At 65.9% G+C, this 55875-nt stretch carries 56 protein-coding genes, 2 tRNA genes and 1 pseudogene (1 of these 59 only partly in view); 43 read left to right on the plus strand and 16 right to left on the minus strand.

Going from position 1 to position 55875, the window contains the following annotated elements; genetic code table 11:
- The 4 genes from folD to CSC76_RS08990 form a co-directional block, all read left to right on the plus strand.
- Nucleotides 1-852, plus strand: an 852-nt coding sequence (gene folD / locus CSC76_RS08975) for a bifunctional methylenetetrahydrofolate dehydrogenase/methenyltetrahydrofolate cyclohydrolase FolD (protein ID WP_162109693.1), incomplete at its 5' end; no start/stop codon positions are given.
- 107 nt (nucleotides 853-959) lie between these two features.
- Nucleotides 960-2417, plus strand: a complete 1458-nt coding sequence (guaB, locus tag CSC76_RS08980) for an IMP dehydrogenase (RefSeq protein ID WP_162109694.1) — start codon at nucleotides 960-962, stop codon at nucleotides 2415-2417.
- Between the two features lie 139 nt (nucleotides 2418-2556).
- Nucleotides 2557-4122 (plus strand): glutamine-hydrolyzing GMP synthase, encoded by a 1566-nt coding sequence (gene guaA, locus CSC76_RS08985; RefSeq protein ID WP_162109695.1) that lies wholly within the window; start codon nucleotides 2557-2559, stop codon nucleotides 4120-4122.
- A 308-nt stretch (nucleotides 4123-4430) separates the two neighbouring features.
- Nucleotides 4431-5636, plus strand: coding sequence for a tyrosine-type recombinase/integrase (locus tag CSC76_RS08990; protein WP_162109696.1), 1206 nt, complete (start codon nucleotides 4431-4433; stop codon nucleotides 5634-5636).
- A 13-nt stretch (nucleotides 5637-5649) separates the two neighbouring features.
- On the opposite strand, the gene CSC76_RS08995 is transcribed toward CSC76_RS08990, so the two are convergent.
- Nucleotides 5650-6654: a LuxR family transcriptional regulator gene (locus tag CSC76_RS08995; protein ID WP_162109754.1), complete on the minus strand. Its 1005-nt coding sequence runs from the start codon at nucleotides 6652-6654 to the stop codon at nucleotides 5650-5652.
- Nucleotides 6655-6734: 80 nt separating this feature from the next.
- Between CSC76_RS08995 and CSC76_RS09000 the strand changes: the two genes are divergently transcribed.
- The 15 genes and pseudogenes from CSC76_RS09000 to tadA all read left to right on the plus strand — a co-directional run bounded on the left by CSC76_RS09000 (nucleotide 6735) and on the right by tadA (nucleotide 20266).
- Nucleotides 6735-6959 (plus strand): helix-turn-helix transcriptional regulator, encoded by a 225-nt coding sequence (locus tag CSC76_RS09000; RefSeq protein WP_162109697.1) that lies wholly within the window; start codon nucleotides 6735-6737, stop codon nucleotides 6957-6959.
- Between the two features lie 11 nt (nucleotides 6960-6970).
- Complete coding sequence (locus CSC76_RS09005) at nucleotides 6971-7636, plus strand: replication initiator protein A (RefSeq protein WP_202923505.1); 666 nt, start codon at nucleotides 6971-6973, stop codon at nucleotides 7634-7636.
- Nucleotides 7637-7684: 48 nt separating this feature from the next.
- On the plus strand, nucleotides 7685-7999 hold the full coding sequence (locus CSC76_RS09010; RefSeq protein ID WP_104937861.1) for a DUF1153 domain-containing protein: 315 nt from the start codon (nucleotides 7685-7687) through the stop codon (nucleotides 7997-7999).
- The gene (locus CSC76_RS09015; RefSeq protein ID WP_162109698.1) at nucleotides 7999-8817 is read left to right on the plus strand and encodes an IS3 family transposase; all 819 of its coding nucleotides are present in this window, start codon (nucleotides 7999-8001) and stop codon (nucleotides 8815-8817) included. The genes CSC76_RS09010 and CSC76_RS09015 overlap by 1 nt, the downstream gene beginning before the upstream one ends.
- 28 nt (nucleotides 8818-8845) lie before the next feature.
- Nucleotides 8846-9148 (plus strand): replication initiator protein A, encoded by a 303-nt coding sequence (locus tag CSC76_RS09020; RefSeq protein WP_202923506.1) that lies wholly within the window; start codon nucleotides 8846-8848, stop codon nucleotides 9146-9148.
- 565 nt (nucleotides 9149-9713) lie between these two features.
- A complete protein-coding gene (locus CSC76_RS09025; protein WP_162109699.1) occupies nucleotides 9714-10115 on the plus strand; it encodes a plasmid mobilization protein in 402 nt (133 codons plus the stop codon).
- Nucleotides 10116-10226: 111 nt separating this feature from the next.
- Nucleotides 10227-10505, plus strand: a complete 279-nt coding sequence (locus CSC76_RS09030; protein WP_104938956.1) for a hypothetical protein — start codon at nucleotides 10227-10229, stop codon at nucleotides 10503-10505.
- Between the two features lie 141 nt (nucleotides 10506-10646).
- Nucleotides 10647-10846 (plus strand): annotated as a pseudogene (locus CSC76_RS09035) (helix-turn-helix domain-containing protein).
- A gap of 55 nt (nucleotides 10847-10901) precedes the next feature.
- The gene (locus CSC76_RS09040; protein WP_162109700.1) at nucleotides 10902-13688 is read left to right on the plus strand and encodes a class I SAM-dependent DNA methyltransferase; all 2787 of its coding nucleotides are present in this window, start codon (nucleotides 10902-10904) and stop codon (nucleotides 13686-13688) included.
- Complete coding sequence (locus CSC76_RS09045; protein WP_162109701.1) at nucleotides 13685-15016, plus strand: YopA family protein; 1332 nt, start codon at nucleotides 13685-13687, stop codon at nucleotides 15014-15016. Before CSC76_RS09040 ends, CSC76_RS09045 begins: the two co-directional genes overlap by 4 nt.
- Entirely contained in the window at nucleotides 15013-17067 is a 2055-nt protein-coding gene (locus tag CSC76_RS09050; protein WP_162109702.1) for a DEAD/DEAH box helicase, read from the plus strand. Before CSC76_RS09045 ends, CSC76_RS09050 begins: the two co-directional genes overlap by 4 nt.
- Nucleotides 17060-18247 carry a GIY-YIG nuclease family protein gene (locus CSC76_RS09055; protein ID WP_162109703.1) on the plus strand — a complete coding sequence of 396 codons (1188 nt, stop codon included), beginning with the start codon at nucleotides 17060-17062 and terminating at the stop codon, nucleotides 18245-18247. Before CSC76_RS09050 ends, CSC76_RS09055 begins: the two co-directional genes overlap by 8 nt.
- 57 nt (nucleotides 18248-18304) lie before the next feature.
- On the plus strand, nucleotides 18305-19366 hold the full coding sequence (locus tag CSC76_RS09060; RefSeq protein ID WP_033945626.1) for a hypothetical protein: 1062 nt from the start codon (nucleotides 18305-18307) through the stop codon (nucleotides 19364-19366).
- An 89-nt stretch (nucleotides 19367-19455) separates the two neighbouring features.
- On the plus strand, nucleotides 19456-19677 hold the full coding sequence (locus CSC76_RS09065; protein ID WP_017997809.1) for a hypothetical protein: 222 nt from the start codon (nucleotides 19456-19458) through the stop codon (nucleotides 19675-19677).
- A 112-nt stretch (nucleotides 19678-19789) separates the two neighbouring features.
- Entirely contained in the window at nucleotides 19790-20266 is a 477-nt protein-coding gene (gene tadA / locus CSC76_RS09070; protein WP_162109704.1) for a tRNA adenosine(34) deaminase TadA, read from the plus strand.
- Here tadA and CSC76_RS09075 read toward each other — a convergent pair.
- A complete protein-coding gene (locus tag CSC76_RS09075; protein ID WP_162109705.1) occupies nucleotides 20263-20733 on the minus strand; it encodes a DUF2721 domain-containing protein in 471 nt (156 codons plus the stop codon). The genes tadA and CSC76_RS09075 overlap by 4 nt on opposite strands.
- A 99-nt stretch (nucleotides 20734-20832) precedes the next feature.
- On the opposite strand from CSC76_RS09075, the gene orn reads away from it, so the two are divergent.
- Nucleotides 20833-21396: an oligoribonuclease gene (gene orn / locus CSC76_RS09080; protein ID WP_162109706.1), complete on the plus strand. Its 564-nt coding sequence runs from the start codon at nucleotides 20833-20835 to the stop codon at nucleotides 21394-21396.
- Nucleotides 21397-21464: 68 nt separating this feature from the next.
- On the opposite strand, the gene CSC76_RS09085 is transcribed toward orn, so the two are convergent.
- Nucleotides 21465-22415, minus strand: coding sequence for a mechanosensitive ion channel family protein (locus CSC76_RS09085; protein ID WP_162109707.1), 951 nt, complete (start codon nucleotides 22413-22415; stop codon nucleotides 21465-21467).
- Between the two features lie 93 nt (nucleotides 22416-22508).
- On the minus strand, nucleotides 22509-24881 hold the full coding sequence (ppsA, locus tag CSC76_RS09090; protein ID WP_162109708.1) for a phosphoenolpyruvate synthase: 2373 nt from the start codon (nucleotides 24879-24881) through the stop codon (nucleotides 22509-22511).
- 151 nt (nucleotides 24882-25032) lie between these two features.
- Here ppsA and ppsR point away from each other — a divergent pair, with 151 nt between their 5' ends.
- Both ppsR and CSC76_RS09100 read left to right on the plus strand, forming a co-directional pair.
- Nucleotides 25033-25854, plus strand: a complete 822-nt coding sequence (ppsR, locus tag CSC76_RS09095; protein WP_162109709.1) for a posphoenolpyruvate synthetase regulatory kinase/phosphorylase PpsR — start codon at nucleotides 25033-25035, stop codon at nucleotides 25852-25854.
- 116 nt (nucleotides 25855-25970) lie between these two features.
- Nucleotides 25971-26453, plus strand: a complete 483-nt coding sequence (locus tag CSC76_RS09100) for a DUF1249 domain-containing protein (protein WP_162109710.1) — start codon at nucleotides 25971-25973, stop codon at nucleotides 26451-26453.
- Nucleotides 26454-26474: 21 nt separating this feature from the next.
- Here CSC76_RS09100 and CSC76_RS09105 read toward each other — a convergent pair whose 3' ends face one another.
- From CSC76_RS09105 to CSC76_RS09115, 3 genes are all read right to left on the minus strand, one after another.
- The gene (locus CSC76_RS09105) at nucleotides 26475-26702 is read right to left on the minus strand and encodes a hypothetical protein (RefSeq protein ID WP_162109711.1); all 228 of its coding nucleotides are present in this window, start codon (nucleotides 26700-26702) and stop codon (nucleotides 26475-26477) included.
- Nucleotides 26703-26893: 191 nt separating this feature from the next.
- Nucleotides 26894-26969, minus strand: a tRNA-Glu gene (locus CSC76_RS09110).
- A 51-nt stretch (nucleotides 26970-27020) separates the two neighbouring features.
- A tRNA-Ala gene (locus CSC76_RS09115) sits at nucleotides 27021-27096 on the minus strand.
- 139 nt (nucleotides 27097-27235) lie between these two features.
- Between CSC76_RS09115 and CSC76_RS09120 the strand changes: the two genes are divergently transcribed.
- Genes CSC76_RS09120 through CSC76_RS09210 form a run of 19 tightly spaced genes read left to right on the plus strand, consistent with a single transcriptional unit; the run spans nucleotide 27236 to nucleotide 44025 of the window.
- Nucleotides 27236-27970 carry a beta-ketoacyl synthase chain length factor gene (locus tag CSC76_RS09120; protein ID WP_162109712.1) on the plus strand — a complete coding sequence of 245 codons (735 nt, stop codon included), beginning with the start codon at nucleotides 27236-27238 and terminating at the stop codon, nucleotides 27968-27970.
- Nucleotides 27963-28760, plus strand: coding sequence for a lysophospholipid acyltransferase family protein (locus CSC76_RS09125; protein WP_162109713.1), 798 nt, complete (start codon nucleotides 27963-27965; stop codon nucleotides 28758-28760). The genes CSC76_RS09120 and CSC76_RS09125 overlap by 8 nt, the downstream gene beginning before the upstream one ends.
- Entirely contained in the window at nucleotides 28738-29007 is a 270-nt protein-coding gene (locus CSC76_RS09130; protein ID WP_462687195.1) for a phosphopantetheine-binding protein, read from the plus strand. Before CSC76_RS09125 ends, CSC76_RS09130 begins: the two co-directional genes overlap by 23 nt.
- Nucleotides 29008-29030: 23 nt before the next feature.
- Nucleotides 29031-29285, plus strand: coding sequence for an acyl carrier protein (locus tag CSC76_RS09135; RefSeq protein ID WP_142124725.1), 255 nt, complete (start codon nucleotides 29031-29033; stop codon nucleotides 29283-29285).
- 38 nt (nucleotides 29286-29323) lie between these two features.
- The gene (locus tag CSC76_RS09140; protein ID WP_162109715.1) at nucleotides 29324-29854 is read left to right on the plus strand and encodes a COG4648 family protein; all 531 of its coding nucleotides are present in this window, start codon (nucleotides 29324-29326) and stop codon (nucleotides 29852-29854) included.
- A complete protein-coding gene (locus CSC76_RS09145) occupies nucleotides 29847-31529 on the plus strand; it encodes an ApeI family dehydratase (RefSeq protein WP_162109716.1) in 1683 nt (560 codons plus the stop codon). Before CSC76_RS09140 ends, CSC76_RS09145 begins: the two co-directional genes overlap by 8 nt.
- A complete protein-coding gene (locus CSC76_RS09150) occupies nucleotides 31519-32295 on the plus strand; it encodes a glycosyltransferase family 2 protein (protein WP_162109717.1) in 777 nt (258 codons plus the stop codon). The genes CSC76_RS09145 and CSC76_RS09150 overlap by 11 nt, the downstream gene beginning before the upstream one ends.
- The gene (locus tag CSC76_RS09155; RefSeq protein ID WP_162109718.1) at nucleotides 32292-33236 is read left to right on the plus strand and encodes a lysophospholipid acyltransferase family protein; all 945 of its coding nucleotides are present in this window, start codon (nucleotides 32292-32294) and stop codon (nucleotides 33234-33236) included. The genes CSC76_RS09150 and CSC76_RS09155 overlap by 4 nt, the downstream gene beginning before the upstream one ends.
- Nucleotides 33229-34770, plus strand: coding sequence for an HAL/PAL/TAL family ammonia-lyase (locus tag CSC76_RS09160; RefSeq protein WP_162109719.1), 1542 nt, complete (start codon nucleotides 33229-33231; stop codon nucleotides 34768-34770). The genes CSC76_RS09155 and CSC76_RS09160 overlap by 8 nt, the downstream gene beginning before the upstream one ends.
- Complete coding sequence (locus CSC76_RS09165; protein WP_162109720.1) at nucleotides 34760-35191, plus strand: acyl-CoA thioesterase; 432 nt, start codon at nucleotides 34760-34762, stop codon at nucleotides 35189-35191. Before CSC76_RS09160 ends, CSC76_RS09165 begins: the two co-directional genes overlap by 11 nt.
- On the plus strand, nucleotides 35188-35820 hold the full coding sequence (locus CSC76_RS09170; RefSeq protein WP_162109721.1) for an outer membrane lipoprotein carrier protein LolA: 633 nt from the start codon (nucleotides 35188-35190) through the stop codon (nucleotides 35818-35820). The genes CSC76_RS09165 and CSC76_RS09170 overlap by 4 nt, the downstream gene beginning before the upstream one ends.
- On the plus strand, nucleotides 35813-38185 hold the full coding sequence (locus CSC76_RS09175) for an MMPL family transporter (RefSeq protein ID WP_162109722.1): 2373 nt from the start codon (nucleotides 35813-35815) through the stop codon (nucleotides 38183-38185). The genes CSC76_RS09170 and CSC76_RS09175 overlap by 8 nt, the downstream gene beginning before the upstream one ends.
- On the plus strand, nucleotides 38182-39414 hold the full coding sequence (locus CSC76_RS09180) for an NAD(P)/FAD-dependent oxidoreductase (protein WP_162109723.1): 1233 nt from the start codon (nucleotides 38182-38184) through the stop codon (nucleotides 39412-39414). The genes CSC76_RS09175 and CSC76_RS09180 overlap by 4 nt, the downstream gene beginning before the upstream one ends.
- A complete protein-coding gene (locus tag CSC76_RS09185; RefSeq protein WP_162109724.1) occupies nucleotides 39402-39950 on the plus strand; it encodes a DUF3261 domain-containing protein in 549 nt (182 codons plus the stop codon). The genes CSC76_RS09180 and CSC76_RS09185 overlap by 13 nt, the downstream gene beginning before the upstream one ends.
- Nucleotides 39947-41137, plus strand: a complete 1191-nt coding sequence (locus CSC76_RS09190) for a beta-ketoacyl-ACP synthase (protein ID WP_162109725.1) — start codon at nucleotides 39947-39949, stop codon at nucleotides 41135-41137. The genes CSC76_RS09185 and CSC76_RS09190 overlap by 4 nt, the downstream gene beginning before the upstream one ends.
- Nucleotides 41137-41592 (plus strand): hotdog family protein, encoded by a 456-nt coding sequence (locus CSC76_RS09195; protein ID WP_162109726.1) that lies wholly within the window; start codon nucleotides 41137-41139, stop codon nucleotides 41590-41592. Before CSC76_RS09190 ends, CSC76_RS09195 begins: the two co-directional genes overlap by 1 nt.
- A complete protein-coding gene (gene fabG / locus CSC76_RS09200; RefSeq protein WP_162109727.1) occupies nucleotides 41589-42323 on the plus strand; it encodes a 3-oxoacyl-ACP reductase FabG in 735 nt (244 codons plus the stop codon). The genes CSC76_RS09195 and fabG overlap by 4 nt, the downstream gene beginning before the upstream one ends.
- A complete protein-coding gene (locus CSC76_RS09205) occupies nucleotides 42320-43561 on the plus strand; it encodes a beta-ketoacyl-ACP synthase (RefSeq protein ID WP_162109728.1) in 1242 nt (413 codons plus the stop codon). The genes fabG and CSC76_RS09205 overlap by 4 nt, the downstream gene beginning before the upstream one ends.
- 26 nt (nucleotides 43562-43587) lie before the next feature.
- On the plus strand, nucleotides 43588-44025 hold the full coding sequence (locus CSC76_RS09210; protein WP_162109729.1) for an excinuclease ATPase subunit: 438 nt from the start codon (nucleotides 43588-43590) through the stop codon (nucleotides 44023-44025).
- Nucleotides 44026-44073: 48 nt separating this feature from the next.
- On the opposite strand, the gene CSC76_RS09215 is transcribed toward CSC76_RS09210, so the two are convergent.
- The 6 genes from CSC76_RS09215 to CSC76_RS09240 form a co-directional block, all read right to left on the minus strand.
- Nucleotides 44074-46335 (minus strand): heavy metal translocating P-type ATPase, encoded by a 2262-nt coding sequence (locus CSC76_RS09215; RefSeq protein WP_238394924.1) that lies wholly within the window; start codon nucleotides 46333-46335, stop codon nucleotides 44074-44076.
- A gap of 122 nt (nucleotides 46336-46457) precedes the next feature.
- A complete protein-coding gene (locus CSC76_RS09220; RefSeq protein WP_162109731.1) occupies nucleotides 46458-46853 on the minus strand; it encodes a heavy metal-responsive transcriptional regulator in 396 nt (131 codons plus the stop codon).
- Nucleotides 46854-46943: 90 nt separating this feature from the next.
- Entirely contained in the window at nucleotides 46944-47471 is a 528-nt protein-coding gene (locus tag CSC76_RS09225; RefSeq protein ID WP_202923507.1) for a DUF411 domain-containing protein, read from the minus strand.
- 11 nt (nucleotides 47472-47482) lie between these two features.
- On the minus strand, nucleotides 47483-48397 hold the full coding sequence (locus tag CSC76_RS09230) for a copper resistance protein B (RefSeq protein ID WP_162109732.1): 915 nt from the start codon (nucleotides 48395-48397) through the stop codon (nucleotides 47483-47485).
- The gene (locus tag CSC76_RS09235) at nucleotides 48394-50196 is read right to left on the minus strand and encodes a copper resistance system multicopper oxidase (protein ID WP_162109733.1); all 1803 of its coding nucleotides are present in this window, start codon (nucleotides 50194-50196) and stop codon (nucleotides 48394-48396) included. The genes CSC76_RS09230 and CSC76_RS09235 overlap by 4 nt, the downstream gene beginning before the upstream one ends.
- Before the next feature lie 101 nt (nucleotides 50197-50297).
- Complete coding sequence (locus CSC76_RS09240; protein WP_238394923.1) at nucleotides 50298-50705, minus strand: CopL family metal-binding regulatory protein; 408 nt, start codon at nucleotides 50703-50705, stop codon at nucleotides 50298-50300.
- A gap of 157 nt (nucleotides 50706-50862) precedes the next feature.
- Between CSC76_RS09240 and CSC76_RS09245 the strand changes: the two genes are divergently transcribed.
- Nucleotides 50863-51864, plus strand: coding sequence for a glucokinase (locus tag CSC76_RS09245; RefSeq protein ID WP_162109735.1), 1002 nt, complete (start codon nucleotides 50863-50865; stop codon nucleotides 51862-51864).
- An 89-nt stretch (nucleotides 51865-51953) separates the two neighbouring features.
- Nucleotides 51954-53219, plus strand: a complete 1266-nt coding sequence (locus tag CSC76_RS09250; RefSeq protein ID WP_162109736.1) for a ferredoxin reductase family protein — start codon at nucleotides 51954-51956, stop codon at nucleotides 53217-53219.
- A 57-nt stretch (nucleotides 53220-53276) separates the two neighbouring features.
- Here CSC76_RS09250 and CSC76_RS09255 read toward each other — a convergent pair whose 3' ends face one another.
- The 3 genes in view from CSC76_RS09255 to CSC76_RS09265 are tightly spaced (at most 49 nt apart) and all read right to left on the minus strand, a layout consistent with a single transcriptional unit that may run on beyond the window.
- On the minus strand, nucleotides 53277-54359 hold the full coding sequence (locus CSC76_RS09255; RefSeq protein ID WP_162109737.1) for an alpha/beta fold hydrolase: 1083 nt from the start codon (nucleotides 54357-54359) through the stop codon (nucleotides 53277-53279).
- Nucleotides 54360-54408: 49 nt separating this feature from the next.
- Nucleotides 54409-55566 carry an acyltransferase family protein gene (locus tag CSC76_RS09260; protein ID WP_162109738.1) on the minus strand — a complete coding sequence of 386 codons (1158 nt, stop codon included), beginning with the start codon at nucleotides 55564-55566 and terminating at the stop codon, nucleotides 54409-54411.
- Nucleotides 55567-55576: 10 nt separating this feature from the next.
- Nucleotides 55577-55875: the final stretch of an ABC-2 transporter permease gene (locus tag CSC76_RS09265; RefSeq protein ID WP_162109739.1), read on the minus strand. Its footprint extends 388 nt past the window's final position; 299 of the gene's 687 nt are visible here — the last part of the coding sequence; its start codon lies beyond the right edge, outside the window; it ends in the stop codon at nucleotides 55577-55579.

Consider the following 55875-nt stretch of genomic DNA (forward strand, 5'->3'; position numbering starts at 1 on the left):
GCCCGAATCCTGGACGGCCGCCGCATTGCCGAGAACCTGCTGGACGAACTGAAGGTCCGGGTGGACGCGCGGGTGGCGTCCGGCATGGCCCGGCCCGGGCTGGCGGTGGTGCTGGTGGGCGGCGACCCTGCCTCGGCCGTCTACGTCCGCAACAAGCGCAGGGCCGCGGAAAAGGTCGGCATTGAGGCCTTCGACTACGACCTGCCGGCGGGCACGTCCGAGGCGCAGCTGCTGGCTCTCATCGACGAGTTGAATGCCGATCCGAAGATCCACGGCATCCTCATCCAGCTGCCGCTGCCGGGCATTCCCGACGCCAGCCGCCTGATCGAGCGCATCGATCCGCGCAAGGACGTGGACGGCTTCCATCCGGCCAACGTCGGTCACCTGGCCCTGCGCCAGTTCGGCCTGCGGCCTTGCACGCCGCGCGGCATCACCACGCTGCTCGGCTACACCGACCAGCCGGTGCGCGGCCGCAACGCCACCATCGTCGGTGTCAGCAACCATGTCGGCCGTCCGATGGCGCTGGAACTGCTGATCGCCGGCTGCACGGTGACCAGCTGCCACAAGTTCACCCCGCGCGACGTGCTGCAGGCCCGCGTCGGCGATGCCGACATCCTGGTGGTCGCGGCGGGCAAGCCGGGCCTGATCCCCGGCGAATGGGTCAAGCCGGGCGCGGTGGTCATCGATGTCGGCATCAACCGGCTGGACGATGGCCGTCTGGTCGGCGATGTGGGATTCGATGCCGCCGCGCAGCGGGCCAGCTGGATCACCCCTGTGCCGGGCGGAGTAGGCCCGATGACGGTGGCCACGCTGATGCAGAACACCCTGGAAGCGGCCGAAGCCGGCATTTGAGGCGCGTCCCGGGCACGGGGAAAGCAGCGTTCCGCCCGCGGCGGACTCCGGAAGCCGCGCCGATCAGGGTATAATGCCGCGCTTCCCCAACTCTCCCGGGCCCGCCGATGCTGCGCATCCAGGCTGAAGCACTGACGTACGACGACGTCTCCCTCGTCCCCGCCCATTCCACCGTCCTGCCCAAGGATGTCAGCCTGGAGACGCGCCTCACGCGCGACCTTCGACTGAAGCTGCCGATCGTCTCGGCCGCCATGGATACCGTCACCGAGGCCCGCCTGGCCATCGCCATGGCCCAGTTGGGCGGCATCGGCATCCTGCACAAGAACCTGACCGTCGAACAGCAGGCCGCCGAAGTGGCCAAGGTCAAGAAGTTCGAGGCCGGCGTGATCAAGGAGCCCTTCACCGTCGGGCCCGAAACCACCATCGCCGAGGTGCTCAAGCTCACCCGTGCGCGCAACATCTCCGGCGTGCCGGTCGTCGACGGCGGCCAGCTGGTGGGCATCGTCACCAGCCGCGACATGCGCTTCGAGAAGAAGCTCGACGATCCGGTGCGCCACATCATGACCAAGAAGGATCGCCTGGTCACGGTGAAGGAGGGCGCCAGCGACGACGAAGTGCTGCAGCTGCTGCACAAGCACCGCATCGAGAAGGTGCTGGTGGTGAACGACGCCTTCGACCTGCGCGGCCTGATCACCGTCAAGGACATCCAGAAGAAGACCGACAACCCCAACGCCGCGAAGGACAGCGCCAGCCGCCTGGTCGTGGGCGCAGCCGTCGGCGTGGGCGGCGATACCGACCAGCGCGTCGAAGCCCTGGTGGCCGCCGGCGTGGACGTCATCATCGTCGACACCGCGCATGGCCACTCGCAGGGCGTGCTGGACCGCGTGGCCTGGGTCAAGAAGCGTTTCCCGCAGATCCAGGTGATCGGCGGCAACATCGTCACCGGCGATGCCGCGCTGGCGCTGATGGATGCCGGCGCAGACGCGGTGAAGGTCGGCGTGGGCCCGGGTTCGATCTGCACCACCCGCATGGTGGCCGGCGTGGGCGTGCCCCAGATCACCGCGATCGACATGGTGGCCGAAGCCCTGCAGGACCGCATTCCGCTGATCGCCGACGGCGGTATCCGCTATTCGGGCGATATCGGCAAGGCGATCGCCGCGGGCGCCTCGACGGTGATGATCGGCGGCCTGTTCGCCGGCACCGAAGAAGCGCCGGGCGAAGTCGAACTGTTCCAGGGCCGCAGCTACAAGAGCTACCGCGGCATGGGCAGCCTGGGCGCGATGGAGAAGGGGTCCAAGGACCGCTACTTCCAGGACGCCAGCGACGCCGACAAGCTGGTGCCGGAAGGCATCGAAGGCCGCGTGCCGTACCGCGGTTCGGTCGGCGGCATCATCCACCAGCTGGTCGGCGGTCTGCGCGCCACGATGGGCTATGTGGGGTGCGCCACCATCGAGGAGATGCGCGCCAAGCCGAAGTTCGTGGTCATCACCGGCGCCGGCCAGCGCGAGAGCCACGTGCACGACGTGCAGATCACCAAAGAGCCGCCGAATTACCGGATGGGGTGAGGCAGGCCGCTTGCGCGGCGCTGCCGCGCGGCCTGCCGAACGCCCGGCCATGGATGGCCGGGCCGGACGACCCGAAGCCGAGACGTCCCGCCACGGACGGCAGCGGCAACGTTTACCAAGCCATTAACGCCGCGAGCCCATGACGAACATCCACACCGACAAGATCCTCATCCTCGATTTCGGCGCGCAGTACACGCAGCTGATCGCCCGCCGCATCCGCGAGATCGGCGTCTACTGCGAAATCTGGGCGTGGGACCACGACCCGGAGGAGATCGCGAAGTTCGGCGCCAAGGGCATCATCCTGTCGGGCGGTCCGGAGTCCACCACGCAACATGGCGCCCCCAAAGCGCCGCAGCAGGTGTTCGACAGCGGCCTGCCGATCCTGGGCATCTGCTACGGCATGCAGACCCTGGCCGCGCAGCTGGGCGGCGCGACCGAAGCCGCCGACGCACGCGAGTTCGGCCACGCCGAGGTGCAACTGGTTGCGCATGACGCCCTGCTGGGTGGCCTCAGCGACCACCAGGGCGAGCCGCGCATCGATGTGTGGATGAGTCATGGCGACCATGTCGCCAAGGCGCCGCCGGGTTGGACGATCACCGCCACCACCGACCGCATCCCGGTTGCGGCGATGGCGTTGGAGGAGAAGCGCTGGTACGGCGTGCAGTTCCATCCGGAAGTGACGCACACCAAGCAGGGCCAGACGCTGCTGCGCCGCTTCGTCGCCGAGATCTGCGGCTGCCAGACACTGTGGACCGCCGCCAACATCATCGACGACCAGATCGCCCGCGTGCGTGAGCAGGTCGGTTCGGACGAGGTGATCCTGGGCCTGTCCGGCGGCGTGGATTCCTCCGTGGTCGCGGCGCTGCTGCACAAGGCCATCGGCGACCAGCTGACCTGCGTGTTCGTCGATACCGGCCTGCTGCGCTGGCAGGAAGGCGACCAGGTGATGGCGATGTTCGCCGAGCACATGGGCGTCAAGGTTGTGCGCGTCAACGCGGCGGACCGCTATTTCAAGGCGCTGGAAGGGGTCGCCGACCCGGAAGCCAAGCGCAAGATCATCGGCAACCTGTTCGTCGAGATCTTCGAGGAAGAATCGAACAAGCTGAAGAACGCCAAGTGGCTGGCGCAGGGCACGATCTATCCGGACGTGATCGAGTCGGCCGGCAGCAAGACCGGCAAGGCGCACGTCATCAAGAGCCACCACAATGTCGGCGGTCTGCCCGAGCACATGAAGCTGGGCCTGGTCGAACCGCTGCGCGAGCTGTTCAAGGATGAAGTGCGCCGCCTCGGCGTCGAGCTCGGCCTGCCGCGCACGATGGTCTATCGCCATCCGTTCCCGGGCCCGGGCCTGGGCGTGCGCATCCTGGGCGAAGTGAAGCCCGAGTATGCCGAGCTGCTGGCCAAGGCCGACGCGATCTTCATCGACGAACTGCGCAAGGCCGACCTGTACGACAGGACCTCGCAGGCGTTCGCGGTGTTCCTGCCGGTGAAGTCGGTCGGCGTGGTCGGCGATGCGCGCGCATACGAATGGGTCATCGCGCTGCGTGCGGTCGAGACGATCGACTTCATGACGGCGCACTGGGCGCACTTGCCGTACGACTTCCTCGGCACCGTGTCCAACCGCATCATCAACGAACTGCGCGGCATCTCGCGCGTGGTCTACGACATCTCGGGCAAGCCGCCGGCCACTATCGAGTGGGAGTGATTTTGCGTCTGGTACGCACTGGCAACTACGGGCAGTAAATGCCGCCTAAGTGGATGTTTTAGGTGGACATTTTGATTGTTCTTCCTGGTGCTGTCTGGCAGGTTCTGGCACCAGCAAGCAATTTCTCCTGATGGCATGGGCGATGGTAGTATCCCGCCTGATGTCATGATGTTGCCTCGATACCATGTGCGCTCGGCGGTTGTTTGCATGGTATTTAATTCTGATAAATTGTTGATTTTTAACGATTAAAGTGGGATTTTTTGGCAGTTCTTGATCATGGTATCCAGCCCGGACTCTGGAGCCTTGTCATGTTGACCGATACCAAGCTGCGCAACCTCAAGCCGAAGGACAAGCTGTACAAGGCCGTCGATCGTGACGGCCTCTATGTGGCCGTCACGCCGGCTGGTGCCATCTCTTTTCGCTACAACTACGCGATCAATGGCCGGCAGGAGACGATGACCTTCGGCCGCTACGGAGTTGGCGGCATCACCTTGGCAGAAGCGCGCGAGCGGCTTAATGAGGCCAAGAAGATGATCGCGGCGGGCAAGTCGCCGGCAAAGGAGAAGGCACGCGACAAGGCGCGTACCAAGGATGCCGAGACGTTCGGGGCATGGGCCGAGAAGTGGTTGCGCGGCTACCAGATGGCCGATTCCACCCGCGACATGCGCCGCTCCGTCTATGAGCGCGACCTCAAGACCAAGTTCGGCAACTGGAAGCTGACTGAGATCACCCACGAGGACTTGCGGGCATTGACCGATGCCATCGTCGGCCGCGGTGCGCCGGCGACGGCTGTGCATGTTCGGGAGATCGTATTGCAGGTCTATCGCTGGGCTATCGAGCGTGGTCAGAAGGTCGAGAACCCAGCCGAGCTGGTGCGCCCGACTTCCATCGCCAAATTCGAGCCGCGCGACCGTGCGTTGACGCCTGATGAAATCGGCTTGATGTACCAGTACATGGAGCGTATTGGCACGACGCCAACCATTCGGGCGGCGGTCAAATTGCTGCTTCTGACAATGGTGCGCAAGAGCGAGCTGACCGATGCGACCTGGGACGAAATCAATTTCAGCGAGGCGCTTTGGACGATCCCGAAAGAGCGGATGAAGCGACGCAACCCCCATCTGGTGTTTCTTTCCCGGCAGGCGCTGGATATCTTCATCGCGCTGAAAACCTTTGCCGGTGGCTCGAACTATGTGTTTCCGGGGCGCTACGATGCCGACGTGCAGATGAGCAGTGCCACGCTCAATCGCGTGCTGACGCTGACCTATCGGCTGGCGCAAAAAGAGGGGAGGCCTCTTGCAAACTTCGGACCGCATGATTTGCGGCGCACGGCCAGCACGCTACTTCACGAAGCCGGCTACAACACCGATTGGATCGAGAAGTGCCTCGCCCACGAGCAACGGGGTGTCAGGGCGGTTTACAACAAGGCTGAATATCGCGAGCAACGCACGGCCATGTTGCAAGACTGGGCGGACATGATCGACGAGTGGACGCTCAAGTCACGTTTGTCGGCGTGAATTTTGATGCAAACTAATTGTACGATTTGGTTGACGAAAGAAAATGAGATGGGAAACCGGGGAGAATGGGTAGTTGGCGGGCGTCCTCCGGGATCGACGCAAGCGCCTTGAACACAGCTTGGCGCTTGATGCTCAGCTTTCGCGCTATGTCTGACTGACTCATGCCGTACCGGTGCAGAATCACCATTTGCTTCTTCCGATCCGTCACTTTGTTGTCCACCATCCATCGCGCATGGTGGCGCAGTTCGGCCTCGTCCGCAGGCTGAAAGCCATACTTGCGGACATAGTGAAAGACGTAGCTGTCGATAAGCGCGTCGCCTGACTGCGCTTGGCCTGCTTGCATTTTTGTGGATTGCAGGCCAAGTCTGGCTAGTTCCTGATCGAACTGCGCCAGTGACCGTTTGGCCCTTCGATATGCGGGATTCCATTCGCCGGTTGGCAATCTTGGCCGGTGTTCAGGACAGTACAGGTTGCTTAGTCTCAGTATGTCTTCCGGGTCATTTGCCTTTGGTGCCTCGCTTCCATTGCCGAATAGAGTCAGTTCGGCCATTGCCCCGCAAAATCGGCAAAACCCCCGAGTGCGCCCACTCTTCAAATTCGTGTCGCGAATCTTCGACTTTGTTGGTCGCTTGCGGGCACAGGCGCTGACCAACTCAATCAATGTTTCGAGCGTTGCGACAAACTGCTTTTCGCGCGCAGACCACCGGTTGTTCGTGAGCGTGAAAGCGCGCAGTAGCTGCCGTTGCAGCCGAGCCATTGCGTTGAACCCGATCAGTCGTGCGATCTCGCTGAGTGGCTTCACGTCTGGCCCGACACCCGGTACATGGCCCAAATAGCGCAAGGGAAGGGTGGCTGCATAGGCGGTCACAACGGGATCAATCAGTTCCTTCAACAATCGGACGCTGTGCTTGTCCGTTGAAGATGCCCGCCAACGACCTTGGAATCGCCCTATGGCTTCCGAAATGGCTGGACAGCAGCCTTCCCAGATCGGGATTGAAGGATTCCTCATGTCAACCATTTTAGCCAACTAATACGCCGACGCAACTGGCATCACGGGGCACCATCAGGCACGTCTAAAGTGGCTGAAGGAAACACGGCATGCTGGCAACAACGAACAGGACGCTCATCAACCGCAAGAAACTGTTGGCGATGATCCCGCTGGCAGAGCGCACGATTTACAACATGGAGCAGCGCGGAGAGTTTCCCCGTCGCATCGTGCTCACCAGCAGAAACGTCGCATGGGATCTGGCGGAGGTTGAAGCATGGGTTGATGCCCGCAGGTTGTCGGGTGTCCAAGCCATACGCCCCGGAGTCGGGCACTGAGCTGCTAGTTCGTGCTCATCGCGCCGAACACCAGCCGGGCTGAGCGCATCGACTGCGAGGTTGCCTTGCGGCTCGCATCAGGCCGCTGTCAGCAAGGCTATTTCTTCATAGCGGACATCTTTGGTGCCTCGCCGAAAGATGATATTGCCAGCATGGAGTATCCATTGTTCGCGTTGAAGGCTGGCGACAAGCGGGTGCGTACCTACGAACGCAATGGCAACACCGTGACTGTGATGCCCGGGTCTTGTGGCTGCGCCACCATCCACGACAAAGACCTGTGGATTTACTGCATCAGCCAGTTGATGGATGCCAGGAACCGGGGCCGCGTCATCGCGCCGACCGTGCGCTTTACCGCCTATGACTTCCTGATCGCAACGGGACGTGGTGCCAGCGGTCGGGCTTACGAACGCATGGAAGACATGCTGCGCCGCCTGAAAGGCACGGTGGTCGAAACCAACATCGAGACTAATGGGCAGCGTGAACGACGTGGCTTTGGCTTGATCGACAGTTGGCGGGTGGTCGAGAAGTCTCCCGTCGATGATCGAATGGTAGCCGTCGAGGTGGATTTGCCACGCTGGCTCTTCCGTTCGGTGGATGCTGGGAAAGTGTTAACGCTATCGGATGACTATTGGGGTCTGCGCAAGGCGTTGGATCGCCGCATCTACGAGTTGGTGTAATGACCCAGTGATTTCCTGCTCAGGTGTAACCTTTTCAAGGAGACACCGATGAGCGCGGTAATGGAAGAAGAGATCAAACGTTGGACAGCACGGCGGAAGTCGGCGCTGGTGTTGGAGATCATCCAGGGCAAGACCACTGTGTCGGAGGCGAGTCGCCAGTTCGACTTGCCGCCATCAGAGATCGAGAGCTGGGTCGATGACGGGAAGCGCGGGATGGAGAACGCGCTGCGTGCCAAGCCGGAGGACGTGCGCGAGCAGTATGAGCGGCAGCTCAAGGATCTGCAGGAGGCGTATGGCGAGGCGATGCTGGAGCTACGTGCACGAAAAAAATTGGCGTCCCTGCTGGGCAAGGACGAGACCTGATGGTCACGATCCAGCAGGGACTGCGCAATGACGGCGTGGCGGTCTCGATGTCGCAGTTGTGCCGCTGGTTCGACGTGCCGCGTCGGACGGTTTACTACCGGCCAGTGAGAACTGCACCGGCGGCGCGGCCGGGGCTGGCCGGCCCGATCAAGCAACTGATCGAGGCCGAACCTTCGTTTGGCTATCGCACGGTCGCCGGATGGCTGGGCATGAACAAGAACACGGTGCAACGGATCTTCCAGTTGATGGGCTGGCAGGTGCGCAAACGCGCTGTGGGTATGCGTCCCCGCATCCAAGCACTGCCCTCGGTGGCCTCGGCGCCGAACCAGCGTTGGGCGACCGATCTGTGCCGGATCTGGGGCGGCCGTGATGGTTGGCTCACATTGGCGCTGGTGATCGACTGCCACACCCGCCAACTGCTGGGATGGCATCTGTCGCGAACCGGCCGTGCGACGACGGCAGCAGCGGCTTTGGAGCAGGCGTTGATCACGCGCTTCGGTACGCTCGGCCGCGTTCCCGAACCGTTCCTGCTGCGCTCGGATAACGGACTGGTCTTCACCAGCCGCCACTACACGCGCCTAGTGCGCAGCTACGGATTGCGGCAGGAATTCATCACCCCGCACTGTCCACAGCAGAACGGCATGGTCGAACGCGTCATCCGGACACTGAAGGAGCAATGCGCACACCGGCACCGCTTCGAAAGCCAACAGCATGCGATGCGCGTGATCGGCGACTGGATCCAGTTCTACAACCACCGGCGGCCGCATCAGGCGCTGGGCATGAAGACACCCGCCGAGGCATACGCTTTAGCGGCCTAACCTGTGCAGGAAGTGCTGGGTCATTACATTGGCCCGCAAGCATTGCGGTTCGCAATCGCGTTGGCGCGTCTCGATGACGGTTCTGCACCAAAAGAGCGGCAGCATGGCGTCGCTGCGTCGATTCCGCTTTGACGTGAAAACGTTGGCGGAGAGTGGTGGGTTGCCAGACTACCTGATGGCCTTCGATGTGGAACGGGACGTGGTGACAATCTATGCCATCGGCCCCAAGGGCCGGAGGGCGGAGGCCTGCGACATTCAGACCGGACGGCCACATGCCACGCTGACGGCTCACAAGAGGGTTGTCGCGAGGAAGCCCAAGAGGCAGCTCTGACCTGTGGATAGCCACGTGCTTTCAGGAACGCTTTCTGTGGATAGCCACGTGCTTTTAGGAACACCAGACACGTGCTTTCAGGAACGGTCACTTCGTGCTTTCAGGAACGCAACCACCCCTCAAACCCTTGCGGCACAAGGCTTTCAAAAAGTGTAACGCGCGCGCGCTTTAACTGCTTTTTTAACTTTAAAAGCTCTTTAACGCATTGCGGCTGTGGACAACATGGACAGCGCGCAGCATTTGGGCTGGCTGAACTTTCGTGGAAGCGGTGTTTTTTAGGCAACTTTATGCAAAACAAGGCAATTCAGCGGTTAATCGACGGCCGCAAGCGCAATTTTGCGCAAGAGAGCGCAATTCAATGCAATTGGCTGAAAAGAAAGAACCTCTTGCATTCAATTGCACTACTTTGCGTCGTAAGTGACGGCAAGATGTGTGTTGTACCGGTACGGGCTGCGCCCGCACCTGTCCACCACCGCCCCTTACTCGCCTTCGGTTCGACGGAATCTTGCTCTGCGAGGCTGACCGTCGCTGCCGCGACCAAGCCCTAAGCCGAACGAGCCAAGCGATGCCAAAGCTGCCCCAGCGCCCCCCGAAAGAGCCGGCCGCCCTGCCTCCCAAGGTGCGGGGTGGGCGGCCGCGTGGGCGGCGCATAGAGGTGTGGGTGACACCAGAGGAAGAAGCGACCATTGCCGACCTGGCTGCACAGGCCGGCTTGTCCAACTCGGGCTACCTGCGAGCGGTAGGCCTTAACCAGCCGGTGCGGTCAGCGGTTGACCTGAAAGCGGTGGCCGACCTCGGGCACGTCAACGGCGACCTTGGCCGGGTGGCGGGCCTGCTGAAACTCTGGCTGGCCGAGAAACGCGGGCAGGGCGCACGTCCAGTGGAGGTCGAAAGCCTCATGATCGAGTTCCGCGCCCTGCAAACCCGCGTCCTGGACGTCATGGGGCGCGTGGTGCGTGGTGATTGAACGTGGTGGCTCTGACACTTGGGTGCGCTTCACCTTGCGGCTACAGTCCCATCGCGCAGGCTCGCCTGCTTCCACAGCCGCCGTTCAAGCCTTGAAGTTCGGAGAGCGTTGATGAGCACCAAACCAAAAAGCTACATGACCGAAGAAGACCGCACGCGGCGGCGAGCTGGCGGCATGTCGGAGAACGCGATCTTGATGGCGGAATCCCGTGCTGCCGACCACGCCGGTGATGAAGAAGCCGCATGGGCATGGCTGGCACTGGCCGAGCTGCCTGCGCACTCGTTGGCCTTCCTCAAAGGTCAGTTCGGTGCGCAGTTCATACGGGATCGTGGGTTCAGGACGGAGGACGCTGATGCGGCTTATGGGTCCGATTCACGCGATCCGGCCTAAAGCACCCTCGTACAGGTAGCCGAAATCCCGCTCCCGCCTAAGTTCGGGCCAGTGGCTTGCAAGACTGCGTAAGTGGTTGAAGGGTAAACTTGACCCAACTTTGGAAAACTTCGCCGCGCGACACCAAGCGAGCCGCCTGACATGAACCAACCCGATAGCGAAATTCTCACGCTGGATGAAGGGGCGGTCTACCTCAAGGCAGGGAAGAAGACCGTGTACCGGCTGGCCCAGCAGGGGGAGATCCCGGGATTCAAGCTGGGCGGGACTGGCGGTTTCGTCGCAGCGAACTGGATCGCTGGATTGCCGCGCAGATAGCCGAGAAAACGCAGGACAAGACATGAGCACCCAGCAGAACAGCAGCCAGGCGGCATCGTTTAGAGAGAGGGCTGCACGCCCATGAACGCCGTAGAAATCGAACAAGCCATCACCGACCTCGCGGAGCAGCCGTTCGACGGTGCAGAGTTCCCCTATGCCTTTCTTGAGGCGTTCGGCAACAAGGCGACGACCATCAAGCGCCTGCGCGCGGGGGCGTCGAACAAATCCGACGTGGGCGGTGTTCTCCAGACCAGCAACATCCACATTCTGACCTGCGACGCGGGACAGGTGACGCAGACGCTGGCCGCCCTCAAGGCCAGTCCGGCGACGGCCAAGGCCAAGGCGAAGTTCATCCTCGCCACAGACGGCGCGGACTTCGAGGCCGAAGACCTGATCAGCGGCGAGACCGTTGCCTGCGCCTTCAAGGACTTTCCCGATCACTTCGGCTTCTTCCTGCCACTAGCCGGCATCAGCACCGTCCGTCAGATCAGCGAAAACGCCTTCGACATCCGGGCCACCAGTCGCCTGAACCGCCTTTACGTTGAACTGCTGAAAGACAACCCAGAATGGGGCACAGCGGAGCGTCGTCATGACATGAACAAATTCATGGCGCGGCTGATCTTCTGTTTCTTCGCCGAGGACACCGACATCTTCGTCGGCAAGGGGCGCTTCACCGAAACCGTCGCGCAGATGAGCGCCAAGGACTCGTCGAACACGCACGAAGTCATCGCCACGCTGTTCCGCGCCATGAACACCAAGCGCGAGGACCGGGCCGCTGCCAAGATTCCCCGTTGGGCTGAAGATTTCCCCTACGTCAACGGGCAGTTGTTCTCCGGCGGCGAAGAGGTGCCTCGATTTAGCAAGATCGCACGGTCTTACCTGTTGCACGTTGGCGGGTTGGACTGGACCAAGATCAACCCTGACATTTTCGGTTCGATGATCCAAGCCGTCGCCGAGGACGAGGAGCGCGGCGAACTGGGGATGCACTACACGAGCGTTCCCAACATCCTGAAGGTACTGAACCCGCTGTTCCTCGACGACCTGCGTTCCAAGCTGGAAGAGGCGGGCGACAACCCTCGCGTGTTGCTGAACCTGCGCAAGCGCATGGCCAGGATCAGGGTCTTCGATCCTGCCTGCGGTTCGGGAAACTTCCTTGTCATCGCCTACAAGGAGATGCGCGCTATCGAGGCCGAGATCAACCGGCGACGTGGTGAGCCCGATCGCGCATCAGAAATCCCGCTCACCAACTTTCGCGGGATCGAGCTGCGCGACTTCCCGGCGGAGATCGCCCGCCTTGCGCTGGTCATCGCCGAATATCAGTGTGACGTACTGTACCGGGGGCAAAAGCTGGCACTGGCCGAGTTCCTACCCCTACGCAACGAAAACTGGATTACCTGCGGCAATGCGCTGCGACTCGACTGGTTGAGCGTTTGCCCGCCGACCGGAACCGGCGTGAAGGTGAAGGCCGATGACTTGTTCGGCTCGCCGCTCGACCAGGCTGAGATAGATTTTGAGAACGAAGGTGGCGAGACGTACATCTGCGGCAACCCGCCGTACTTAGGCTTCACTTGGCAAACACCAGAGCAGAAGTCCGATTTGGAAGCGCTATTCCGAAGTCGCACGCGAAGCTGGAAGTCACTCGATTATGTTGCGGGCTGGTTCATCAAGGCTGCGGACTACGGCATGCAAACCAACGCCGTCGCGGCGTTCGTGGCGACGAATTCCATTTGCCAAGGCGAGCAGGTGCCCATTCTTTGGCCGTTAATTTTCCAAACGGGGCATGAGATTGCCTTTGCCCATACGAGCTTCAAGTGGGCGAATCTCGCCACTCACAACGCGGGAGTGACCGTCGTCATCGTCGGTATCTCCAACCGAGCCGAAAAAATCCGTCGTCTTTTCACTGTTGGCGACGGTGGCGCTGTCATCGCCAAGGATGCAGAGCATATCAACGCTTATCTTGTGCCCGGTCCAAATGTCATTGTTGAGGCGATCTCTCGCCCCCCTCAAGACAGGGCTGCAATGGTGTGGGGCAACAAACCGTCCGACGGCGGAAATCTACTCTTGTCGATGCAAGAGGCAAATGAGGCAGTAGCCCGTGAGCCTTTCTTGTCTAATTTGATCTTCGACTTCGTCGGCTCGCAGGAGTTCGTCAAGGGTTTTGTGAGAAGGTGCCTTTGGATTGAAGATTCAGACGTTGAGAGGGTGGAATCATCGTCCTTTGTTCAAAGACGCTTGCAAGCTGTACGTGCAATGCGCGCAGCGAGCGATGCCGAATCAACACGGGCGTACGCCGAGCGACCACATCGCTTTCGCCAGATTCAGGGGCGAGGCAATGACTACTCAATTGTTGTTCCGAAGGTCACATCGGAGTCGCGCCCTTACCTTCCAGTTGGACTTCTATCTTCACACTCGATCATCTCGGACAACGCCTTTGCCTTGTATGACGCCGCCCTCTGGAACATCGCCCTCATTGCGTCACGGTTGCACATGATTTGGGTCAAGACTGTTTGTGGGCAGCTAGAGACGCGATTGCGGTACTCGAACACTATGGGTTGGAACGCCTTTCCAATCCCGGCACTGACCGACAAGAACAAGGCAGACCTGACACGCTGTGCCGAGGACATCCTGCTGGCGCGCGAACGTCATTTCCCGGCCACTATCGCCGACCTCTACGATCCTGAGAAGATGCCTGCCGATCTGCGTGCCGCGCATGATCGCAATGACGAAGTGCTGGAGCGCATCTACATCGGTCGGCGCTTCAAGAACGACACCGAGCGGCTGGAAAAGCTGTTTGACCTCTATACCAAGATGACGGCTGAGGCCGTGAAGGTGGCCCCGGCGAAGAAGGTCGTGAGGAGGAAGGCATGAGCCGCCCCGATCCCGTTCAGCCGGCATATGATTTTTCTTCCGCCTTAGATCCCGTTGTCCTGCTTCGAGGTGGGGCGGAAGTGTGCATACGCGATGACCACTTTTCCGGTGAGGCTGAGCTGTTGCTGCGCTTTGCACCTGCTCCGCGTGTGGTCTTCCATGCAAAGACCCCGATGACCGGGGGGCAGGAATTTCCTTTCTTCTTCGACGATTCGATTGAGTCATCGTTTTCGTTCAATGGTCAAAAGATTGTTGGGTTCAAGGGGCGCTGGAAGGCAAATGCTGACGCTTTGGAATTGGATTGGCACCCTGAATCCGAGCCAGTGGTGCTGTGCGACATGCAGTCGAAAACTTCAGTTGCTGCGATCTTTCACCTGTTCAATTTTCCAGATTTCCGAGGAGGCCAGCATCAGGGAGTTGCCCCTCTTGGATGTGCTTTATTGGTGCTGGAATCTGAAGAATGGAAAATTTCCCTTCAGGAGCTCCCCGAGGATGCTACACGCGCCGCTTGGAATCGGATCAAGAACGAAGGCGGCTGTTTCCTGACTCATGTAGTGAAGATGGAGCGCAAGGATGGTGAGCCGTTTTGCGGTGAAGATGCCAGCGAGCAATGTTTTCTGCTTGCCAACTTTCTTTCGTTCGTCAAGGGCGGGCGATGCTGGCCCGTATGTGGTGTGGGTTTCGATGCAGTAGGCGAGATGACTTGGGCGACGTTTGCTTCCCCACGCATCAGTAATCCACCTTATACGTGGTTCAACCCATTCAAGGCGAGTCAGGCTGAACACCTGTTCCCGTTGTTCGCAAAGCGCTGGCAGCAGTCGGAGGAATGGAAGGACTGTCTGCGCTCGGCCATCTACTGGTATGCGCAGGCCAACACGAGTGGCGGCTCGCCGGGGATCGATGCGGCCATCATTCTGGCGCAGTCTGCCTTGGAACGATTGGCACATCACTACCTAGTCGTTGACAAGAAGATGATCTCGCCAGAAGGGCTTGATCGGTTAAAGGCGTCTGATCGCTTGCGACTATTGTTTTCCAGTTTGAATATTCCTCTCGATATTGGTGTGTCGACGCCTGAAATTCAGAAGGTTGCACCAGGCTTCAAGTGGGTGGATGCGCCACATGCGATGACAGACATTCGTAACGAGTTGGTTCATCCGGCCAGCAAGAAGCAGGTTTCCAATTGCTTCTTTGACGCATGGAGGTTGAGCCTCTGGTACTTGGAGTTGTCTTTGCTGGCTTTGTGCAGTTACGACGATACCTATACCAGTCGGTTGACGGCGAAGTACGCGACCCAATCAGAGAAAGTACCGTGGGAAAAGAAAGCATGAGCGACAAGATCAAGCCGGTACCGTCTGTTTCAGTCACGTATGTCCGTAACGGCGCGTCGACCAAGGCCAATGCGCTTGGGATGCGGCCCATGCAGGAGCGGGCCTACGAGAAGCGGGGCGAGCAATACCTGCTCATCAAATCGCCACCCGCATCGGGCAAGAGCCGTGCGTTGATGTTCGTGGCACTCGACAAGCTCAAGAACCAGGGCATCAAGCAGGCCATCATCGTCGTGCCCGAGAAGTCCATTGGCGCCAGCTTCAACGACGAGTCGCTGTCGAAGTACGGCTTCTGGTCCGACTGGCAGGTCGAACCCAAGTGGAACCTGTGCAACGCGCCAGGCAACGATAACGGCGGCAAGGTCAAGGCGCTGGGCGCATTCCTTGAATGCGACGACAAGGTGCTGGTCTGCACCCATGCAACCTTCCGCTTCGCGGTCGATGCCTATGGCGTGGAGGCGTTCGACGACCGCCTGATCGCGGTCGATGAGTTCCACCATGTTTCAGCCAACCCGGACAACAAACTCGGCTTGCACCTGGGGCAGTTCTTCGCGCGGGGCAAGACGCACATCGTTGCCATGACCGGCTCCTACTTCCGTGGCGACGCCGAGGCCGTGCTCGCACCGCAGGACGAGTCGAAGTTCGATACCGTCACCTACACCTACTACGAGCAGCTCAACGGCTACGAGTACCTCAAGCAACTCGACATCGGCTACTTCTTCTACAGCGGGCCTTACGTTGATGACATCCTCAATGTCCTCGATCCCGCCGAGAAAACCATCATCCACATCCCCAACGTCAATTCGCGCGAGAGCACGAAAGACAAGATGCGGGAAGTGGAGCACATCATCGAGGCGCTGGGGGAGTGGCAAGGCATCGACGCCGCCACCGGCTTCCAGCTCGTCAAGCGTCCCGATGGCCGGGTGCTGCGGATTGCTGATCTCGTCGATGACGATGCCGCCAAGCGCGACCGCGTGTCCGCGTCACTCAAAGACCCGGCACAGAAGAACAACCGCGACCATGTGGACATCATCATCGCGTTGGGCATGGCGAAGGAGGGCTTCGACTGGATTTGGTGCGAACACGCCCTGACCGTGGGTTACCGCGCCAGCCTGACGGAGATCGTGCAGATCATCGGCCGTGCAACCCGCGACGCGCCCGGCAAGACCCGCGCGAGGTTCACCAACCTGATCGCGGAGCCCGACGCGGCCGAGGAAGCTGTCACCGAGGCCGTCAACGATACGTTGAAGGCCATCGCAGCCAGCCTGCTGATGGAGCAGGTTCTTGCTCCGCGCTTCGAGTTCAAGCCCAAGAACCCCGACAGCGGCCCAACGCCGGGATTTAACTACGGCGAGGGTGGCTACGTCGCGGACCGTTGCAATGTCGGTGTCAATGAGCAGACAGGGGCTTACCAGATCGAGATCAAGGGCCTCGCCGAGCCCAAGAGCAGGGAAGCGGCGCGAATCTGTCAGGAAGACCTGAACGAAGTCATCGCGGCCTTCGTGCAGGACAAGCCCACCATCGAGCGCGGCCTGTTCGATGAGGAGTTGGTGCCCGAGGAGCTGACGCAGGTTCGCATGGGCAAGATCATCAAGGACAAGTATCCCGAGCTTGACGCCGAAGATCAGGAAGCCGTGCGCCAGCACGCCATCGCGGCCCTGAACCTCACGCAGCAGGCCAAGCGGCTTGTCACCGAAGGCGAGAGCGATGGGTCGCCCAACACCGCGCTGATCGACGGCGTGCGCCGCTTCGCGATGGACGTGCGCGAGTTGGACATCGACCTGATCGACCGCATCAACCCCTTCGGCGAAGCCTACGCCATCCTTGCCAAGACCATGAGCGAGGACAGCTTGAAGCAGGTCGCGGCGGCCATCTCGGCCAAGCGCACGAGCCTGACGCCGGACGAGGCGAAGGAGATGGCCGTTCGGGCTGTCCAGTTCAAGAAGGAACGCGGCCGCATTCCGGCGCTCGATTCCCAGGATGCCTGGGAGCGACGCATGGCCGAAGGCGCGGCCGCCTTTATGCGCTTCAAGGCGGAGGGACGCTATGAGTAAGTCCGATCTTGACGAACTCGCTGCGGAGCTTGCCGAGTTCGCACCGCCTGAGAAGAAGGCCGGGCGGCCGGCCAGCGAGGAGCGTGTCATCGCTGGCTTCGAGGAAATCCAACGCTTCACAGAGCAGCACGGGCGTGCGCCGCAGCACGGTGAGGATCGCGACATATTCGAGCGCCTATACGCCGTGCGCCTGGACCGATTGCGTGCGCTCCCGGACTGCCGCGCCCTGCTGGAGCCGCTGGATCATCAGGGCTTGCTTGCCGCCGCGCCAGCCGCTGCCGCTCTGGCGGAGGAAAACATCGACATCGACGACCTGGCCGCCGAGCTGGCGGGCGTGGCCGACGCGGACGACATCACGGTCCTGCGCCATGTCCGCACCAGCGCCGACAAGCGCGCCGCCGAGGAGATCGCGGATCGCAAGCTGTGCGAGGACTTCGAGGCGTTCAAGCCACTGTTCGAGCGCGTAGGGACGGAAGTCAAGACCGGCTTGCGCCAGTCCCAGCCCATAGAGGCGGGCCGCCGCGCGATTGAGGCCGGGGCCTTTTTCGTTCTCGATGGAATCACGCTCTACGTCGCAGAGGTCGGCGAACCGCTGAAAACCACCGCCGGGGAAGTGGACCGCCGCCTGCGCCTCATCTTCTCCAACGGCACCGAAAGCAATCTGCTGCTGCGCTCGCTCCAGCGCGCTTTCTACAACGACCCCGCCGCGCGACGGCTGGCCTCGCCCGAGAGTGGGCAACTCTCCTTCGGTGGGGAGCTTGAGGCCGATGATGTCGAAAGCGGCACCATCTACGTCCTGCGCTCCCTCTCCGATCATCCCTATGTCGCGCAGCACCGCGACATCATCCACAAGATGGGCGTGACCGGCGGCAGGGTGGAGACGCGCATTGCCAACGCCGAGCACGACTCCACCTACCTGCTGGCGAAGGTCGAAGTGGTAGCGACCTACAAGCTCGCGGGCATCAACCGCACCCGGATGGAAAACCTGTTCCACAGGCTGTTCGCGCCCGCGCGGTTGAACATCACCATCAATGACCGCTTCGGTCACCCCGTGCAGCCTGAGGAATGGTTTCTCGTTCCGCTGTTCGTGATCGACGAGGCCGTCGCGCGCATCAAGGATGGCAGCATCACCGGCTACGTTTACGACCCCAAGGCTGCGAAGCTGGTGAAGGTGACGTAGATCGAACTCACCTCCGCCGCCCCGTTCGTCTGAAATTAGCCAAAGATTGGAGCAATTATGAAGCTGAAGAGGGAAGCCAAGACGCTGAAGGCCAAGGCTATAGCTTCGTTAAAGCGTGGGTTGGAGGCATTCAATAACCACGACGACGATGGGAGGCCGGAAACAGTCCTTCTTATGCTTCAGCACGCGAGCGAAATGTTGGCTAAGGCGTTGTTGGTTCAGAAGGGGCAGGACGTCTTTGACAAAGAAAAGGGAACCTCGATTGGTATCGAGAAGGCGTTGAACATTGCTCAGTCCAAAGGGTGGATGAGCGCATCACAAGCTGGGGCTATCCGAGTCGTCGACGCGCTGCGTGACCAAGCCCAGCACTGGATGATCGTGGTTCCCGAAGACGCTCTCTACATCAACGCGAGGGCGTTGATAACGGTGTTGGATGAAATCCTGACAGCGCACTTCCAGGACACGATCGCAGATAACCTTCCGGTACGGGTTCTGCCTCTGTCTACCCAACCGCTGCCTGATTTCTTAATGCTGGTGAATCGGGAATACGCACAGATTAGAGACCTGCTTGCTCCGGGCCGAAGGGCGAGAGACGAGGCTAGAGGCCGAATCACGGCACTCCTGGCGATGGAAGCCCATGTCAGTGAAGAGGTTGCAGTTTCCAAACGAGATCTGGATCGAATTGAAGAGGCGATCAAAGACGACACTCCCGTGGAGCAGGTATTTCCACGATTGATGACCCTAGCAACGAACATTGAAGGAGACGGTCCGACGATTCGAGTCCGAATCACCCGAGCCGCAGACGCTCCAGCGGTTCGCTTCGTGTCGGGTGATGACCCAGAGGGTGCGGCGGCTATCCGCGACGTAGATCTCCAGAAAAAATACCACTGGAGTCCGAGTGCGTTGGCGGAAAAGCTGGGGTTGACAATCAATAAGGCCAAGGCTGTCCGCGACTTCCTGCGTATAGACGAAGATCAAGCCAACGTCATGGTGTTTGAGTTCGGGTCTCAAAAACACCCGAGGTATTCCGACAACGCACTGCGCGTGCTTCGGGAAGCTATCACCCCGGAATTGGTCGAGGAAGCATGGCAGGCACGCCCGCGGGGTCGCGGGAGATAGCCTTGTTGCGCAATGTTCGTTTTCGGCAAGGCCGTCGCGCGCTTGATTTGCCCTGGCCGCAGGCCAAATGAACGCCAAGAGGAAAGAGAATGACGAAGCTGCACCAGGACAACCAAACCGAGCCATGTTTCATAACCGACGGCCCGCCGTCCAATGACCTGCCGCCCCCTCCACACCGGACCATGAACCTGCCGCAAATCCTGGCGGGCCTCACCAATGAAGAGTTGGCGGGGTGGCCCGGCGACTTGGCCGACGCCGAGCGGGAGAAGCGGCGCAAGGCCGGAGGTTGGACCGCATCCGATGGTGGCTAACTCAATCTGCCTTGGCGTCACATGGTATTTATCATGGCATTAGGAAAATGGACATAAGTAACATGTTGATGTGAAAAGATATTTTTCTCTTGATGACAATCGAGTGGGAGTGATGGCCGGTCTGGACGACGAGCAGTGGATGCGCCACGCCTTCGCGCTGGCGGACCGGGCCGAGCGCGAATTCGATGAGATCCCGGTAGGCGCCGTCCTGGTCGGTGCCGACCGACAGGTGCTGGGCGAGGGCTGGAACCGCAACATCGCCGACCATGACCCCACGGCCCACGCCGAGATCGTCGCCATGCGCGAGGCGGGGCGGGTGCTGGGCAACCATCGCCTGGTGGGCTGCACCCTCTACGTGACGCTGGAGCCCTGCGCCATGTGCGCGATGGCGCTGGTGCACGCGCGGGTCGCGCGCGTGGTGTATGGCGCCTCCGATCCGAAGACGGGCGCGTGCGGCAGCGTGTTCGACCTGATCGCCGACCCCCGGCACAACCATCGCGTCGAGGTCGTCGGGGGCGTGTTGGGCGACGAAGCCGGGCGCCGCCTGACCAACTACTTTCGCGCCAAGCGCGGCCGCCCGTTGGTCTAGCCGGTCGACGGGGGCGCCTTGCGCTTCACCTTGCGGTGGTCCATCTCTTCGTTGATGGCGGTCACCGCCAGCGTGGATTCGCGCGCCAGCAGCAGGCTGGCCGCCAGCATCGCGACAACGCCGACCGCGGCCAACCAGGTGGGGACTGAACCGAGCCGGTGGCCGGTGAATGTATCCACTGCGACCGCCAGGCTGGTGCCGACGAAGCAGCTGATGGCACCGTACAACAGCTGGCCCGCGCGCAGGATGATCAGGCTGCGCTGACGCTGCAGGGCGATGCGCTTTTCCAGCAGCGAGCGTTCCGACTCTTCTTCCACGTCCGCCAGTTCGCGCAAGAGGGTGCGTGCGCGGTCGATGATGCGTGCCAGGCGGTTGTTGGCGGAAAGCAGCAGCGAGGCGGTCGCCGTCCGGAAGAACGCCGGGGCCAGCATCGCGGTGAGCACGGGGTGGTCGGGGGAAGGAGTCATGGGCCGGTCGCGGGGAAGGTCTGCGTATGATGACATGATGCGGTTCGTCCGCATTCCCGGCGTGGATTCCCGGGCTCTTCTTCCGTCACGGACCGCTGCATGACCTCGCACAACGCGCATAACGACCGCCTGATCTGGATCGACCTGGAAATGACCGGGCTCGATACCGACCGCGATTCCATCCTCGAAATCGCCACGGTGGTCACCGATTCCAGGTTGAACGTGCTGGCCGAAGGGCCGGAATTCGCCATCGCCCACCCGGTGGCCGTGCTGGAGGCCATGGACGACTGGAACCGCAACCAGCATGGCAAGTCGGGCCTGTGGACGCGGGTGGTGGAGAGCGGGGTGACGCTGGGCCAGGCCGAGGCGCAGACGGTCGCATTCCTCGCCGAATGGGTGCCGGCCGGCGCCTCGCCGATGTGCGGCAATTCGATCTGCCAGGACCGCCGTTTCCTGCACCGGCTGATGCCGCGGCTTGAGAAGTACTTCCACTACCGCAACCTGGATGTCAGTCCCCTCAAGGAACTGGCCCGCCGCTGGGCGCCGCAGGTGCTGGAGGGCGTGCGCAAGCAGGCCAGCCACACTGCCCTGAGCGACGTGCGCGACTCGATCGAGGAACTTCGCCACTACCGTAGGCACCTGGCGGCACTGGCCGGCGAATGACGTAGCGTGCGCCGTGCGCACGACCCTGCGGAACCACCCATCGTCGCGCGTCCCGCGCCCGGCGCACGTTACGTGGCAGGCTTGGCTACGTCGCCGTCGTCGGCGACGCCCCTGGTGATGATGTCGGTCAGCGGCGTGCCGTCGCCGTTGTGGTGGTACACGTGCAGGTCGCGCTGCGGGTACGGGATGTTCAGGCCGTTGCCGATGATCTCGGTGCGCACGGCTTCGGTGAGATCGCTCCTGGTCTCGCCGAAATCCTTGGTCTTCGTCCAGGCGAGCAGGATGAGGTCGACGCTGCTTTCGCTCAGCTTGCTGACGATCACGCTGGGCGCCGGTTCGTCCAGCACCAACGGGTGATCGTTCGCCAGTTTCAGCAGGACGGCCTTGGCCTGCTTGAGGTCGTCGTCGTAGCCCACGCCCACGGGGATGTCGATCCGGCGGTGCGGCTTGGCGGGGAAATTGATGATCGGTGCGGTGGTGATCAGGCTGTTGGGCAGCACGATCAGGCGGGTGGCGAGCGTGCGCATCCGGGTCTGGAAAATGCGGACCTCCTCGATGATGCCCTCCAGTCCGGCCGCCTGCACGTAGTCGCCGTCGCGGAACGGACGCAGCACGATCAGCATCACGCCCGAGGCGATGTTGGACAGCGAGTCCTTCAGGGCCAGGCCCACCGCCAGGCCGGCGGCGCCCAGTACGGCCAGCAGCGAGGTGGGATTCACGCCCAGCGACGTGAGCGCGGTGATGATCACCAGCACCATCATCGCGGCGTAGCTGGCGCGACGCAGGAAACCGCCCAGCGTGGCGTCCGCGTGGGTACGTCCCAGCACGCGTTCCAGGCCGGCGCTCAGGCGCTTGGCCAGCCACATGCCGACCAGGAAGATGACGACGGCGGCCAGCAGCTTCAGGCCCCAGGTCTCCAGCAACTGCAGCCAGTCGATGCCGCGCAGTTCCTGCATGAAGGCGGCGGGCTCGGTGGGGATGTCGGGCAGGACGGGCGGAGTCTTGGCAGGGGTGGACATCGGGCTTCCGGAAATGAAGCACGCCCCGTCAGGGGCGTGCAGTGGCATGCGGTGATGGTAACCGCCTTCGCGTGAAGGCGGTTGCGTGCGACGTCAGCCGGCCTTGGTCTTCGCCAGGCGCAGCCAGGTGTCGACCACCGTATCGGGATTCAGCGACACCGATTCGATGCCCTCGGCCATCAGCCATTCCGCCAGGTCCGGGTGGTCGCTGGGGCCCTGACCGCAGATGCCGATGTACTTGCCCTTGGCGCGCGCGGCCTTGATGGCCATCGACAGCATCTTCTTGACGGCCGGATTCCGTTCGTCGAACAGGTTGGCGACGATGGACGAGTCGCGGTCCAGTCCCAGGGTCAGCTGGGTCAGGTCGTTCGATCCGATCGAGAAGCCGTCGAAGATGTCGAGAAATTCCTCGGCGAGCAGCGCGTTCGACGGCACTTCGCACATCATGATGATCTTGAGTCCGTTCTCGCCCTGGCGCAGGCCGTGCTTGGCCAGCACGTCGATGACCTTGCGGCCTTCCTCCAGCGTGCGTACGAACGGGATCATTACCCACAGGTTGTCCAGCCCCATCTCGTCGCGCACGCGGCGCACGGCTTGGCATTCCAGCGCGAAGGCGGGTTCGAACGACGGGTCGACGTAGCGGCTGGCGCCGCGGAAGCCGATCATCGGGTTCTCTTCGTGCGGCTCATAGCGGCTGCCGCCGATCAGGTTGGCGTATTCGTTGGACTTGAAGTCCGACAGGCGCACGATGACGGGATTCGGTGCGACCGAAGCGGTGATGGTGGCGATGCCTTCGGCCAGGCGGTCCACATAGAAACTCACCGGATCGGCGTAGCCAGCGGTCTTGGCATCGATCTTCCTGCGCACGTCCGGCTCCTGGCGGTCATACTCCAGCAGGGCGAGCGGATGCACGCCGATGTGGCTGGCGATGATCATTTCCAGGCGCGCCAGGCCGATGCCGGCATTGGGCAGCTGGCCGAAGTCGAACGCCCGCTCCGGGTTGGCCACGTTCATCATGATCTTCAGCGGCGCCGCCGGCATGGCGGCCAGATCGGTGGTGGTGCGCTCGAAGGGCAGGGCGCCAGCGTAGATGAAGCCGGTATCGCCTTCGGCGCAGCTCACGGTCACTTCGGTGCCGTCAGTGATGTGGTCCAGCGCGTTGCCGGTGCCGACCACCGCCGGCACGCCCAGTTCGCGCGCGATGATGGCGGCGTGGCACGTACGGCCGCCGCGGTTGGTGACGATGGCGCTGGCACGCTTCATCACCGGTTCCCAGTCGGGATCGGTCATGTCGGCCACCAGCACGTCGCCGGGCTGCACGCGGTTCATGTCGTCCAGCGAGCGCACCACGCGGGCCACGCCACTGCCGATCTTCTGGCCGATGGCACGGCCTTCGGCGACCACCTGGCCCCGCTTCTCCAGCGCATAGCGCTCGATCTGCGTGGCCTTGGCACGCGACTTCACCGTCTCCGGACGCGCCTGCACGATGAACAGCCTGCCCGTCACGCCATCCTTCGCCCATTCGATGTCCATGGGACGGCCGTAGTGCTGTTCGATGACCAGCGCCTGTTTCGCCAGTTCGTGCACGTCGGCATCGGTGATGGAGAACGTGTTGCGGAGTTCCGCGGGCGTGTCCTCGGTGCGCACGCGCTCGCCCGGCACGTCCGAATACACCATGCGCAGCGCCTTGCTGCCCAGCGAACGGCGCAGGATCGCCGGCTTGCCCTGCTTGAGGGTGGGCTTGTAGACGTAGAACTCGTCCGGGTTCACCGCGCCCTGCACGACCATCTCGCCCAGGCCGAAGCTGGAGGTGACGAACACCACGTCGCGGAAGCCGGATTCGGTGTCCAGCGTGAACAGCACGCCGGACGCGCCCACGCCCGAGCGCACCATCAGCTGCACGCCGGCGGACAGGAACACGTCCTCGTGCTTGAACCCGTGGTGCACGCGGTAGGCGATGGCACGGTCGTTGTAGAGGCTGGCGAAGACTTCCTTGACCTTGTGCACGACATCGTCGGCACCGGTGACGTTGAGGAACGTCTCCTGCTGGCCGGCGAAGCTGGCATCGGGCAGGTCTTCGGCTGTCGCGGAGGAACGCACGGCCACGGCCACGTCGCCGCCGCCGTTCTCGGCGCAGAGCTTCGCGTAGGCGCTACGGATGTCGGCATCCAGATCCGGCTGCAGGGGCGCGTCTATCACCCAGCCGCGGATTTCCTTGCCGGCCGCGGTCAGGGCGGGCACGTCTTCCACGTCCAGCGTGGCGAGCTTGTCGAAGATGCGCTTGGAGAGGTCGTTGTGCGCGATGAACGCCTTGAACGCCTCGGCCGTGGTCGCGTAGCCGCCGGGCACCGAGACGCCCAGGTTGGCCAGGTGGCCGATCATCTCGCCCAGCGACGAATTCTTGCCGCCCACGCGGGCCAGGTCGGCCAGGCGCAGCTCGTGCAGCCACAGGATGTTCTCGTTCAAGCGCATTGCTCCGAAATGGACCGCACCGCGCCGAGGACCGCCGGCGTGGGGCCGTGTCTAGGGGGAAGAAGCGATATGATGCAGTGCATACCAATTGCAGACAAGCTTGATTTGACAGGGGTTTCCATGGTGAAGCAGGGGGAAAGTGGCCATGTCTGAACTGCGCCCGGTGTTCTATGTGTCCGATGGCACCGGTATCACGGCCGAGACCATCGGCCACAGCCTGCTGACCCAGTTCGCGGGAATGCGGTTCCAGACCGACCGGCTGTCCTTCGTGGACGACGAAGAGAAGGCCCGGGACGCTGCGGACCGCATCCGTCGCACCGGCGAGCGGCTGGGCGCGCGCCCGATCGTGGTGAGCTCCTGCGTGGATCCGACCCTGAGCGCCCTGATCGCCGAGAGCGGTGCGCTGGTGCTGGACGTGTTCGCGCCCTTCATCGAGCCGCTGGAGCGCGAACTGGGCGAGCAGCGCCAGTCGCGCGTGGGCCAGGCGCATGGTCTGGTCGACTTCGAGACCTACCACCGCCGCATCAACGCGATGAACTTCGCGTTGACCCACGACGATGGCATGGCGGTGAGTTACGACGAGGCCGACGTGATCCTGGTGGCGGTGTCGCGCGCCGGCAAGACGCCTACCTGCGTCTACCTCGCTTTGCACTACGGCATCCGCGCAGCCAACTATCCGCTGACCGATGGCGACCTGGAAACCGACCGCCTGCCCGTGCGCCTGCGTCCCTACCGTCGAAAGCTGTTCGCGCTGACCATCGATCCGGAGCGCCTGCACCAGATCCGGCAGGAACGCCGGCCGAACTCCAGCTACGCGAAGATGGAAACCTGCAGGCGCGAAGTGGCCGCGGCCGAGGCGATGTTCCAGGTGGAACGCCTGCCCACGCTCAGCACCACCAACAAGTCCATCGAGGAGATCTCGAGCAAGGTCCTCTCCACGCTGGGCCTGCAGCGCGAGATGTACTGAGCGGGGAGGGTGCGGCGCGGGCCCGGAAATCCACGGGCGGCAGATCCTTAACTTAGGCCGCACGATGCTGCGCGTCAATGCTGCCGCGCAGGGAATTCCCCGTGTAGGATCGGGCCATGTCCCAGGCCCTCGCACGCACCGCACGCATTCCCCGGCTGAGCCGTTTCGGCTGGCTGATGGCGCTGTATGCGGAGAACCATGCGCGGCTCTCGCGCCTGTTCGCGCCCGAGCACCTGCAGGCGGGCAGTTACCTGTCCAGCGTCGGCGACGGCCTGGACCTGCGCCTGGACGTGATCGAGACGCACCGCTACACGGTGGAACTGCGGCTGACCTACGACCTGTGCGACCCGCTCACCGGCGAGCCCGACCCCTCGGCCTTCGTGCGGCTCTACCGCGACGCGCACCAGGCCGAAGCCACGCACTGCTATGTGGGCCGTCGCTGGCAGGACGTCATCGGCCTGTATCCGCCGCCGGCCGAGGTCATCAGCCACCGCATGCGGATGAATACCTTTCTCGGCAAATGGCTGGAGTACCTGGCCGAGCAGGGGCATGGCGTGGCGACCCTGCATCCGGCCGGATTCGTGCGCGACGTCGCCTGATTCCGCGCGCAGTCCGGCCGCTCAGGCCACGCGCACGAAGCGGATGGCATTGAGCCGGCGCAGGCCGTTGCGGGCGTCGCGGCTCATGTTCATCACGTCGATCGCACCCTGTGTTTCCAGTTCCAGCAGCCGCTGTGCGACCGCATCGAAGGCCGCCTCATCCAGCCCCAGCGAGCCCGCCGTCCATCGCGTATCGCGATGGAGCGGCAGTTGCGAGACGAGTTCGTCGGCGAGGGCATCGTGCGTCATGACGGCAGCTCCACGAAGGGGAACCAGCTTCGACCACACCATCTGTTGGCATGCGCGACCGCGCGGGTCGGCATGGGCTGCCCAAGGTTCTACGCGGGAGGTGGTGAGATTCTTGTAAATGTCTGCGAAAGCAGGGTTACGAACGTGCGAGGCAAAAAAAGAGGCCCGGTTTCCCGGGCCTTCAAGATAAGTGGCGTCCCCACGGGGATTCGAACCCCGGTCGCTACCGTGAAAGGGTAATGTCCTAGGCCTCTAGACGATGGGGACACACGAAAGTGTTGCCAGATCTTCTTTCCGGACGGCCTATTGTCCGGAAGTTGGTGGAGCCAGGCGGGATCGAACCGCCGACCTCCTGCATGCCATGCAGGCGCTCTCCCAGCTGAGCTATGGCCCCACGTGCTGGCAGGAGCGAAATAATAGCCAGCCTCTTTCCGATGCGCAAGCATCCGTTACGAAAATTTTTACGACTGGCGAACATCCGGGCATGCGGGTGAAATAGCGCACACGGAATTCGACGGAGCGGTGCGCGCGGGATGATCGGCTTTTCAGTCAAGCAATGGGCCGCATGGGCGCCGGGTCTGGTGGATCGGGATGCATGGCGCGCATGGGCCTCGGCGCCGTGGGTACCCTCGGGGACCGAAACGCCCGCGCTGCAGGAGGTTCCCGCCATGCAACGGCGCCGCATCGAGCGGTTGGGGCGCATGGCCATCCAGACCGCCTGCTGGTGCCAGGAGGCCGAGGACACCGGGATACCGCTGGTGTTCGCCTCGCGGCATGGCGACGTGGCGCGCTCCATGGAACTGCTGGAAGCGCTTGCCGTGGATGAACCCCCATCGCCCACCACGTTCGGGCTGTCTGTACACAACGCCATCGCCGCACTCTATTCGATCCTGCGCCGGGACCGCGGCAACTACGTGGCGGTGGCCGGTGGCAGGGCGACGGTGGAGACAGCCTGCATCGAGGCCGCCGCACTGCTGGCCGATGGCGCGCCGGAAGTGCTGCTGGTGGTCTACGACGCACCCTTGCCTGCCGTGTACGCGGACTTTGCCGACGAGCCGGACGCAGGCTTCGCATGGTGCTGGCGCGTGGGTCCGGTGGGCGCGGCGGGCGATGCGGTCGCGCTGGGGTGGAATGACGAAGGCGGAGCGGACGACGCTCCTGCGGCATTGCCTCACGCACTGGATGTCCTGCGCTTCCTGCTGTCGGGCGATCCTTCCCTGCAGTGGCGGGGCGACGGCACCGCCTGGCACTGGCGGCGGAATGGGTGAGCGCATCCACCATGCGTGGCGGGTCGCGGGCACCGGGCTGAGTTTCCTTGCCTTCGGGCTGGGCGGCCTGTTCCTGGGCCTCTGCGTGCTGCCGCCCATGCTGTGGCTGGTGCGCGACCCGGAGCGCCGTCGGCGCTGGGCACGGCGGATCGTGCAGCGCAGCTTCGCCGCGCACGTGGAACTGATGCGGCGGCTGGGAGTGATGACCTACGAGATCCGCGGCCGCGAGCGGTTGGCGCGCGACGGCCTGCTGGTGCTGGCGAACCACCCCACCCTGATCGACGTGGTCCTGCTGGTCTCGCTGCTGCCCAACGCGGACTGCGTGGTCAAGTCGGCGGTCGCGCGCAATCCGTTCATGCGGGGGCCGGTCCGGGCCGCAGGTTACGTATCCAACGACGATGGTGCAGGGCTGGTGGAGGACTGCATCGCCGCCGTGCGCGCAGGAGGCGCGCTGGTGATCTTTCCCGAGGGTACGCGGACCACGCCGGGCCAGCCGCTGCGGTTGCAGCGCGGCGCCGCCAACATCGCCGTGCGCGGCGCGCTGGACATCACGCCGGTGCGGATCACGTGTTCGCCGCCGACGCTGGGGAAAGGGGATAAGTGGTATCGTGTGCCGCCGACGCGGTTCCATATGGTGATCGATGTTCAGGAAGACCTGCCGATCGCCCCGTTCCTGAACGGAACGGAGGGGGCGGACCCGTCGGCGGGGGGAGAGGCGCTGGCAGCCCGGCGGCTCACGGAACATCTGGCCAACTACTTTGCGGGAGATCCATCGCGTGCAGGCACTTGAGCACGAGATCAAGGAATTGATCATTTCGTCGCTGTCGCTGGAGGACATTTCCCCGGACGACATCGACACCGGCGCGCCGCTCTTCGTGGAGGGGCTCGGTCTGGATTCCATCGATGCCCTGGAACTGGGGCTGGCGCTGCAGAAGCGCTACGGAGTGGCGCTTTCCGCGGATTCGCAGGAAACCCGTCGGCATTTCGCCAGCGTGCGCGCATTGGCCGATTTCGTCGCCTCGCAGGGCAAGGCCTGAGCAGGGACGGCAGGACTGGCAAGATGACCAAGAACGAACTTTTCGACCGGATCGTCACGATCCTGCATGACAGCTTCGAGATCGAGCCCGCGCGGATCACGCCCGAGGCCCGGCTCTACGACGACCTGGACATCGACAGCATCGATGCGGTGGACCTGATCGTGCAGCTCAAGCCCTTGCTGGGGCGCAGCCTGCAGCCGGATGCGTTCAAGTCGGTACGCACGGTGCAGGACATCGTGGACGTGCTGTACGGCCTGATCCGCGACCAAGCCGCCTGAGCGCAGGTCGCTCTCCCGTGTCCAGGATAGGCGCGGCCATGTTCGTGGCGTTGTCGGTGGCGTACCCGCTGGTGGTGTACTGGGCCATGGGGCGGTTCGAGCCCCGCTGGCTGGCAGTACTGCTGCTGGCGCTGGCGCTGCTGCGTGCGCTCGCGACCCGCCAGGCGGTGTGGCTGGTCGCGGCCGCCGGCGCGGCCGTGCTGGCGGCGCTGGCGACGGTGTTCAACCAGGCACTGCCGTTGAAGCTGTATCCGGCGTTGATCAATGCGGTGCTGCTGGTCGTGTTCGCGGCCAGCCTGGCGTTCCCGCCGACGGCGGTGGAGCGCATCGCGCGACTGAGCGAACCCGACCTGCCGCCGTCCGGCGTGGCGTACACGCGCCGGGTCACCCAGGTGTGGTGCGGCTTCTTCGTCCTGAACGGCGCGCTGGCGCTGGCGACGGCGTTGTGGATGTCCGACCGCGCGTGGGCGCTGTACAACGGCCTGATCGCCTACGGGCTGATCGGCCTGCTGTTCGGCGTGGAGTGGCTGGTGCGGCAGCGGGTCAGGGCGGGGCACCGGCATGGCTGAGTGGCGCTGTCTGGCCGAGGTGGCGGTGCAGCCTGAGCCCGGTCGTGCATTCACGGCGGCCGGTCGGGATTCCCGCGACCATGCGCACTTCCATCGCGACGTGCTGCGGTGGCGTACCGCATTCGCTGCTTCGCCGGCGCATGCGTGGGCGCTCCATTTCGAAGATGCAGCATGCTTTGCTGCGGCCCTGTACGGCGCCTGGCACGCGGGCAAGACCGTGGTGCTGCCCGGCGATGCGCTGGCGGGGACGCAGGCGCGCCTTCAGGGGCGGGTGGATGGTTTCGCAGGCGATTGGCCGCAGGCCACGCTGGCGGCGCCCACCGACGATGTATCCGCTACCCCGCTGCAGCCGCTCGATGCGGAGGCGGCGTGGCTGGTCGTGTTCACCTCGGGCAGCACAGGCGAGCCGGTCGCGATCGAGAAGCAGCTGCGACAGCTCGATGCCGAGGTGCACGCGCTGGAAGCTGCGCTCGGTACGGGCCTGGAGGGCGCGACCGTACACGGGACCGTCTCCCACCAGCACATCTACGGCCTGTTGTTCCGGGGGCTGTGGCCGCTGTCCGCCGGCCGCGCGATCGTCCCGCGCGCCTTCTTTCCGGAAGACCTGCTGGCCGCGATGGACGGGCAGGACGCGGTACTGGTGGCCAGTCCGGCCCATCTCAAGCGTCTGCCGGCGCAGTTGGACTGGGCATCGCTGCATGGACGGCTGCGCGCGGTGTTCTCCTCGGGCGGCGTCTTGCCCGCCGAAGCCGCGCATGAGGTATCGCGCCTGCTGGGTGTGTCGCCGACGGAGATCCTGGGCAGCAGCGAGACCGGCGGCATCGCCTGGCGGCGCTGGCGCGAAGAGCAGCCGGCATGGCGGGCGCTGCCCGGCGTGGAGTGGCGCGTGCAGGAGGGCGTGCTCGAAGTGCATTCGCCGCACCTCTCCGATGCCGCGTGGTGGCGCAGCCAGGACCGCGCGGAGCCGGACGGCTGCGGGGGGTTCCGTCTGCTGGGTCGTGCGGACCGCATCGTGAAGGTGGAAGAGCGACGCGTGTCGCTGGATGCGCTGGAACGGCAGGTCCGGGCGCATCCCGCGGTCGGGGACGTGCGGGTGCTGTTGCTGGGCGGAAGCCGCAGTACGTTGGCGGCCGTGGTCGCGATGGCCAGCGGCCTGCCCGTACCCGAGGACGCCGCGGCGCGCCGTGCCCTGTCGCAGGCACTGTCGCGGCATCTGGCTGCCAGCCAGGATGCGGTGACGCGTCCGCGACGGTGGCGGTTCGTGTCCGCGTTGCCGGCGAATGCGCAGGGCAAGGTGACCGAAGCGGCGCTGACCGCCCTGTTCCGTCCCGAGCGCCCGACGGCGACGTGGACGCTGCGCACGCCGACGCAGGCGCGGGTCGAACTGCCGCTGGATGCGTCGCTGGCCGTGTTCGATGGCCATTTCCCGCAGGCCGCGATCCTGCCCGGCGTGGCGCAGCTGGACTGGGCGGTCCAGCTTGCGCGCGAGGCGTTCCCCATTCCATCGCGCTTCCTGCGCATGGAGGCGCTGAAATTCCAGCGCGTGGCACGTCCGGGCGACACGATCCATCTGGAACTTGAGTGGCAGGCCGAGCGTTGCACGCTGCAGTTCCGCTATACATCCGTACACGGTCCGCACGCCAGCGGCCGGCTGGTGTTCGACCATGGCGAGTGAGCAGGCGCCGGCCCGGCCCGGTTTCAATCCGCTGGTGGTGATCCCCGTATTCGATCACGAGCACGCCATCGCCACGATGGTGGAGGGCGTGCTGGCCGCCGACGTGCCATGTCTGCTGGTGGACGACGGTTCGGGCGCCGCCTGCGCGCGCGAACTGGACCGGCTGGCGGCGCTGCATGCACCGCGTGTCGGGCTGCTGCGGTTGCCGGTGAACCAGGGCAAGGGTGGCGCGGTGCTGGCCGGATTCCGGCAGGCGGGCGGCGAGGGCTACTCCCATGTGCTGCAGATCGATGCGGACGGACAGCACGACCCGGCCGACATCCCGCGCTTCCTCGCGCTGGCCCGGGCGCATCCGGACGATGTGGTCTGCGGCGTACCGCGCTACGACGCCAGCGTGCCGAAGGGCAGGCTGTACGGCCGCTACCTCACCCATGTCTGGGTATGGATCAACACCCTGTCGTTCGCGATCCGCGATTCGATGTGCGGTTTCCGCGTGTATCCGCTGCCGCCGGTGCTGCGGCTGATGGACGAGGAGACCATCGGCCTTCGCATGGACTTCGACGTGGAGGTGCTGGTGCGGCTGTTCTGGCGCGGCATCGTGGTCCACAACCTGCCCACGCGCGTGACGTACCCGCTGGACGGGGTTTCCCACTTCGATGTCTGGCGCGACAACGTCCGCATCAGCCGCATGCACGCGCGCCTGTTCTTCGGCATGCTGCGCCGCCTGCCGCGACTGCTGGTGCGCCGTGCGGCGGTGGCGTCGTGAGCGGTCGCGGCCAGCATTGGGCCGAGATCGGCGAATCCACCTCGGTCGGCGGCATCCTGCTGCTGTGCGCGGTGCATCGCTGGCTGGGACGCTGGCCCTTTCGCGTCTGCGTGTATCCGGTGGTGCTGGTCCACTGGCTGCTCAACGGCACTGCGCGGCGCGCCTCGTTGCAGTACCTGCGACGCGCCCACGCGCACTTGGGCGTGCCGGCGGAGGCGCCGGGCATGCGGCACAGCCTGCATCACTTCGCCATGTTCGCCGAGACGCTGCTGGACAAGATCCTGGCGCTGGGTCAGCGCTATCCGGTCGACCGCGTGCGCATGCACCGCGAGGGCGTGCTGGCACGGGTCAGGTCGGGGCAGGGCGGATTGATCGTCACCGGACACCTGGGCTGTCTTGAATTGTGCCAGGTGATGGCCGAACAGGTCCCAGGGCTGCGTCTGACCGCGCTGGTGCATACGGCGCATGCCGAGCGCTTCAACCGCATGATGCGCCGCCTGGACGCGACGACCCGGGTCGAACTGCTGCAGGTCACCGACCTGGGGCCGGCCGACGCGGTGAAGCTGGCCGAGCGCGTGGCCCGTGGCGAGTTCGTCGCCATTGCCGGCGACCGCGTGCCCCTGCGTGGCGGCCGCACGGTGGACGCGCCGTTCCTGGGCCACCCGGCGCCGTTTCCCATCGGGGCCTATGTGCTGGGCGCCGCGCTGAAATGCCCGGTGTTCACCATGGCCTGCACGCACGAGGGTGATGGCTACAGCGTGCGCATGGATGCCTTCGCCGAACGCATCGAACTGCCGCGCGGCTCGCGCGACGCCGCGCTGGCCGGCTACGCTTCGCAGTTCGCGGCGTGGCTGGAACGGCAGGTCCGCCTGTCGCCTTATGACTGGTTCAACTTCTACCCCTTCTGGGATCAGGTAACGCATGACGCCCGCAATGAGTGAATCCGCAGCGCCGGTCTTCGGCGACGCACCGCTGCGCATCGAGGACGTGGTGGCGCTGTCGCGCCGGCAGGTGCCCGCCGTGCTCTCGAGGGATCCCGGTTTCCGCGCACGCATCGCGCGCGGGGCGGACTTCCTCAGCCGGTTGCTGGAGGAGGAGGGCGTCATCTATGGCGTGACCACCGGCTACGGCGATTCGTGCACGGTCAACATCCCGCCCGCGCTGGTGGCGGAACTGCCGCACCACCTTTACACGTACCACGGCTGCGGGCTGGGCCGCTTCCTGGACGAGGCCGAAACGCGCGCGGTACTCGCCGCGCGCCTGGCGTCGCTGGTGCGCGGCATGTCCGGCGTCAGCCTGCCGTTGCTGGAAGGGCTGGAAACCCTGCTGCGCCACGACGTGCTGCCCCTGATTCCGGCCGAGGGTTCGGTCGGCGCCAGCGGCGACCTGACGCCGCTGTCGTACGTGGCGGCCGTGCTGTGCGGCGAACGCGAAGTCATGCACGGGGGCTGGCGGCGCCCCGCGGGCGAGGCGCTGTCCGAGATCGGCATGACGCCGCTGACGCTGCGCCCCAAGGAAGGCCTTGCCATCATGAATGGCACCGCGGTGATGACGGCGCTGGCCTGCCTGGCGTTCCACCGCGCGGAGTACCTGTCGCGGCTCGCCACCCGGCTGACGGCGTTCAACGTGCTGGCCAGCAACGGCAATGCCCACCATTTCGATGCGGTGCTGTTCGCCGCCAAGCCGCATCCCGGCCAGTCGCGCGTGGCGCAGCGCCTGCGCGAGGACCTGCACAGCGACCGTCCGCCGCGCAACGAGCAGCGGCTGCAGGACCGGTACTCGCTGCGCTGCGCACCGCATGTGATCGGCGTGCTGGAAGACGCGCTGCCGTTCCTGCGCCAGCTGATCGAAACCGAACTCAACAGCGCCAACGACAATCCGCTGATCGACCCGGAACGCGAACAGATCCTGCATGGCGGCCATTTCTACGGCGGACATATCGCGTTCGCGATGGATTCGCTGAAGAACACGGTGGCCAACGTGGCCGACCTGCTGGACCGCCAGCTCGCGCTGATTGTCGATGCCCGCTACAACCATGGCCTTCCCGCCAACCTGTCCGGCGCCACCGGGTCGCGCGCGGCGATCAACCATGGCCTGAAGGCCCTGCAGATCAGCGTGTCGGCGTGGACGGCCGAAGCGTTGAAGCTGACCATGCCCGCGTCGGTGTTCTCCCGCTCAACCGAATGCCATAACCAGGACAAGGTCAGCATGGGCACCATCGCCGCGCGCGACTGCCTGCGGGTGATCGAACTGACCGAACAGGTGGTCGCCGGCATGCTGATCGCCGCGCGCCAGGCCCTGGCCCTGCGCCAGCGCGTCGGCCTGCCGTCCACACTGGGCGAGGGTCCGGCGGCGATGTACGCCGACCTGCAAGCGCGCATCGCGCTGGTCGAGGAGGACCGGGCACTGGACGGCGAACTGCGCCGGTTGCTGGCCGACATCCGCGACGAACGCTGGGCCGTCTATGCGGGCTGAACAGCGCGACGACTTCGCCATCGAGGTCGCATTGATCCCCGCCTTCCACGACTGCGACGCCATGCAGGTGGTCTGGCACGGGAATTATTTCAAGTACCTGGAGATCGCCCGGTGCGCGCTGCTGCAGCGCTTCGACTACGACTACCCGCAGATGCATGCGTCCGGCTACATGTGGCCGATCGTCGATACGCGGGTGAAGTACATCCGGCCGCTGCGGTACGCGCAGCCCCTGGTCGTGGCAGCCCGCATCAGCGAGTGGGAGAACCGCTTGAGGATGGACTACGAAATCCGCGATGCCGTCAGCGGCGAGGTGCTGACGCGCGCGCATACGATCCAGGTGGCGGTCGACGCCGCTTCAGGCGAGATGCTGTACCTGTGTCCGCCCGTGCTCTGGGAGCGGCTGGGAGTTCCTGCGCCATGACGTTCGTCCGTGACCTGCTGGTCGTCCTTGCCCTGGCCTTGGCTTGGGCCGGTCCGCTCTCTCCGGCCATGGCGGCGGAGCCGCTGGCCCGGGTGCGCGCGCAGGTGGCGCAGGTGCCGCTGCTGCGCGGTGAATTCAGGCAGGAGAAACAGGTCGCGGGCTTCAGGAATCCGCTGCGCTCCAGCGGGCGTTTCCTGCTGGCACGCGACAAGGGCGTGGTGTGGAGCACGCTGGCGCCATTCCCCTCGGAGACCGTCATCACCCAGGACCGCATCCTGAGCCGCCAACGCGACGGCAGTCGCCGTGTGGAGGTGGACGGGCGCCAGCAGCCGGGCCTGCGCAGCATCAACGCCATGATGTTCGCGTTGATGAGCGGCGATACGAAGGCGCTGACCGCCGCCTTCGACGTGAAGGAAGAGACCGGCGACGGCAAGGGCTGGCGGATGACGCTGTCGCCCCGTTCGCGCCAGTTGGCGCAGGCGTTCACGTCGGTGCGGCTGGCGGGCGACCGCTACGTGCGCGACGTAGAACTGCGCGAAGCCAACGGCGATGTCACCCGCCTGCATTTCGAGGCCATGACCGAGACGCCGGCCACCATGACGCGCGACGAGGCCGCCCGGTTTGACTGAGCCGCACGCATCGCTGGGGGCGGAGGGCAGGCCGCGCGGCTGGCGCTGGCTGGCACTGGCGTGGCTGCTGGTGCTCGTGGCCGTGGCCTGGCATCACGTGCGCTTCTGGCAGGCCCCGCGCATCGACAGCGACATCCTGGCGCTGCTGCCGATGGATGCGGGCGATCCTGCGGTTGCCGACGCCACCCGGCGGATCGCCGGCAACAGTGCGCGCGACGTGGTGGTGATGCTGGGCGCCGTCGATGCGGAAGCGGCACTGCGCGCCCGGGACGCGTTCGGGGCCGCCGTGCGGGCATCGGCCGGGGATGGCGCGGGCCTGCTGGTGGCGGAGCGCTCGCCCGAGGACTGGTTCGCCCAGGCGCGCGTAGCGCTGGCGCCGTATCGCGATCGCCTGTTGACGGAGGCACAACGTCGCCAGTTGGAGCAGACCCCGTCCGATGCGCTGGCCGAATCGGCGCTCGCCGCTCTGTACGGCCCCATGGGGGCGCCGCGGCTGACCGGGTGGCGCGACGATCCCCTCGGCCTGTGGCCGCACTGGTGGCAGGCCCAAGTGGCCGCCTCGGGCATGGCGCTGGATGCCGACGGCCTGCTGCAGGCCGACGGGCGCCATTGGGCGGTGCTGCGTTTCACCCTGCGCGACTCCGCGTTCAAGCTGGATGGGCAACGGCGGCTGCAGGACCTGCTGGACGCCGCCTCAGGCGCGGCCACCACCGCCGCGCCGGGACTGCGCGTCCTGAAGGCCGGCGTGCCGTTGCATGCCGAGTCCGCCGCGGTCCAGGCCAGCCGCGAGGTCAACACCATCGGCTGGGGTTCGCTGGCCGCCGTGCTGCTGCTGGTGTGGCTGGCGTTCCGTTCGTTCCGGCCGCTGCTGCTGGTCGCGCTGTCCCTGCTGGTCGGGTGCGCGGTCGCCCTGACCGTCACCGTGCTGGTGTTCGGCAAGATCCACCTGCTGACGCTGATCTTCGGCGCCAGCCTGGTGGGTGTCGCCGAGGACTATGGCATCCACTGGTTCGCCTCGCGCCAGGGCGTGGCGGCGGCGCGCCGCTGGTCGCTGTTGCGGCAGTTGTTGCCGGGCCTGTGGCTGGCGTTGCTGACCAGCGCGCTGGCGTACCTGGCGTTGGGGCTGGCGCCTTTTCCCGGACTGCGCCAGATGGCGCTGTTCTCGGTGGTCGGACTGTCGGCGGCCTTCCTGACGGCGATCTTCCTGTTCCCCTGGCTCGATGGCGGTGAGGTGCGCACCACGGGCTTCTCGCGCTGGCTGGGCGGCACGCTGGCGCGCTGGCCGCGCTTGGCGACGCGTCGCGGGGGCATCGCGCTCGCCGTCGTGGTGCTGCTGGTCGCCGTGCCGGGACTGATGCGCGTGCAGGGGAACGACGACCTGCGCAGCCTGCAATCGTCGCCAGCCGAGCTGATCGCCCAGCAACGCGAGGTGGGTCGCCTGCTGGGCATGCCCAGTCCGGCGCAGTTCTTCCTGGTGCAGGGCCGCGATGCCGAACAGGTCCTGCAGCGCGAGGAGCGGCTGGTCGCCCGGCTGCGCGACATCGAGGCCGACGGGTCCGTCGGCGGCCATCGCGCCCTGAGCGACTGGCTGCCATCGCAGCGCCGGCAGGACGAAGACGCTGCGTTGACCTCGCGCGTCGAACGGCTCGTGCTGGCGCGCCTGTCGACCGTCACCGGCGAGACGTTGGCGCGTGGCGAATTCGCGGCATCCGCGCTGGACATCGAGGCCTTCCTGGCGTCGCCCGCGTCGCTGCCCGTGCGCTCCCTGTGGCTGGGAAAGGTGGGGCAGGGCATGGCCTCGGTGGTGATGGTCAACGACCTGTCGCGACCCGATGCGCTGGCTGTCTTCGCCGCCCAGGCCAAGGGGCTGGACGGCGTGCGCTGGGTCGACCGCACCGCCGACATTTCACGCCTGCTGGCGTACTACCGCCACATGATGTCCTGGCTGCTGCTGGCCGGCGTGGCGGTCGTGTTCGTCGTGCTGGCGATCCGCTATCGCACGCAGGCCTGGCGCGTCATCACGCCGACCCTGCTGGCCGGCCTGCTGACCGTCGCGCTGCTGGGCTGGCTGGGCCAGCCGCTGCAGCTGTTCAACGTGCTGGCGCTGATGCTGCTGCTGGGCATGGGCATCGACTACGGCATCTTCCTGGTCGAGCACCGCGGCGACGCCAGCGCGTGGCTTGCGGTGTGTGTGGGTGCCGCGAGCACGTGGCTCTCGTTCGGCCTGCTGGGCCTGTCGGCCACGCCCGCGCTGCGCGCCTTCGGCCTGACCCTGCTGTTCGGCATCGGCCTGGTCTGGCTGCTGTCGCCCCTGTTCCGGCCGGCGCCGGACGCTTCTTCCCTGCAAGGACACCCCTCCGAATGAAAACGGAACGCACCGACATCCTGATCATCGGCGCCGGCCCCGCCGGTTCCGTGGCCGCGGCGATGCTGCGCCAGCAGGGCCGGAAGGTCCTGATCGTCGAGCGCGAGCAGTTTCCGCGCTTCTCCATCGGCGAAAGCCTGCTGCCGCAGAGCATGGAATACATCCAGGCGGCTGGCCTGCTGCAGGACGTGGTGGAAGCCGGCTTCCAATACAAGAACGGTGCCGCGTTCGTGCGCGGCGAACGCACCACCGAATTCGATTTCCGCGACAAGTTCTCGCCGGGCTGGGGCACCACCTACCAGGTGCAGCGCGCCGATTTCGACCACGTGCTGGCCAAGGGTGCCGAGCGCATGGGCGCGGACGTGCGTTATCGCCATGAAGTGCTTTCCGCCGAACCGGGCGAGACGCCGCGCGTCACCGTGCGTTCGCCGGAAGGCGAGGAGTACGCCATCGAAGCGGACTTCATGCTGGACGCCAGTGGCTTCGGGCGCCTGCTGCCGCGCCTGCTGAAGCTGGAGTCGCCCTCGAACTTCCCGGTGCGCGGCGCCATCTTCACCCACGTGCGCGACCACATTCCGCACGATGCGGGCTTCGACCGCAACAAGATCCTGATCACCACGCATCCGGAGCACGTGGACGTGTGGTACTGGACCATTCCGTTCTCCAACGGCTGCTGCTCGCTGGGCGTGGTCGCGGAAACGGCATTCCTCGACCGTTACCAGGGCACCGAACTGGAGCGCCTGCAGGCCATCGTCGGCGAAGACCCCAATCTCACCCGCCTGCTGAAGAATGCGGAGTGGGCCGTGCTGCCGGTGCGGCAGATTACCGGCTATTCGGCGAACGTGTCCTCGCTGTGGGGGCCGGGCTATGCGCTGCTCGGCAATGCGGGCGAGTTCCTCGATCCCGTGTTCTCCTCCGGCGTCACCATCGCGTTCAAGTCGGCGCAGCTGGCCAGCGAATGCCTGCGCCGCCGCTACGCCGGCCAGGCGGTGGACTGGGAAGCCGACTTCGCGGCGCCCCTGCGCGGCGGCGTGCAGACGTTCCGCCGGTTCGTGGAATCGTGGTACGCCGGCGGCTTCCAGCGGATCATCTTCCATCCGGATCCGCAGCCGGACATCCGCCGCATGATCTGTTCCATCCTCGCCGGCTACGCGTGGGACAGGAAGAATCCCTACGTCGCCGACACGCAGCGTCGCCTGCAGGTGCTGGAGCAGCTGTGCACCGGCTGATCGCGCTGCTGCTGTCCAGCCTGCTGCTGGCCGCGTGCGCAACGCGCCCCGTCGCGCCCGCGGTTCAACTGCCTGCGTTGCGGCTGGCGCCGGCCGCGCTGGGCCATGAACTGGCCGTGCAACAGCGGCTGGTGTTCCGCTTTGGTACGCAGGTACGCGAACTGGACGCGCTGCTCGAAGTCGACGCATCCGAGGTGCGCCTGGCGGTGCAGGCCATGGGCCGCACCGGCGTGCGCCTGCAGTGGGACGGCCAGAGTCTGATGGAGCAGCGTGCCGCTTGGCTGCCGGACGCCGTGCGCAGCGAGCGCGTGCTCGACGATGTGCAGTTCAGCCTGTGGCCCGCGGACGCCGTGCGTGCCGTGTTGCCTGCCGGATGGGAGCTGCACGAGGCGGGCGACGTGCGCGAGCTGCGGCGGGATGGTCGTGCGTGGCTGGTGCGCGAACGCACAAGTGCGACCACGTTGCAGGTCCGCAACCGCACCGATGGCTATGATCTGACCATCGAATCGGTGGCCGGTGGAGCGCCCAGTCCGTGAAAGGCGACGCCATCTTCCTGAACGATCTCGGCCTGGTGTGTGCGCTCGGCCATGGCACCGCGGCGGTACGCGAGGCGGTGTTCCGCGACGATGCCCCTGGCGGCGTGGCGATGAACGAGACGCTGCTGCCGGGTTACCGCCTGGCACTGGGCGCCGTATCCGGTCCGTTGCCGTCGCTGGACCATCACCCCGTGCCGTTGCACGGACGCAACAACGCGCTGCTGCGCGCAGCCTACCTGCAGATCCAGGGCCAGGTCCGGCAGGCCATCGAACGCTATGGTCCGTCGCGGGTGGCGGTGGTGGTGGGTACCAGCACCTCGGGCATCGGCGAGGCGGAGCAGGCGATGGCGATGTGGCGCCGTCAGGGTCGCTGGCCGGAAGGCTTCCACTATGTACAGCAGGAGATCGGTGCGCCGTCGCGGTTCCTCGCCGCCGAATCCGGCGCGCGCGGCCCCGCCTGGACCATCTCCACCGCCTGCTCGTCCAGCGCCAAGGCGATGGCGTCGGCGGCGCGGCTGCTGCGCACCGGGCTGGTGGATGCGGTCATCACCGGTGGCGCGGATTCGCTGTGCCAGTTCACCGTGCGCGGCTTCATGGCGCTCGAATCGGTCGCCAGCGAGCGCTGCAATCCGTTCTCGGCGCACCGCCACGGCATCAACATCGGCGAGGGCGCCGCCCTGTTCCTGATGACGCGCGATCCGGGACCGGTGCGGCTGGCGGGCTGGGGTGAAACCTCCGATGCCCACCACGTGTCGGCACCGGAACCGGAAGGCCATGGCGCCATCGCCGCGATCGGCCACGCGCTGGCGCGGGCAGGCCTGACAGCGGCCAACATCGACTACGTGAACCTGCACGGCACCGCCACGCCGCAGAACGATGCGATGGAAAGCCGCGCGGTCAGCACGGCGCTCGGTACCGATGTGCCGGTGAGTTCCACCAAGCCGCTGACCGGCCACACGCTGGGTGCCGCGGGCGCGGTCGAGGCCGGCCTGTGCTGGCTGGCGATGGTCGACAATCCCGGCCACCGGCTGCCGCCGCACTGGTGGGATGGCGAGCCGGACCCGGCGTTGCCGGCGCTCGCCTTCGTGCCTCCCGGTGCCACCGCCGCACGGCCGCTGCGCCACGTGCTCAGCCAGTCGTTCGCGTTCGGCGGCAGCAATGCCGTGCTGGTGTTCGGGGAGGGGTGATGCACGATCTGTACGACATCGAACGGGTGGTGCCGCACCGCGGCACCCTGCGCCTGGTCGACCGGCTGGTGGCCTGGGACGAGGACAGCGTGGCGGTCGAGCTGCGCGTGCCTCACGAAGGACCGTTCAGTCATGCCGAAGGCGTTCCGGCCTGGGTGGGCGTGGAATACATGGCCCAGGCCATCGCCGCCTGGGCGGGATGCCGTGCGCGCAGCGCGGGGCGCGAGCCGTCGATCGGCTTCCTGCTGGGCACGCGCCGCTACGAAAGCCGGGTGACGTGGTTCGTGGCGGGCGCATTACTTCGGGTGGAGGCGACGCGCGAGCTGCTGGGCGACAATGGGCTGGGAATGTTCCGTTGCCGCATCCTGGAGGACGGCGACGAACTGGCAACCGCCAACGTGTCGGTGTTCGAACCGCCGGACGCCATGGCTTATCTGGAGAGCACGCCGCAATGAGGGGAGAGACAACGGTCCTGGTCACCGGGGGGAGCCGGGGCATCGGGCGCGCCATCGCGCTGGCGCTGGCGCAGGATGGCTTCGATCTGGTTGTGCATTGCCGCAGCCGCGTGGACGAGGCCGAAGCCGTCGCCGCGCAGGCGCGTGCGCTCGGGCGCGAAGCCCGCGTACTGGCCTTCGACGTGGCCGACCGTGCCGCCGCCGCGCAGGCGCTGGAAGCCGACGTGGCCCGACACGGCGCGTACCACGGGGTGGTCTGCAATGCGGGCATCGCGCGCGACACCGCGTTTCCGGCCATGAGCGGCGAGGACTGGGACGCCGTGCTGCACACCAACCTGGACGGGTTCTACAACGTCCTCAACCCGTTGATCATGCCGATGGTGCGCCGGCGCAAGCCCGGCCGCATCGTCACGCTGTCGTCGGTGTCGGGCCTGGTCGGTAATCGCGGGCAGGTCAACTACAGCGCGGCGAAGGCCGGCATCATCGGCGCCAGCAAAGCACTGGCGCTGGAACTGGCCAGTCGCGGGATCACCGTCAACTGCGTCGCGCCCGGCCTGATCGATACCGAAATGGTGAGCGGCGAGGTGGTCGACGAGGCCATGAAGATGATTCCGATGAAGCGCGTGGGCAAACCGGAGGAGGTCGCGGCCGTGGTGTCGTTCCTGATGTCGCCGCAGGCGTCCTATGTCACCCGCCAGGTGATCTCGGTCAACGGAGGACTGGTCGGATGAGCCGCATCGAGCGACGTGTGGCAGTCACCGGCGCGGGCGCGATCAGCCCGCTGGGGCACGACTGGGCCAGCGTGCACCTGCGCCTGCGCGAGTGCCGCAATGCGGTACGGCACATGCAGGAGTGGGACCGGTACGAAGGCCTGAACACCCGCCTGGCGGCACCGGCCGAGCCCTTCGAACTGCCCGCGCACTACAACCGCAAGACAACGCGCAGCATGGGCCGGGTGGCCATCATGGCCGTGCGCGCCACCGAACTGGCGCTGGAACAGGCGGGCCTGCTGGGGCACCCGGTACTGAAAAGCGGGAAGGTAGGCGTGTCCTACGGCTCGTCGGCGGGCAGCCACGAGGCCATCGGCGACTTCGGCCGCATGCTCAACGAGCACACCACCGAAGGCATCAATGCCACCACCTACCTGAAGATGATGAGCCACACCGCGCCGGTGAACATCGGCGTGTTCTTCGGCCTGACCGGACGCGTCTACACCACGTCCAGTGCCTGCACGTCGGGCAGCCAGGGCGTGGGCTCGGCCTTCGAGGCGATCCGCAGCGGCAAGCAGGTGGCGATGATCGCCGGCGGCGCCGAGCAGCTGGATGCGACGGCGGCGGCCGTGTTTGACACTCTGTTCGCCACCAGCGTGCGCAACCACGAACCGGACAGTACGCCGCGTCCGTTCGACGCCCACCGCGACGGCCTGGTGCTGGGCGAGGGCGCCTGCACGCTGGTGCTGGAAGACCTGGAACATGCGCTCGCGCGCGGTGCGACCATCCTGGGCGAAATCGTCGGCTACGGCACCAACAGCGACGGCCAGCACGTCACCCAGCCCAGCGCCGACACGATGGCGCAGGCGATGCGGCTGGCACTGGAAGACGCGGGCCTGCATCCCGATGCGATCGGCTACGTCAACGCGCACGGTACGGCGACCGACCACGGCGACATCGCCGAGACCACGGCCACCGCGTCGGTGTTCGGCCAGCGCATGCCGATCAGTTCGCTGAAGAGCTACGTCGGCCACACGCTGGGCGCCTGCGGCGCCTACGAGTCCTGGATCACGCTGGAGATGATGCGCGAGGGCTGGTTCGCCCCCACGCTGAACCTGGAGGAGCGCGACCCGCGCTGCGCCGACCTGGACTACATCACCGGCGAAGGTCGCGAACTGCAGACCGACTACGTGATGAACAACAACTTCGCCTTCGGCGGCATCAATACATCGATCATCTTCAAGCGCTGGAAAGATTGAACACCCGCTATCCCAAGGAGCCCACCATGAAACGAATTCTCGCCACGGCCGCGTTGGCCCTGCTCACCGTCCCGACCGCCTTCGCCGCCGACACGCGCCTGGAACTCCCGTTGCGTGAGCTGATCAACTCGCCGCAGGCCAGGGCCGCCGGCATCGATGGCAGCGTGCGCTTCTACCTTGCCGGAGAAAAGACACCTGCCGTGGCCGCCCGCATGGGCGAGGACGTCACCAATAAGAAGACCAACGGCGTGGGCAAGTCGGACGTGGAGTCCTGCAACTGGGTGGCGCTGTCGGCGCTGAAGGCGCTGCAGGAAGGCGCCAAGGACCGCGGCGCGAATGCCGTGATCGACATCGTCAGCTACTTCAAGAAGAACGAGTTCCGCAGCGCCACCCACTACGAATGCTACGCAGGCAACATCATGAGCGGCGTAGCCTTCAAGGCGACCTACGCCAAGGTCAAGTAAGCGGCGCGCGCATCGACATGCGGCCGCCCTCGGGCGGCCGCATGCGTGTCAGTCGCCGGAGATCGTCGCGTGCCGCAGGCGCAGGGCGTTGCCGACCACCGAGGCGGAACTGAGGCTCATGGCCAGCGCCGCCAGCATGGGCGACAGCAGCGGGCCGCCGAACAGGCCCAGCAGGCCCGCTGCCACCGGCACGCCCAGCGCGTTGTAGACGAAGGCGAACGCCAGGTTCTGCCGCATGTTGCGCACCGTGGCCTCGGACAGCGCCTTGGCGCGCGCGATTCCGCGCAGGTCGCCCTTCACCAGCGTGACCTGCGCGCTGGACATGGCCACGTCGGTGCCGGTGCCCATGGCGATGCCGACATCGGCCGCGGCGAGGGCGGGGGCATCGTTGATGCCGTCGCCGGCCATGGCGACCCGGTGCCCGGCCTGTTTCAGGCGCGCCACCAGGGCCGCCTTGTCGGCGGGGCGCACGTCGCCGTGGACCTCGTCGATGCCCAGGCGCGCGGCGACCGCGTGCGCGGTCCGTTCGCTGTCGCCCGTGGCCATCACGATGCGGAGCCCGCCCTCGCGCAGGCCGCGCAGGGCCTCCGGCGTGCTGGCCTTCACCGGATCGGCCACCGTGATGCTGCCGGCGGGCGCGCCGTCGACCGCGAGGAACATCACGCTGCCGCCTTCCTCGCGGGCGCGGCCGGCTTGCGCCTCCAGCGCCTGCACCGGAACCCGTTCCTCCTGCATCAGCACGGCATTGCCGAACGCGAGCCGGTGGCCGTCGACACGGCCGCGCACGCCGATGCCGCTGCCGGATTCGAAATCCTGCGCTGGCGAGAGCGTCAGTCCGCTACGGCGCGCTTCCTGCACGACGGCCTGCGCGAGCGGATGTTCGCTGCCGGCATCCAGGCTGGCGGCTAGACGCAGCACTGCATCCTCATCGAACGGCGCCAGTGCGTGCACGCCGCTGAAGACCGGTCGGCCTTCGGTCAGGGTGCCGGTCTTGTCGACGATCAGCGTGTCGACCTTGCGCAGGGTCTCGATCGCCTCCGCGTCGCGGAACAGCACGCCGGACTGTGCGGCGCGACCGCTGGCCACCATCACCGACATCGGCGTGGCCAGCCCCAGCGCGCAGGGACAGGCGATGATCAGCACCGACACCGCATTGAGCACGGCATGCGTCCATGAGGGCTCAGGACCGAACAGGCCCCAGCCCAGCAGGGTCGCCAAGGCCGCGCCCAGTACGGCCAGCACGAACCAGAACGACACCCGGTCCGCCAGCCGCTGCATCGGCGCGCGCGTGCGCTGCGCCTGCGCGACCAGCTGCACGATCTGGGCCAGGACGCTGTCGCTGCCCAGCTTCTCCGCGCGGATCACCAGGCTGCCCGCCCCGTTGAGCGTGGCGCCGATGACATGGTCGCCGGGCGCGCGCGGCACGGGCATCGGTTCGCCGGTCAGCATGGATTCGTCCACATGGCTGCGGCCTTCCACCACCACGCCATCGACCGGCACCTTCTCGCCGGGCCGCACGCGCAGGCGGTCGCCGACGTGCACATGCGACAGTTCGACATCCTCTTCCTCGCCATCCTCGCGCAGGCGCCGCGCCGTCTTCGGCGCCAGCCCCAGCAGGGCGCGGATGGCGGCGGAGGTCTGCGAGCGCGCCTTCAGCTCCAGCAGCTGGCCCAGCAGGGTCAGCGAGACGATCACCGCGGCGGCTTCGAAGTACACCCCGACATGGCCGTGGTCGCGGAACGAGGGCGGGAACAGCTGCGGCGCCAGCACGGCCACCACGCTGTAGCCGTAGGCGGCGCCCACGCCGGTACCGATCAGCGTCCACATGTTGGGGCTGCGGTGGCGGATGGACTGCGCCCAGCGCTGGAAGAAGGGCCAGGCGGCCCAGAGCACCACCGGCGTGCTGAAGGCGAATTCCAGCCAGGTGCGCACGGTGGGCGGGATGATGTCGAGGTACATGCCGCCCATGGCCAGCAGCAGCGTGGCCGCGCTGAACGGCAGCGTCCACCAGAAGCGCCGGCGGAAGTCGGTCAGCTCCGGATTCTCTTCTTCCTCCAGCGAAGGCAGCATCGGCTCCAGCGCCATGCCGCACAGCGGACACGTGCCCGGACCGTCCTGCACGATCTCCGGGTGCATCGGGCAGGTGTACTGCGTGCCGGGTGGCGCCTGCGGAGCGGCCGCCTGCGGGGAAGGCTGCAGATAGCGTGCGGGGTCGGCGACGAACTTCGTGCGACAGCCGGCCGAACAGAAGTGATAGGTCTGGCCCGCATGTTCGGCGTGATGCGGGGTGGTGGCGGGGTCGACCCGCATGCCGCAGACCGGATCCAGGACGCGGCCATCGTCGGCCTTGGGCGCATCGCGGTGCCCGCTGCAGCACGCATGCGTCGCGGTGGGCGGCGCGGGCCGGTCGGCAGGGGAGTGGGGCGTGTGGTTCATGCCTCACCTCCCAGTGCACCGACGATGGGGCACTGGTCCAGCGCACCGTGGCCGGGGCAGGCCTCCACCAGGGTGCGCAGACCGTCGCGCATGCGGGTCAGTTCCGCCAGGCGCCGCTCCACATCGGCCAGCTTGTCGGCCGCGGCGGCGCGGATGGCGGCCATGTCGCCGTCGCGTGCGCTGCTCAGTGCCAGCAGGTCGCGGATCTCGTCCAGGGTGAAACCCAGCACCTTGGCGCGGCGGATGAAGTTCAGTCGCAGCACGTCGTCGGCCTCGTAATGCCGGTAGCCGCTGGCGCTGCGAGTGGGCGGGGGCAGCAGACGCTGCTTTTCGTAGTAGCGCACGGTGTCGATGGGGATACCGGTGCGGCGGGACAATTGTCCGATGTTCATGCGGGGACTCCTTGAAGTACCTGCAGTCTGCACCCTGGAGTACGCTCCAGAGTCAAGGGGTCGGGCGGCGTCCGTGCCGCCCTTTCCGGATCACGGCGAATGTTCCGCGTAGGGCGTGGTGCTGCCGTCGCGGTTCAATGCCAGCACGGTGTAGGCAGGCGCATCGACGCCTTCCACCTCCATCCCCGGAGAACCGACCGGCATGCCGGGCAGGACCAGGCCGCGGATCGGCGGCTTCTCACGCAGCAGGCGGCGAATGTCGGCGGCCGGCACATGGCCTTCGATCACGTAGCCGTCCACTTCGGCGGTGTGGCAGGACGCGTGCTGGGGCAGGATGCCCAGCCGGTCCTTGACCGGGCTCATCGCGTCCTCCACGCGGTCTTCCACATCGAAACCTGCGGTGCGCAGGTGTTCGACCCACAGGTGGCAGCAGCCGCAGTAGGCATCGCGATGGACGGTGATCTTCGGCGCGGCAGGGGCCACCGTCTTGCCAGGCACAGGCGCCGCCATCGCGGCGCGTGCGCTTTCCACCGGTGCAGGCACCGCTTGCGAGCAGGCGGCGAGGGTGACGACGAGCAACGGCAGGAGCAGGCGGGGCAGGGCAATGAAAGGTTCCATGGTGTCCTCCGTCAGAACCAGATGCGGACGCCCGCGACGACGCGGGTGTCGCGCGTGGGTTCGCCTTCAGCGCGGCGCAGATCGGCGGTATCGCCGAGCGCGCGTTCGTGCACCATGCCAACGTACGGCGCGAAACGGCGCGTCACCTCGTAGCGCAGGCGCAGGCCCGTTTCGATGCCGGTGAATCCGCGCGCGGTACCGTACTCCGGGTCGTCTTTCGCGGCGAGGTCCACTTCGACCAGCGGCTGCAGGATCAGGCGGTTGGTGATGCGCAGCGTGTACTCGGCCTCGACGTTGGCGGCGACCTGTCCCCCTTCACCGACGTAGGCGGTCGCCGAGACTTCGAAACGGTACGGCGCCATGCCCTGCACGCCGAACGCGGCCCAGCTGCGTGCGTCGCCGGGCTTGAAGTCGTGCTTCACGCCGGCCACCACATCCCACCAGGGCGACACGCTGTGTCCATACAACGCTTCCAGGTCGGCGCTTTCGGTGTGGCCGCCGACGCGCTCGCCTTCGCTGCGCAGCCACAGGCGGTCGGTATCGGTGCCGAACCACGCCACGCCTTCCCAGGCCTGGCCGGTGCCTTCGTCGGCGTCCCAGGCTTCGAGCCGGTTGAAGGTCACCTTGTGGTTGAACGCGGGTGCGTGCTGCATGGCGTGGTGGTCGATGTCAGGAAACGCGGCTGCCAGGTCCTCCGCGGTGACGGCGGGGATCGGGTCGCGCGGCGCCGCGGATGCTGCCACGGGCGTGGCTTTGGGCATGGCGCCGTGGTCATGATGCGCGTGCTCTTCAGGCGTGGAGGTGGGCTGTGCCTGCGTCGCATGCTGCCCATGGTCGGGATGCTGCGCGATGGCGGGCGCAGCGGCGCCGAGCATGGCGGCAAGGACCGGAGCGAGGCGGAGCGGGACGGGGGAGAAGATGTTCATGCCTCGATCCTCACTTCCCGCATCATCCCGGCTTCCATGTGGTACAGCAGGTGGCAATGGAAGGCCCAGCGCCCCAGCGCGTCGGCGCGCACGCGGTAGCTGCGTCGCGTGCCTGGCGGCATGTCGATGGTGTGCTTGCGCAGCTGGAAACCGCCGTCCGCATCCTCCAGGTCGCTCCACACGCCATGCAGGTGGATAGGGTGCTGCATCATCGTGTCGTTGACCAGCACGATGCGCATGCGCTCGCCGTACGTCAGCTTCAACGGTTCCGCGCTGGCGAACGGGATGCCGTCGAACGACCAGGCGAACTTCTCCATGTGACCGGTCAGGTGCAGCTCCACGGTGCGCCCGGGTTCGCGACCATCCGGATCATCGAACAGGCTGCGCATGGCGCCATAGGTCAGTACCTGGCGACCGTTGTCGCGCAGGCCGATGCCGGGATCGTCGAGTTTCGGTTCGCTGGCCGACGACTGCATGTCCACCAGCGGATTGCCGGTTTCGCTGGCGGGATGGTTCGGTGCGTTCGACGGTGCGCCGTGCGCGCTGTGGTCCATGGCGCCCATGTTCGCGCCGCAGCCACCTTCGCCCATCATCGCACCGCAGCCTCCCTCCATGCCCTTGTGTGCACCGTGGCCACCCATGTCGTGGCCCATGTCGGCCATCGTCAGCAGCGGACGCGGGTCGCGCGCCGGGATCGGCGCTTCCAGTCCGTCGCGGATGGCCAGCGTGCCGCGCGCATGGCCGGTGCGGCCCATGTCCTGCGCGAAGATCGTGAAGGCCTCCTGGCCCGTGGGTTCGACGAGCCCGTCGAAGGTCTCGGCCACGGCGATGCGGAACTCGTCCCCGCTGACCGGGTGGATGTACTGCCCGTCGGCGGCCACGACGGTCATCTTCAGGCCCGGGATGCGCACGTCGAAGTAGGTCATCGCACTGCCGTTGATGAAGCGCAGCAACACCTTCTCGCCTGGCTTGAACAGGCCCGTCCAGTTGCCGTCCGGCGAGGCGCCATTCACCAGATAGGTGTAGGTGTGGGCATTGATGTCGGAGATGTCGGTGGGTGTCATCCGCATGCGTCCCCACATGCCGCGGTCCTCGAGGGTCTCCTTCAGTCCGTCGCGTCGCGCGTCGCGCACCAAATCCACCAGCGTGCGCTGGTAGTAGTTGTCGTGCTCCGGCATCTTCTTCATGCGCCGGTACAGTGAGGCCGGATCCAGGTCGGTCCAGTCCGACAGCAGCACCACGTGCTCGCGGTCGTGGTGGTACGGCGGCGGATCGCGCGGGTCCACGATCAGGGCGCCGTACAGGCCGGCCTGCTCCTGGAACAGCGAGTGGCTGTGGTACCAGTAGGTGCCCGACTGCTTCAGCTGGAAGCGGTACTGGAAGGTTTCGCCCGGTCCGATGCCGTTGAAACTCAGGCCCGGCACGCCATCCATGTTCGACGGCAGCAGGATGCCGTGCCAATGGATGGAGGTCATGTCGCGCAGACGGTTGCTGACGCGCACGGTGACCGTATCGCCTTCGCGCCAGCGCAGGGTGGGCGCGGGCAGACTGTCGTTGACGGTGATTGCGGGCCGGCGGCGGCCGGTGATGTCGACCGGCATCGCGCCGATGCTCAGGGCGAACGCGGTGCCGGCCATCTGCGCGGCGCCGCCGCGACGCGCAGGTGTGCCGGCCGATGCCGGCATGCGCGCCAAGCCGAAGCCGAGCGCAGCGCCGCCGCTGGCCAGTCCGGTGACGAACTGGCGGCGTGTGGGACGGAACGCGCCCAGGCGTCCCGCGGTGGGTTCATCGTGTTTCATGCAAATGCATCCTGTCGGTCAGGACGCACGGTCGCCCGCGCGGCGAGCGCCGTCCGTCGTGTGATGGAACCGGTGCGCCGTTGCGCGCCCGGTCTGCGGCATCAGGCCGCCAGGATGGGAGGTCGGTGCCGGTGCGAAAGGCGCACCGAGGCATGGGCCGCAGGGAGGTAAGCCGGTGTCTCCGCCTGCAGATACCTGGGCGCTGGCAACGACGCCGGCCACGCCAGCGCGGGTGCGTGCTGGGCGCAGAAACCATCGCAGCTGCCGGCCTTGCAGCAATCGGGCAGGCCCGCATCGCCGTCGGGATGGCCGGCGGGAGTGGCGCCTTCCTCGTCCACCTGCATGGCCATGTCCATGCTCTCGTGGCACGGCGGCACGTCGTCGTGTGCCTGTTCCATCGCCGCCGTGCCCCCCATCGCCATGCGCGTGGCGGCATGCGCATACGCCGTGCCATTGAGCAGCAGCACCAGGCAGAGCAGGGCACGGAGCAGGGGGGCGAACCGGGACATGCCGGCATGATACGTCATGGCCAGCGAGCGTACGTTTACGTAGGGTGAGTTGCGCCGTGTGCTGCACCGGGTGGTGCCCGGATCAGGCGACGACACGCTATCCTTGGCGCGTACTTCAGGCATTGGGTGGCGTGGTATCCGCATGGCAGGCACGGCAATGAGGGGCAGGGTGCCGACAGGCGATCGCACGGATTCCTCCCAGGATGCCCCGGTGTCCAACCGCATCATCGTGGCGGATGTCGGCGGTACCTATGCGCGGCTCGGCTGGATCGACGCCGACGGCGGCAACGAGATCCACGACTACCGCCGCTACGCCTGCGCCGACCATCCGGACCTGGCCTCCATCCTGCACGACTATGCGGCCGGCACGCCGTGCCGCGGCGCGGTCGTGGCCATCGCCGGCGTGCTCGAAGGCGACCGGCTGATCAATTCCAACCTGCCGTGGCCCGTGTCGGTGGAACAGACGCGCGCGGGCGCCGGGCTGGCGTGGGTGCAGCTGATCAACGATTTCGAAGCCGTGGCCAATGCGGTGCCCACGCTGGCGCCCGATACGCTGTCGCCGCTGACCCCGTCGATCGCGTCGAACGCCTCATCGCCGGCGCTGGTGATCGGTCCGGGCACCGGGCTGGGCGCTGCGGTCTGGATCGAGGGCCAGCCGCCGCGGGTACTGCCGACGGAAGTCGGCCAGGCGTCGCTGGCGGCCGGCAATGCGCTGGAACTGGATATCGTGCGCCTGCTGTTGCGGGACCGCCCCTACCTGCACAACGAGCATGTGCTGTCCGGCCCTGGCCTGATGAACCTGTACCGCTGCCTGTGCGAACTGCGCGGGGCCTCGCCCGTGCATGCGGATGCCGGTGCGCTGGTGGCCGCGGCGGCGTCGGACGCGCTTGCGCGGGAAACGCTGGAAACGTTCTGCGGCTGGCTGGGCAGCGTGGTCGGCGACCTGGCGATCATCTTCGGCGCGCGCGTGGTCTACCTGGCCGGCGGCGTGACAGCGCATATCCCGCAGTTCCTGCACGACGGCCGTTTCCTGCAGCGCTACCTCAACAAGGGCGTGATGACCGAGCAGTTGGAACGGGTGCCGGTGTGGCGGGTGGAGCATGGGCAACTGGGGCTGCTGGGGGCCGTGGCCTGGTATCGGCAGAACTGGAAGGCCTGAGCGCGGTTCACGGGGTTGATCCGGATCAACGCGCGCCGGCTGCACGGGCCACCATAATCGGTCTGGCCCTTTGATTGGACGGACCTGACATGCGGCTCGGTTCGCGTTCCCTGATCATTCCCGTGGTACTGGCCAGTTTCGGCCTGACGGCATCGGCGGTTCCCGGCAGCACCTGGCCGACCACGGCGATGCTCAGCCTGGGTTCGGGTGTCGCGGCCGTGTCGCTGATGGCGCTTGCGGCCGTCCTGGGAGCACGCTGGAAGGCGGTCGAATCGCTGTTCGGCGGTCTGGACCGCGTCTACGAGACGCACAAGTGGCTCGGGGTGTGGGCGCTGGTGTTCGCGTCTGTCCATCTGGTCTTCAAGGCGGGCACGCCGGAATGGCAGACGGCCGCCATCCTGCTGCTTCCCGGAGCGGCGACGCGGCTCGTCCGGCAACTCAGCTTCGTGTCGCTGATGCTGATCGTGTTGCTGGCACTGAACCGCAAGATCCCGTACCGGACCTGGCGGTGGTGGCACAAGCTGTCCGGTCCGCTGTTCCTGATCGTCATCGCGCATTGGGCCAGTTTCAAATCGCCCATCGTGCTGGCCAGCCCGGCGGGCGCATGGCTGGCCGTGCTGTCGTTGCTGGGCGTGATGGGGGCGGCCTACAAGCTGGTGCTGTATCCCCTGTTCTCGCGGCATGCGCGGTACCGCCTGCGCGCGGGGTCGGCCAACGGCAGTGCCGTCCATCTGCAGCTGGTGCCGGAAGGCCGGCGCATTCCCTTCCTTGCGGGGCAGTTCGCATTCGTGTCCTTCGAGCACGACTGCCTGCGTGAGCCGCATCCGTTCACCATCGCCAGCGCGGGGGACGCCGATGGCGGGATCGCCTTCACGGTGCGTTCGCTGGGCGATTACACGGAACGGCTGGTGAAGGAGGCCCGGCCGGGAATGGTGGCGCAGGTCTACGCACCGTTCGGCCGGTTCAAGCGTGTGCCTGCAGGGCGGAAGGAGATCTGGATCGCCGGCGGCGTGGGCGTGACGCCGTTCATCGCGTGGCTTCACGATGCCGATGCGACCGGGCTGGACGGCGTGACGTTCTTCCATTTCTTTACTCCGGGCCGCCAGCTTCCCGAGGCCGTGGATCTGCCGGGCATGGCGCGTGCGCGGGGCGTGGAACTGGTCGACATCGCGACGGGGCCGTCTTCGGCGGGGTTCCGCCAGCAGTTCGCGCAACGGGTCGAGCGCGCGGGCGCATCCGGCGTGCAGATCAGCTTCTGCGGCCCGCAGGGCCTGCTGGACCAGGTGCGCCAGCTGATGCGCGAAACCGGCGTGGCGGAAGACCGGTTGCAGCACGAACTGTTCGAGTTCCGCTGAGGCGGCGGCATTCATGCGCTGCCCGGGAAACTCCGGCGGCGCCACACCGCTTCCGCGCTAAGGCGCCCGGGCGTCTTCCGCGAGGAAGGCCTTGATCGCCTGCGCATACGCGTCAGGCTGTTCCCACCACAGGATGTGCCCGGCACCGGCGACGAACCGGTAACGCGCGTTGGGGAACAGGTCCACGTACTCGTACGCTTCGGCGTAGGGCATGAAGTCGCACTGTCCCTGCAGTACCAGCACGTTTCCCGGAAAGCGGCGCATCTGCGGGCGGGGATCGGCGACATCGCCGAACCAGTTCGCACCGGTGCGTACATACAGTCCCGCGCCTCCTTCTTCGGGCTGCACGTTGCGCGGATCGCAGACCATGTTGCGGGTGAAGCGCGCGGCCAGCGTATTCAATGCGGCATCCGCTTCCATGTCCGATACGGTCTTCACGTTGAAGGCCATGGCGATCGCCTGCGCCAGGATCACCTTGGGCGGCATCGCCGACAATGCCGTGTCGCGGCGGTACTGCTCCGCATCCGGCGGACGGAAATCCAGCGCCTCAGGAACGGGAAACCTCGACTCCACCACGGCGCGTCCCTGATCATCGTACTGCGCAGGCTCCAGGTTCCCGGGTGCGCTCAACACCAGGTGCGTGACCGTGCCCGGGTACCGGGCTGCGTAGTACGCCGCGACGCGGGCGCCGTGCGAATGCCCGATCAACGCCACGCGCCGGTCGCCGAGATGCCGGACGATGATCTCCCGGAGATCGTCGATCTGATCGTTGAATCCGCTGTCCTTGGGGTGGAGGAGGCGGTCCGAAAGACCGGAGCCGTGCTGGTCGTAGAGGTAGACCTCATGTCCGGCGTCGGCCAGCGGCCGCAGTGCCTTGATCACCGACGAGTGCACGTAGCCACCCGGTCCGCCGTGCAGGAACACGACCGGCATGGCGCGGGGAACGTCGGCCGGCGGCGCCAGTCTCGTGTACGCGATGCGGTAGCCGCCCCGCATGCGCCAGTACTGCGTGTCCGCACGCGGTTGCAGCGCGGGCACGGTCGGTTGCACCGGCACCAGGTACACCGCCGACACGGCCAGCACCAATAGCGCCAGGCACGCGCCGGCCGCACGGAACAGCCATCGCAGCCAACTTTTCATGCATCACGCTCCTTCATGTCCACCTGCGTCCGGCACTGGAAAGATCGCATCAGACGGAGCCCGCCGCCGCAGGACGGCGCGCCGTGACCGTGAGTTTCCCGTCGAGCAGCCTGCCGATCACCGTATGTCGCACCAACGCCTGATAGCTGGCAAACGAAACCGCCAGCGTGCACACGGTGGCGAGTGCTAACTTGACACTCCAGTGCAGTCGCACGTCCAGCAGCCCGTACTGGATCGCGAACAGCACCGGAAGGTGCACCAGGTACACCCAGTACGAGGCGTCGGCGAGCCAGCGCAGGGTCCTGTTCCTCACGTCCAGCCATCTTCTCGCCACGAGCACGCACCACAGCGTCAACCAGCACCCCGCATACGCCTGAAGCAGGGCGTGTCCCCAGGACGAGGGCCGGACCGCCGCGGTGAAGCCACGGCTCGACCAGAACAGCAGCGCATAGGCCGCGACCGCGCCGTACAGCAGCCATGACGACAGCGGACGGAGGCGATCGAGCAGGTCGGCGCGCGTGTACATGCCGTAGCCCAGCGCGAAGTACGTCCCGAAGAACACCAGCGCCCACAGTGAGGGGAGCAGGGCGTCGGGCGCAGGCCAGGGGACACCGGCCCAGACCAACGGCAGCGCCAGCCACACCGGCAACACGGCGGGCAACAGGGCCGCCGGCAGCGACGCGAGCGAGTCGCCGATGCGCCGCAGTTCCAGCGCGGACGCAACCCAGACAAGCACCGTGAACAGCATCAGGTAGAACAGGAACCACAGATGCGCCCAGCCGGGCACGAAGGGCATTGTGTCGTGCTGATCGATGTAGGTACGCAGCCAGGTCAGCACCGGCGATGGATGCAGGACCGTGGCAGCGGCGTGCTGTGTCAGCCCGTACATGCTGGCGGTGACCAGGGGCAGGAACAGCAGCAGCGGCAGCAGCACACGCGCGCACCGGTTGCGGAACAGGCCTCCCAGGCCGCTGCGCGCCACCAGCAAGGCCGCGAAGAAGCCCGCGACGACAAAGAACAGCGGCATGCGGAACAGGTGCAGGAACCAGGCGGCGCCATCGACGACAATGGATCGCCCCGTATCGGCCGTCGGCCAGATCGGGTGCATCAGGGGGCTGTAGGCTAGCGCCGCATGGAACACCACACCGGCCAGCATGGCCAGCGCCCGCAGATGGTCCATGTAGTGGAGGCGGTCCTCGGCCTGCATGGCGATGCCCTCAAAGGAACGAGGTCTTGCGGGCGTGGATCCAGCTGGTGACCAGGATCGCGACGGCAATCGCCGCAAGCTCGGCCGCTACGATCCCCAGCACGGGCGCGCTCCAGACGATCTCGTCGGTCTTCAGGTGCTGGACGATGCCGTCGAGGCGGCTCACCCAATAGATGAATGGCCCAATCAAGGTCATCAGCACGAGCATGGTGAAGATATTCCAGCCTTCGGAATCCACGGCGATCGCCACGCACAGCGAGACGCAGAAGTTCGCCAGCAGGAACAGCGCGACCACCACCACCCAGGGCA

This window comes from Pseudoxanthomonas mexicana (assembly GCF_010093385.1).
In the GTDB taxonomy this organism is placed as follows: Bacteria; Pseudomonadota; Gammaproteobacteria; order Xanthomonadales; family Xanthomonadaceae; genus Pseudoxanthomonas_A; species Pseudoxanthomonas_A mexicana.

Coding starts and splice junctions, on each gene's coding strand:
- guaB (WP_162109694.1), top strand. CDS start 960: ATGCTGCGCATCCAGGCTGAAGCACTGACGTACGACGACGTCTCCCTC.
- guaA (WP_162109695.1), top strand. CDS start 2,557: ATGACGAACATCCACACCGACAAGATCCTCATCCTCGATTTCGGCGCG.
- CSC76_RS08990 (WP_162109696.1), top strand. CDS start 4,431: ATGTTGACCGATACCAAGCTGCGCAACCTCAAGCCGAAGGACAAGCTG.
- CSC76_RS08995 (WP_162109754.1), bottom strand. CDS start 6,654: ATGGTTGACATGAGGAATCCTTCAATCCCGATCTGGGAAGGCTGCTGT.
- CSC76_RS09000 (WP_162109697.1), top strand. CDS start 6,735: ATGCTGGCAACAACGAACAGGACGCTCATCAACCGCAAGAAACTGTTG.
- CSC76_RS09010 (WP_104937861.1), top strand. CDS start 7,685: ATGAGCGCGGTAATGGAAGAAGAGATCAAACGTTGGACAGCACGGCGG.
- CSC76_RS09015 (WP_162109698.1), top strand. CDS start 7,999: ATGGTCACGATCCAGCAGGGACTGCGCAATGACGGCGTGGCGGTCTCG.
- CSC76_RS09025 (WP_162109699.1), top strand. CDS start 9,714: ATGCCAAAGCTGCCCCAGCGCCCCCCGAAAGAGCCGGCCGCCCTGCCT.
- CSC76_RS09030 (WP_104938956.1), top strand. CDS start 10,227: ATGAGCACCAAACCAAAAAGCTACATGACCGAAGAAGACCGCACGCGG.
- CSC76_RS09040 (WP_162109700.1), top strand. CDS start 10,902: ATGAACGCCGTAGAAATCGAACAAGCCATCACCGACCTCGCGGAGCAG.
- CSC76_RS09045 (WP_162109701.1), top strand. CDS start 13,685: ATGAGCCGCCCCGATCCCGTTCAGCCGGCATATGATTTTTCTTCCGCC.
- CSC76_RS09050 (WP_162109702.1), top strand. CDS start 15,013: ATGAGCGACAAGATCAAGCCGGTACCGTCTGTTTCAGTCACGTATGTC.
- CSC76_RS09055 (WP_162109703.1), top strand. CDS start 17,060: ATGAGTAAGTCCGATCTTGACGAACTCGCTGCGGAGCTTGCCGAGTTC.
- CSC76_RS09060 (WP_033945626.1), top strand. CDS start 18,305: ATGAAGCTGAAGAGGGAAGCCAAGACGCTGAAGGCCAAGGCTATAGCT.
- CSC76_RS09065 (WP_017997809.1), top strand. CDS start 19,456: ATGACGAAGCTGCACCAGGACAACCAAACCGAGCCATGTTTCATAACC.
- tadA (WP_162109704.1), top strand. CDS start 19,790: ATGGCCGGTCTGGACGACGAGCAGTGGATGCGCCACGCCTTCGCGCTG.
- CSC76_RS09075 (WP_162109705.1), bottom strand. CDS start 20,733: ATGACTCCTTCCCCCGACCACCCCGTGCTCACCGCGATGCTGGCCCCG.
- orn (WP_162109706.1), top strand. CDS start 20,833: ATGACCTCGCACAACGCGCATAACGACCGCCTGATCTGGATCGACCTG.
- CSC76_RS09085 (WP_162109707.1), bottom strand. CDS start 22,415: ATGTCCACCCCTGCCAAGACTCCGCCCGTCCTGCCCGACATCCCCACC.
- ppsR (WP_162109709.1), top strand. CDS start 25,033: ATGTCTGAACTGCGCCCGGTGTTCTATGTGTCCGATGGCACCGGTATC.
- CSC76_RS09100 (WP_162109710.1), top strand. CDS start 25,971: ATGTCCCAGGCCCTCGCACGCACCGCACGCATTCCCCGGCTGAGCCGT.
- CSC76_RS09105 (WP_162109711.1), bottom strand. CDS start 26,702: ATGACGCACGATGCCCTCGCCGACGAACTCGTCTCGCAACTGCCGCTC.
- CSC76_RS09120 (WP_162109712.1), top strand. CDS start 27,236: ATGATCGGCTTTTCAGTCAAGCAATGGGCCGCATGGGCGCCGGGTCTG.
- CSC76_RS09125 (WP_162109713.1), top strand. CDS start 27,963: ATGGGTGAGCGCATCCACCATGCGTGGCGGGTCGCGGGCACCGGGCTG.
- CSC76_RS09135 (WP_142124725.1), top strand. CDS start 29,031: ATGACCAAGAACGAACTTTTCGACCGGATCGTCACGATCCTGCATGAC.
- CSC76_RS09140 (WP_162109715.1), top strand. CDS start 29,324: ATGTTCGTGGCGTTGTCGGTGGCGTACCCGCTGGTGGTGTACTGGGCC.
- CSC76_RS09145 (WP_162109716.1), top strand. CDS start 29,847: ATGGCTGAGTGGCGCTGTCTGGCCGAGGTGGCGGTGCAGCCTGAGCCC.
- CSC76_RS09150 (WP_162109717.1), top strand. CDS start 31,519: ATGGCGAGTGAGCAGGCGCCGGCCCGGCCCGGTTTCAATCCGCTGGTG.
- CSC76_RS09160 (WP_162109719.1), top strand. CDS start 33,229: ATGAGTGAATCCGCAGCGCCGGTCTTCGGCGACGCACCGCTGCGCATC.
- CSC76_RS09165 (WP_162109720.1), top strand. CDS start 34,760: ATGCGGGCTGAACAGCGCGACGACTTCGCCATCGAGGTCGCATTGATC.
- CSC76_RS09170 (WP_162109721.1), top strand. CDS start 35,188: ATGACGTTCGTCCGTGACCTGCTGGTCGTCCTTGCCCTGGCCTTGGCT.
- CSC76_RS09180 (WP_162109723.1), top strand. CDS start 38,182: ATGAAAACGGAACGCACCGACATCCTGATCATCGGCGCCGGCCCCGCC.
- CSC76_RS09195 (WP_162109726.1), top strand. CDS start 41,137: ATGCACGATCTGTACGACATCGAACGGGTGGTGCCGCACCGCGGCACC.
- fabG (WP_162109727.1), top strand. CDS start 41,589: ATGAGGGGAGAGACAACGGTCCTGGTCACCGGGGGGAGCCGGGGCATC.
- CSC76_RS09205 (WP_162109728.1), top strand. CDS start 42,320: ATGAGCCGCATCGAGCGACGTGTGGCAGTCACCGGCGCGGGCGCGATC.
- CSC76_RS09210 (WP_162109729.1), top strand. CDS start 43,588: ATGAAACGAATTCTCGCCACGGCCGCGTTGGCCCTGCTCACCGTCCCG.
- CSC76_RS09215 (WP_238394924.1), bottom strand. CDS start 46,335: ATGCGGGTCGACCCCGCCACCACCCCGCATCACGCCGAACATGCGGGC.
- CSC76_RS09220 (WP_162109731.1), bottom strand. CDS start 46,853: ATGAACATCGGACAATTGTCCCGCCGCACCGGTATCCCCATCGACACC.
- CSC76_RS09225 (WP_202923507.1), bottom strand. CDS start 47,471: ATGGAACCTTTCATTGCCCTGCCCCGCCTGCTCCTGCCGTTGCTCGTC.
- CSC76_RS09230 (WP_162109732.1), bottom strand. CDS start 48,397: ATGAACATCTTCTCCCCCGTCCCGCTCCGCCTCGCTCCGGTCCTTGCC.
- CSC76_RS09235 (WP_162109733.1), bottom strand. CDS start 50,196: ATGAAACACGATGAACCCACCGCGGGACGCCTGGGCGCGTTCCGTCCC.
- CSC76_RS09240 (WP_238394923.1), bottom strand. CDS start 50,705: ATGTCCCGGTTCGCCCCCCTGCTCCGTGCCCTGCTCTGCCTGGTGCTG.
- CSC76_RS09245 (WP_162109735.1), top strand. CDS start 50,863: ATGAGGGGCAGGGTGCCGACAGGCGATCGCACGGATTCCTCCCAGGAT.
- CSC76_RS09250 (WP_162109736.1), top strand. CDS start 51,954: ATGCGGCTCGGTTCGCGTTCCCTGATCATTCCCGTGGTACTGGCCAGT.
- CSC76_RS09255 (WP_162109737.1), bottom strand. CDS start 54,359: ATGAAAAGTTGGCTGCGATGGCTGTTCCGTGCGGCCGGCGCGTGCCTG.
- CSC76_RS09260 (WP_162109738.1), bottom strand. CDS start 55,566: ATGCAGGCCGAGGACCGCCTCCACTACATGGACCATCTGCGGGCGCTG.